Source organism: Terrihalobacillus insolitus, assembly GCF_028416575.1.
GTDB classification, from domain to species: Bacteria; Bacillota; Bacilli; order Bacillales; family Amphibacillaceae; genus Terrihalobacillus; species Terrihalobacillus insolitus.
This window is the reverse complement of sequence record NZ_JAMQKB010000006.1, coordinates 115,343-173,013: the sequence shown is the minus strand read 5'-3', so window position 1 is coordinate 173,013 and position 57,671 is coordinate 115,343. Positions and strand designations below refer to the sequence as shown.

The following is a 57,671-nucleotide window of genomic DNA, read 5'->3' as shown; positions in this document are numbered from 1 at the left end:
TGGAGGTTTAATTGATGGTAATCGTGACCTGGTCCCCGCCGTACAGAAAAGAGTAAGCAAACTGGGGATGGCATCATTGGTACAACCAGTTACAATTAGATCTTCATCTTTAGGCGAGGATACTGGATTAATTGGCGCTGCCTTGCAAGTATGGATGTAATACAAACAAATGGAAGGGGAGAACAGGAAATGATCGTACCCGAAAATACGAATATACTATGGGTAGATTTTCTTGCGAATGGAGAAAGACTCGCAGATGAACAAGAACAAGAAAAATTGATACAGAATGCCTTGGATTCAGGGGTCACCCATCTCATTGTTGATGCCAAGGTGCCATATGGACAGACGACGTATCCAAGTAAATATGCTTACCACATTAGCAGTTGGTCGGATGGAATGTATGATGCCTGGAAGAACCGAGACTTCTTAGCTGAGTTCTTGGCAAAAACAAAAGGCACCACTTTAAAGGTTTTAGCAAACATGGATGTATTCTCCGAAGGGATCACCTCATCTAGGGATGGCATGGCTTATGACAAGAACGAATGGCAGGTAACCTTCTATAATGATGCAGTTTCCTCCGAATCTAATGCTGCAGAATATACAGATAGCGCAACAATTTTTGTAAATCCTATTCATCCAGAAGTACAAGTGTATGAACAAGCGATTGTAAAGGAAATTATTTCTTCCTATGAATTGGATGGGCTGATCATTGACCGATGCAGATATCCGAATATATACGGGGATTTTAGTGATTTAAGTAGAGAAAAGTTTGAATCGTTTATTGGGGAAAAAGTAGAGAAGTGGCCAGAGGATATTTATAGGATTGCATCAGAAACGAAAGCGATTCAATATGGAAAACACTTTGGCAAGTGGACCGAGTGGAGAGCGGTTAATATAAAGACATTTGTTCATGACGTTCGAAACATTGTCAAGGGGTATAACTCAGATTTATTATTCGCTGATTATGTTGGTTCCTGGTATCCACTCTATTATAGCGAAGGGGTGAACTGGGCAAGTGAAACGTATAAGCCTAACCTGGATTGGACTTCCGACACCTATCATGTATCAGGCTTAGCAGAGGAATTAGATTTTCTTATGACGGGCTGTTATTACCCAGAGGTTTATGTGGAAGAGGCGGTGACCAATGGAAGACCGGCGGATTGGTATAGTGTTGAAGGAGCAGCAAACCTAAGTTTACAAGTGGTGAAAGGGAGTACACCTGTGATTGCTAGCTTATTTTTAAAAGATTATCAGGATCATCCGGAACAATTTGTGAAGGCAATCAACATGTGTAAAGAAAAAACAGGTGGTGTTATGCTGTTTGATGCCGTTTATTTGGAGAATTACGAGTGGTGGAGCTACCTTCCAGACGAATTAAAGAAAAAGTAGCAAATCAGGTTTAAGGGGGTTCGTATGGCTAAAAAAGTTGCGCTCATACCAGTAGATGCAAGACCAGTAACGTATGATTTGCCGAAAGACTTGGCAAGCTTAGCTGGTTGGGAATTACTGTTACCAGCAAAAGAAAAAATAGGGTTTTTAAAAACACCGGCAGATTATGACTATTTGTTTCAGTGGGTAGACGAAATAGCGCCACAGGTAGATGGGGTCATTGTTTCAATCGACATGATTCTTTATGGCGGGTTGGTACCTTCTCGGATTAATACAGATGACCAATCGACTATTCAGGATAGGTTAGATAGATTTTTAGACATCAAACGAAAGTATCCACAACTAGACATGATGGCATTTAGTTCGACAATGCGATTATCCAATAGCTACGTCAACCAAGAAGAAAAAGAGTACTGGGATCAATATGGCAAGGAAATTTGGCAATACTCCTATCATTATCATCGTTACCAGCAGCATGGTCTAAAAGAAGATGAAGCCATTGTCGAAAGTATGAAGGAAAAAATACCGCATGCTATTTTAGAAGATTACCTGAAAACAAGAGAACGAAATTTTACCGTTAATATGTCCTTGATTAACTATGTAGCTGATGGGGTGCTGGATCACTTGGTTTTCCCGCAAGATGATACTAGTGAATATGGGTTGAATATTATTGAACAGCAACAATTAAGAGATCGATTATTTGCGAAAAACTTACAAGAAAACATCTTTATCTATCCAGGTGCAGATGAAGTCGCCAGCGTGCTAGTTGCTCATATGATTTATCAGCTCGAAAACGTGACCTATCCCACTTTCTACCCGATTTATAGTGGGCAGCGTGGCGCATTAGCGATCGCCTTGTATGAGGATCGGCCGCTTCAAGAATCCGTCAAGGGGCAGATTGATGCATTTGGTAGTCATACGGTTGAAAGTATCGAGGATGCCGATATTGTATTAGGCATTAATGTTCCAGGAAGAAAGCAAGGAGATGTTTCCTTACGAAAGCAATTATCGGAAATAGACACGAATGACCGAAATATCGGGGAATGGGTTAAAAAGCTCTCCTATTATTATAAGAAGCGAAAGCAAGTAGCCATTGCGGATGTGGCGTATGCCAATGGAGCGGACCCAATGATGATCCCTTACGTCCTGCAACAGTTTTCGTTAACTGAATTAGCCGGATTTGCAGCATGGAACACAGCTGGAAACACAATAGGAACGGTAATTGCGCAGGCAGCTTTGGTACATTTAGCTAATCAACAAGGACATGATTTCTCCAAAGCGAAAAACAAGCAACTTGTTTTACGATTATTAGACGATTATTTATATCAAACAGTAGTTAGGCAAGAAGTCAGAGAAGTGATGGACGAACCAAGTGTTACGGAGGGGGAGCTTTTGCGTAAAGTAGAGGAATTATTTATGACACGAGCAGTTGAAATGGTACGTAAAATAGATTCCAACATTCAACTAGAATCAATCTATCTTCCATGGAACCGTACATTTGAGATAGGGATTACCTTGAAATAAGAAAGGGAGGGAGTATGTGGATGAAAGCGGATATTGCCATTATTGGTGGAGGAATTGGCGGCTGCATGGCAGCGTATACAGCAGCAAAGCTTGGCAATTCTGTCATTCTTACGGAGGAGACAGCATGGTTAGGTGGACAATTAACGAGTCAAGCGGTTCCTCCGGATGAACACCCATGGATTGAGGAGTTTGGTTGCACAGAAACATACCGAACGTTCAGAAACGAGGTAAGGGCCTACTATGAGAAGCATTATCCGTTAATAGACAAACACAAACGCCTAAATCCAGGTAACGCATGGGTGAGTAGAATTGCTCATGAACCGAAAGTCGCGCTAAAGGTGCTGGAGGATTTTCTGCAACCGTTTATATCCAGTGGTCGCCTCAAACTTTTATTAGAGCATAAAGCACGGCGAGCAGTGTGGCAAGCAAATAAAATCACAACAGTGATTGTTTCCAATAAGGATGGAGAAGAAGTGGCTATAGAGGCTGATTATTTTCTCGATGCAACGGAATTAGGGGATCTTTTGCCACTTGCAGATGTGGAATACGCGGTTGGTGCGGAGGCCAAGCAAGACACAGGAGAACCACATGCATTAGATGAAGCATGCGCAGAGGATGTACAGCCTATCACCCACGTGTTTGCGGTGGATTTTGTACCTGGTGAGGACCATACCATTGAGAAACCAGAGCAGTACGATTTTTGGAGACAGTATCGAGCAACTTTTTTGACCCATGATCAACTAAGTGAATGGGTTCCCGATGTGCATACGGGGGAATCTAAATATTTACCTGTATTCGGTAATGAACATCAATTAGGCTTGTGGGACTACCGAAGAATTATCGATAAACATTTATATGAGGAAGATTTTTATAGTGGAGACGTTACCTTAATAAACTGGCCTCAAAATGATTATTGGTTAGGATCTATTATCGATGTCGATGAACAAGACAAAGCAAAGCATTTGCAGGGGGCTAGGCAGTTAAGCTTATCTTTACTATATTGGCTCCAGACAGAAGCACCGCGTGAAGATGGCAAAAAAGGCTATCCGGAAATGAGACTGAGACCTGATATTACAGGAACGGAAGATGGACTTGCGATGCACCCGTATATTCGAGAATCAAGAAGAATTGAAGCATTATACACGGTAGTGGAACAGGACATTAATTCAGCGTATCGTGGGAAAGCTGGTATTAAGAGGCTTGATGATTCCGTTGGCATCGGGTCCTATCGTATTGACTTGCACCCGACAACGGTTTCGAATCGATTGTTTTATGCGAAAAGCTACCCATTTGAAATCCCTTTAGGTAGTTTTATCCCAATTCGTGTCGAAAATGTCATACCAGCCTGTAAGAATATAGGGAGTACCCAGTTGACAAATGGTTGTTTCCGTCTTCATCCGGTAGAATGGAATATTGGTGAAGTTGCAGGCGCACTGGCGTCTTTTGCAATTAATCGGAAAATGTATTTGGTGGATCTCTATGAAGATAACCAACTTGTCAAGGAGTTTCAACAGCTATTGATCCAGTTGGGTGTGTCTCTCCATTGGCCAGAAATGGAAGCTTACTAGAGGGATGTGCTTTGCTGCGATTTATGCAGAATATAATAATTTAAAATATTCTAATAATTAATTGACGCGCAGTTCCGCCTTATATTATAATCATGGAGAAAGTTTCATTCATAATATAAATAAAAGGAGGTTTATTCCGCTAATACGTTGTCGTAGGTTAGTTCAATAACATTTTGAATGGAGGAAAATTAGTGAACAAGATGATGAACGCAAAATTTCTGCTAATGCTAGTTTTGGGAATGATGTTAATTACTTTTACAGCATGTTCAGACGGAGATGAAACCAGCGCGGGAGACACAGAAGATACTACTACTAATGAGGAAAACACAGATAACACAGGGGATAATACAGGTGATACAGCGGATACCAGTGGTTCTTCTGATGAGTTATCTGGCGAAGTAGAATTTATGACGATTTCGTTGCTCCCAGCATTTGAGGACTACCTAAATGGTTTGAAAGAGTCATTTGAAAGTGAACATCCAGGTGTAACGGTGAAGATCAATGATGTTCCTTACGATCAAGTTGAGCAGCTAGTGCTTACCAAAGCAGCAAGTGGAGACCTTCCAGATGTAATGAACCTTAACACAGACTTCGTTAAAAAAGCTGGTGCAAAGGGAGCACTTGTTAACATGGACGAAGCTGCAGCTGATGTAAAAGATACATTTTTTGAAGGTATTTGGGAAGCTGGCTCTGTGAACGGCAGTGTATATGCGCTTCCTTGGTATACAACGACAAGTGGGTTGATTTACAATCCGGAACTTTTAGAAAAAGCAGGATATGATGCACCGCCTGCAACCTTTGAGGAAGCTTGGGAAATGTCCCCAACTATTCTCGAAAAAACAGGTGCATATGGGGAAGTAATCATGCCAGAAATGCACTTCCAATTCCCGAAGAATGGCATCCCATTCCTAAACGAAGATAACACGAAAGCAGCTTTTAATACACCTGAAGCAGTTGAATTATGGACAAAGTACAAAGAGTATTATGATGAAGGATTGTACGACATTGATATCTTACTTAATCAAGTATCTATGGCAGAATTATACGCACAAGAAAAAGTTGCTTGGTGGTATACAGGGCCTCAGTTGTTCCGTCAAGTAAAAGACCTTTCACCAGATGTTTATGAAAAATCTTTAGCTGGCCCACCGTTAGAAGGAACAGCAGGAAAACAGCATGCAAACCCTATGAATATAGCAGTCTCTTCCACTAGTAAATCGAAAGATGCTGCAGTTGCTTTTGCTAAGTTCGTTACTAATGCAGACAATCAGTTAGCTTTTGCAAAAGAAGCAGCAGTACTTCCACCAGTTAAAGAAGCTATTGAGGATCCGTTCTTTGCTGAAGGGGAGGACTCAGAAGATGCTACAGAAAGAGGCAAATTCTATGCTGCACAAGCTTTGGATACTGCTGAGAATATGATTCCTCCTGTAGAAAGTGTATCAGGTATTTATGAAGCGATCCACCAAGCTTTCCAAAGGGTACTTTTACAAGATGTTGATCCGGCAGATGCACTAACACAAGCAGAACAAGAAGTGAATTCTTTACTGGCGGAATAGCCTTGTTAGGGTTATCAAAGGGTCCCCGTTTGAGGGGACCCATCTTCTTATTAGGAGGTTCAAATATGTATAAAGCAAGACATGCTTGGTCATTTTTATCGATTCCCCTATTGCTGTTACTTCTGTTTACATTCATACCGAGCATTGCAGCTTTGGGTTTGAGTTTTACCAATTATAATGTGTTTGATCCGGTTGAATGGGTAGGATTAAATAATTATATTCAAGCATTTCAAGACAGTGAGTTTAGAAAAGCGTTGTTTAATACGGTTTACTACTGGTTACTCGTCACACCTGTATTAGTAGTTTTTCCTATTTTAATAGCTGTACTGGTTAATCAGAAACTAAGAGGGATTAGCATGTTTAGACTGATTTTCTATTTCCCGGTACTTGTTTCGGTAGTCGTTACGGCAATCCTATGGAAATGGATGTTTGCTAAACAGGGAATTATCAATTATTTTTTATCTTTTTTGGGTATAGGTGAAATTGGTTGGTTGATTAATCCATCCACTGTAATGCTTGCTCTGGCATTTGTTACTGTATGGCAGGGGTTTGGTTATTATATGTTATTTTACTTGGCGGCATTACAGGGTGTACCAAAGGAACTATATGAAGCCTGTGAACTAGATGGAGGGAGTTTTTGGCAGAAACACATATACGTTACAGTTCCTTTAATAAAGCCGATGATCTTCTTTGTTACAGTCATATCAACAATGGGGGCATTTAAAGAATTTACGCTTATGCTGACGATGACTTCTGGTGGACCATTACGTGCTTCGACAACAGCCGTACTACTTGTTTTCCAAGAGGCATTTACAGAATTAAATATGGGATATGCTAGTGCTATTTCATTTATTTTATTTATTGTTATATTAATAATTACCTTTATAAACCAAAAATTCCTGGATCAAAACCCTAGATAATGAAAAGGAGGGGAAGAAAAATGGCACAGACTGCTATTGAAAATAACATAAAGATGAGTAATAAAGATGGATATGGTAAAAAGAAACTCTTAAGAGCCGGTGGTACTTACCTCCTTCTTCTTATTGTAACTTGTATTACGATTATTCCCTTCTTGTGGACAATGTCAACTTCCTTAAAAGGAGAGAAAGATACCATTTTTTCGGTTCCACCTCAATTAATTCCTACAGATATTACCTTTAGTAACTTCGTACAGGTTTGGAACTCGTTGCCAATACCAATGTACCTGTTAAATACGTTAATTTTAACGTTCTTTGGTGTCGTACTCCCCTTAATATTTTGTTCTTTAGCAGCATTTCCGTTAGCGAGAATGAATTTTAAGGGAAAAAATTTAATCTTTATGATGATCATAGCTACGATGATGATTCCAAATGAGGTAACCATGATCCCGGTTTATTTAGTTATTGATAAACTTGGATTAATGGGATCATACGCAGGTGTTATAGTACCGGGAGCCATTACTGCATTTGGAATCTTCCTAATGCGTCAGGGATTTATTGAAATTCCGAAAGAAATAGAGGAATCTGCTATTATCGATGGAGCAAATGTATGGCAAATATTCTGGAGGCTGTTATTCCCGATGTTAAGACCGATGCTGGGTGTACTTGCTATCCTTTCCTTCATTGCATCGTGGAATAACTTCTTATGGCCTTTATTAGTGCTTGATGACCCGAATAGTTATCCGATTACACTAGGTCTCTATCAGTTGCAAGGGGCATTTTCTGCAAACACTAGATTAATTGCTGCAGGCGCCATCATTGCATTATTACCGGTAATGATTGTGTTCATTATATTCCAACGGTTCTTTATCGAAGCAGCTTACTCTAGTTCAGTCAAAGGCTAAAACAAGAGGGTGTGATGAGATGGGCTCATTTACAGCAGTAATTTTCATGGTGTTTGAGTGGTTTATGCGTATTGTTAAATTAAATGTATTATGGCTTCTATCGTGTATGGTTGGAGTTCTGCTTTTTAGCTTTTTCCCAGCAACAGTCGCAGCATTCGCTGTTACCGATCAATGGGTTAAAGGGAATGTTCATATTGCGATTGGGAAAACGTTCTGGAAGGCATTTAAGGATTACTATTGGAAATCCCAGCTTATTGGGTTCATTCTTAGTATTTTGTATACGATTATCATGGTGGATTTTAGGTTTTTTGGGCGCATCGAAAATATAACTATTCAGTATGTAACCTTTGGTTTATTAACAATCATACTTGTAGGGTTACTTATTTTATCGGTGAATGTATTTCCGACCCTCGTCCGATCCGATCAAGGAATCAAAGCTACATGTAAACATTCATTTTTTACGGGAGTCTCCTTTCTCCACTTGACTGGGGTAACTATTTTAGGGATTATCGGTATTTTACTAGTTAGTTATCGATTTCCTGCCACGTTTTTCTTTTTAACAGGCGGGGGGATTATGATGTGGGTAACATGCCTGAATCAGATTATTAGACATAAAGTTGAAGTGAGGTATAAGAAGCTGAATCGTGTGATTGATTAGCGTTACCTTAAACAAAGATACTTAAAGAAATAGTGGTGAAGCAGATGGATAATTCAAAAATATTAGGTAAACTTAAAGGAAAGTTGATTGTATCGTGTCAAGCTCTTGAAGGCGAACCCTTTCACGGAGCAGAGATGATGGCTAAAATGGCGTTGGCAGCTGAACAAGGTGGAGCGGAAGGGATTCGCTCAAATGGGTACGAAGATATTGTTGCTATAAGAAAAGTGACAAAGCTGCCGATCATCGGTTTGATCAAGCGAAGGTACGAGAATAGTAGTGTTTACATTACGCCAACGAAGAGGGAAATAGATGCTTTGCTAAAAGCGGGCGTAAACGTGATTGCCTTGGATTGTACAAAAAGAAAGCGACCGAATGGAGAAAAACTTCAAGATTTGATTCCGTATATACAGAACCATAATACCTTAGTGTTAGCTGACATATCAACCATAGATGAAGGGTTAGATGCGCTTGATTTAGGAGTGGATTGTGTGTCTACCACACTTTCTGGATACACGGAGTATACGAATACAGGTCGAACGAAGCCAGATTTTAAACTGGTTGAAGAGTTAACAAAACAGACCCGTTGTCCTGTGTTTGCGGAAGGAAGAATAAATACTCCACAAGAAGCCAAACAAATGCTGGAAAAGGGTGCGCATGCGGTAATTGTTGGTACAGCAATTACAAGGCCACAACTTATTACAAAGGCATTTGTAGAGGGGATCAATGAAAAATCACTTAAAGCATAAGGTGTTTTTTCTGCCATTTATAATGCCTGTGCGGAAGGAGGGGTTGAGTTGAAGGGAGAACAGCCAAGCAAATTAGATGGAAACATGACGATTGATGAAATGAATCAGGAGGAGCAGTATAAATGGTATGATCCGAGGTCGAAACCATTTACGCTAAGTGGGTTTCCATGGATGGAAGAAGACCAGATTTATCGTAGACTAAAGAAAAATCCAGGTATCGAAATCCCGGAAGCAGTGAACCAATTAGCTAATTGTACTGCTGGTGGGCAAATTAGGTTCCAAACAAATTCCACTACACTTTCCATTAAAGTGAAGCTGGCAGATGCAGCTAATATGTATAATATGCCACCTACAGGACAGTGTGGTTTTGATTGTTATATTGGCGATTTCCCTAACCATGAGTTTTATAGAGTAACACAATTTGATCACACAGAAAAAATGTATACTGTCACTTTACTAGAACGGGAAAATACTGACCCTATAACAATCACCTTACATTTTCCGCTTTATCAAGGGGTAGAGGAAGTGTACATCGGGCTCGATGATAACGCACAGATTACATCTGCGGCCCCCTATGAAAGTTCAAAGAAAATTATCTTTTATGGAACATCAATTACACAGGGCGGTTGTGCCTCGAGACCTGGTTTGGCATACACGAATATCTTAAGCCGCCGGTTTAATCAAGAATTTATTAATCTAGGCTTTTCTGGTAACGGTAAAGGGGAAGCAAATATGGCAAAATTAATAAGTGAGATTTTCGATCCGGCTTGTTTAGTGTTAGATTATGAGCCCAATTGTGTGAGTACTGCATTGTATAAAGAGACACTACCACGATTTATCAAGTTGTATCGGCAGGTTCATCCTATAGTACCCATTTTACTCGTATCAAAATTTCCATATGCAGCTGAGCTTATTGATGAACAAGTGTACAACGACAGGATAGATAGGCTAGAATTTCAACGGGAATTGGTCGATAAGAGAAAACGCAAAGGGGATTGGGCTATTTTTTTCCATGAGGGAACAAACCTGCTAGGGGATGTTTCGAATGAAGGTACAGTTGATGGTGTGCATCCGAATGATTTAGGGTTTATGCGGATTGCGGACAGCCTTACCCCAATATTAAAGCAGATTCTGACTAATTGATTATTACGAAAATGAGGTGTGTGAATGGAAATTAGATTGCTAGGAACAGCAGCTGCTGAAGGGATTCCAGCACTTTTTTGCCAGTGTGAGCATTGTGAACGTGCTAGAAAATTAGGAGGTAAAAATATCAGAACGCGCACTTCCGCAATCATAGATCGTGAGCTTAAGATAGACTTTCCTCCGGATACTTTTATGCATATACTAATAGAAGGAATGGAAATTTCTACATTTCAGCACCTAATTATCACGCATACCCATCATGATCATTTTTTTCCTGAAGATATTAAGATGCGAAGTGAGATATACGCCCATGGAATTGAATATCCTTTATCAATTTCTGGCAATGAAAGCGTCGTCAGCACTTGCAAAAAGGTATTAAACCATACATTACAAGCATTTACCATTCAAGAATTCAAGCCGTTTCAGACGTATAAAGTGGGAAAAGCCCAGGTAACGCCGTTAAAAGCAGACCATAAACCAGATGAGAACAGCTACATTTATTTTATAGAAAAGAATGGAAAAAGTTGTCTGTATGGTCATGATACTGGATGGTTTCCGAATGAGACCTTCGACTGGCTGTCCGACAAAACGATGGATGTAATGATCCTAGATTGTACAAATGGTTTAATTGACAGCAGGAAGAATCACATGAATATTGCTGCTGTAAAACAGTTGAAAGAAACCTTTGAAAAAAATAGGAATATCCATCAAGATACGAGAATTATTGCGACACATTTTTCGCATAATATAGGGTTAACACATAAAGATTTAGAAGCGCTTTTACACCCACATGGTATTGATGTTGCTTATGATGGCATGAAAATAGACATCTAGCCTTTCATACTCAGAAGGACGGAGGAAACGAAATGAGAATTATCAATTTTAGAAGGAGATATACTTATGGTAGCGACACAAACAAAAAAACCAATTAAAGGCATTATCAACAGCTACTACCCATCCTTGACGAAATCGGCACAAAAAGTAGCTGATTTTGTGTTAGAAAATCTTGATCAAGTCATGTATTATTCCGTGACAGATTTGGCAGATGAAGTCGGTGTTGGGGAAACAACTGTTCTTCGCTTTTGTAAGAAAATTGGTTTTAAGGGATATCAAGAGTTTAAACTGTCTATCGCGCAGAATGTCCCGAACGAACAGGAGTCAGATGAACCTGAATCACCGAACTTGATTCAGTCCATTTCGACCAATACAATCCAAGCAATAAAGCATACTGCATCAATGATTAGCGAGTCGGATTTAAACAGCGCAGTAAGATTGCTAGAAGATGCCAATTCGATTCACTTTTTTGGCGTTGGAACATCTGGATTAACAGCACTTGATGCTAAAAGTCGATTTTTACGAATAGGCAGAAGAACGGAGTCGATTACGGATTCCCATTTGCAGGCTATGACAGCAGCAACATTGTCCGAGGGCGATGTCGTTGTTGGAATAAGTGTCTCAGGAAGTACAAGGGATACTGTTCGTTCCTTAGAAATTGCCAAAGAGAATGGTGCTAAAATCATCGCAATTACTTACTATTCCCGTTCACCGATTACCCAACTTGCTAATATTGTACTAAACGGGGGAGGGAAAGAATCCCCACTTGAAGGTGGGTCGTTAACTGCAAAAATGTCACAGCTATTTGTGATTGACTTACTTTGCACGGGTATGGCCTTGCTCAACAAAGACAGTTCTATAGATATGAAGAGAAAAACGGCAAGTGCAGTGGTAGACAAAATCTACTAATTCAATTAATGGATGGTATTAGAAATAGAATGAGGAAATAGGAGAGAACCGAATGAAATGTGTTCAAGAAAGAATGAAGGAGTTAGAGAGCTATGACCCACCGTTAACTAAACAAACCGATCACGATGTATTTTGGGCAAAGACTATTCGTCAAACTAGGGAAAAACCACTTTGTGCACAGTTGAAAACAATTGATTATCCAATTAAACAGATTAAGGCATATGAATTAACCTATCATGGATTTGATGACACGCCGATTGAAGCTTTTTACCTTGTCCCCAAAGAAGTCACACATGCTTTGCCTTGCCTTATTTTCTTTCATGGCTATGGAGGGCATAAGCATTCAATTTCAGAATATATGAAGTGGTTGATTCAAGGGTATGCCGTATTGGCGGTCGATTGTAGGGGACAAGGGAGAAGTGGAGATTTTTCTACTTACTCATCTGATGAAATGGGAAGTTGGGTAACAAAAGGGATTCTAGATAAAGCAGAGTACTACTATCGTAAGGTCTATATGGATGGCGTTCGTGCGATTGATTTTGTTTGTACACGCCAGGAAATTGATAAAGAACGGATTGCGATAATGGGAACGAGTATGGGTGGAGGGATTACCTTAGCAGTTGCCGCATTGGATGAACGACCGAAACTTGCAGTCGCGGATATTCCGAACATGTGTGATGTGGAGCTAGCAATCACACTAAAGATGGAAGGATCGCTTACTTATGTAGAAAAATTTTTAGAACGACATCCAGCATATATCAACACCGTTTTTCATACATTGTCGTACTTTGATAACCTTAATCTATCCCCGAGTATTTCTTGTCGTGTTAGGATGTCTGCTGGTTTAAAGGATCCTGTTTGTCCGCCAGAGTCTATTTTTGGTGTATATAATCGGTTAGAAGTAGCAAAGTCAATGGAAGTCTATCCCTTTTCGGGGCACAATGTCTCTACTATCGAACATATTGATAAAACCATCCAGTACGTAAACACGTACCTTTAAGTAGATTGTAAATGGATGAGGAGGGAGGAGCAACAGAATGAAGCTAAAAGTGTACGGTGATATCGCAGAAATCAAAGATGGTTTAGAACTGCTCGCAGATGAGTTACAAATCGTTCTAAGTGATGACGGTTATCCATTAGACATTGTTCAAAAACAGGGGCCAATTGTTGTAGCGAATGAAAACGGGAAAGGTGACATTCATTTTGAAAAGAAGATTCACTTTTTTCGTGCTTTAGGTTTGTGGTTGGAATACTATGATTCTGAAACAAATTTTGAGAAAACGGAATATCCTCAATTTGAAACCTGTGGCGCTATGGTTGATGCTTCACGTAATGCGGTGCCAAATGTGGAGAGCATCCAAGATCTGTTAAGAAAGATGGCGATGATGGGGCTTAACCTTTTTATGATTTATACCGAAGATACATACGAAGTAGAAGAATATCCTTATTTCGGTTATATGCGCGGTCGCTATACAGAACAGGAACTGCGAACCTGTGATCAATATGCTGCAACCTTAGGAATTGAAGTGATTCCATGCATCCAAACGCTCTCCCATCTTACGCAAGCATTAAAGTGGAAGTATGCAGAGGGGCTTAGGGATACCAACGATATTTTACTTGTTGGAAATCCAAAAACGTATGAGTTTATTGGGCATATCATCAAAGCAGCATCCCGCCCTTTCCAATCGAACCGTATTCATATTGGCATGGACGAAGCGCATCAACTTGGTTTAGGTAAATATTTAGAGGAACATGGGTATCAAAAGCGGTTTAAGCTTATGAATGAGCATCTGCAAACAGTAGTGTCAATAACGGAGCGCTTAGGATTAGAGGCGATGATATGGAGCGACATGTACTTTAGGTTGGGCTCTGAGAATGGGGATTATTATGATTCAAAAGCAATAATTCCTAAGGATGTGATTGCTTCCATTCCTGATGTGCAGCTTGTGTACTGGGACTATTATCACACAGATGAGGAGTTCTATGAAGTATTTCTACAAAAGCATCAGGAGTTAAAAGAAAATCCCATTTTTGCTGGTGGGGTTTGGACTTGGAATGGCATATCTCCGAATTATGGAAAAGCAATAGCGACAACTGAAGCAGCACTTTCTGCCTGTAAAAGGAAGGGGATTAAGGAAACATTCGTTACTATGTGGGGCGATGATGGAGCAGAAACTCCTTTCCAAGCTGCTTTACCCATGTTACAGTTTTACGCAGAGCATGCTTATCATGCTTCAGTTGATCAAGAAAGGCTAGAACAGCGTTTCTCCTTTTGCACAGGTGGCAATTATGAAGATTTTTTACTGCTTAATCAACTGGATGAAACCCCGGGAGTATCTGCTCCTAATATAAGTGGTTCTAATCCCTCTAAATTCTTATTGTATCAAGACATTTTACTTGGTTTATATGATGAAAACATTACAGACCTCGGACTTGACAACCATTACAGGGAATTAGCTTTTAAACTCGATAGTGCAAGAGCAAATAATGCAGCCTATCATTTGTTGTTTGATTTTTACATGCAGCTGGCAAGTGTCCTTGAGGTGAAAGCAGAGATAGGACTTCAGTTGAAATCAGCGTATGATGCAAGGGATGAGAAGGAAGTAAGTAAAATCTATGATAAGATTACTGTTCTTCAAAAGAATGTCGATATTTTGCGTGAAAAGCATCGGGAAGTATGGCTCGACCGTAATAAACCATTTGGATGGGAAGTACTGGATATCCGCTATGGGGGTGTCATCACACGAATGGCAACAGCACAGTATCGGACTAAGCAATGGTTGGAGGGACAGATAAAACGTATAGATGAATTAGAGGAAACAAGACAGTATTTTCACCACCCGGATTCGTTTTTTGAAGGAACTGTAGGAAGAAATACGTATAAGCGTATTGCAACCGCCAGTCCATTATAATGTTGAGTGCCTAATGTGAAGTGCCTGTCACCACCCGAAAAATCTTGTTTCACGGGGGGTGGGGTGATTTACTAGATATGTTATGGGTCAGTCGTACACGAATTAACAGGACGCTTTTTTATGAGATCTAAAGGGAATGGAAGGGTATAAGGTTCAGGTTTAGGTGCAGTTGTTTCCCGGTGTAGAGGGTGTTAATATTGTTGGGTTACCGGATACGTCGGTTAAAGAATCCAAGGATCGTGTTATAGCAGCTTTATAAAGCAGTTGATGGCATGCTGCCGGCAATTCTGTCTGCTAGGAAAGTAGGGTTTTCTGTGCTTTATTTGCCATGGATGGGTGATTTTCCACTTGAACAGCTGGAAGGGATTGAACTACGCTTTGTCCGGTCTTTAAGTGAAGTCATTGAATCTTTTTCCGGTCAACTTTCTGCTTTTTCTTCAGAAGCCTTTTCATCACCTACAACCACCAATACATCTACCGTTTCCTACGACAAAGATTTCAAGCATGTTCTTGGGCATGATAAGGCAAAAAGGGCTCTAGAAATTGCAGCAGCTGGTGGTCACAACGTCTTAATGTCCGGCCCGCCAGGTTGTGGGAAGAGCTTACTGGCTGAAACATTTCCTTCAATTTTACCGATGCTCACACAAAATGAGCAGTATGAAGTGATGAGTATCTACCAATTATCAGGCCTGACCAATGCTAATTTTCAGCTTGCCCCTTTTAGAAATCCACATCACTCATCTTCAGCGGTCTCACTAATTGGGGGTGGATCTAATCCTAAGCCTGGGGAGGCGTCCCTTGCTCATTGTGGCGTGCTTTTTCTCGACGAGATGGCAGAGTTTCCAAAGCGGACACTAGACATGTTGCGCCAACCAATTGAAACAGGCAAGGTAACGATTAGTCGTGCTGCGTCAACAGTTACCTATCCGGCTCAATTTCTCCTTTTAGGTGCAATGAATCCATGTCCGTGTGGGTACCTAGGTTCTAGGCATTTCCAGCTCTGAAGAGTAAAAATTTTTCGTGCTAAAATCGGTCTATAATCCCCTAGTCTAGTTGGGAAAAATGGTATAATTAAGATAGAAAAGCACTGTTATATCAACATTTTCAGGGGGATTAATTTTAATATGAATAGAAAAGAAAAAAGGGAACTCGAAAAAGAAGCGAAATATTTTTTCGAGTTAATGAAAAACAATAAGCATTTTTTTAAAGATCTTAATAAAGTACTGCTTCAGGTCAAGGATCCAAGGAATCAAAGTTATATTACCTACGATACGGATGTTCTCTTGTTAGCACCAATTTTAAAAAATCTGTTTAACATGAAGAGTATGCGAGGCATGACAGAGAGTTTTAACCGGGATGAATGCATTGAAAATGTAAAAAAGATTTTGGGCAAAAAAACTCTTGTAGAGCTTCCTCATTATGATACAATCAACGATTTTTTATCGGCCCTAGATTCGAAAGAGCTAGAGAAAATCAGAACATACATGATCAAAGAATTATTAAAGAAAAGATCCCTAGAAAAGTATCGAATAAATGAAAAATATTGGGGTGTCATTATTGATGGCACAGGGCTGTTTAGTTTTGACGAAAAGCATTGTGAACACTGCTTGCGCCGGGAATATAGAGACGAAAATGGTGAAGTGAAGAAAACAGTTTATATGCATCACGTACTAGAAGCAAAATTGGTAGTGGGAGACATGGTTTTAAGCATTGCTTCTGAGTTTATTGAAAACGAATCGGAAGATGTGAAAAAACAGGATTGCAAATTGAAGGCTTTCTACAGGTTGGCAGAGAAACTAAAGAAGATATTCAAGCGATTGCCCATCTGTATACTAGGGGATAGTCTTTACACATGTGAAGGGGTATTCGATATTTGTGAAGAAAACAAATGGAAATACATGCTTCGTTTTAAAGAAGGCCGGATATCTAGCGTTGCGGATGAATTTGCCAAATTAAAATTGTTGGAAAGCGACAATAAACTAGAAGATATTTGCTGGGTAAACGGTATTGCATACAATCAACGAAAGTTGAACTTGATTGAATGTGAACTTGATGAACAGGACGGAAACAAGAAACAATTCCTGTTTATTACCGATATGAACATTACCAAACGCAATGCAAAAGCTCTTTCTCATGCAGGTAAAAGTAGATGGAAAATTGAAAATCAGGGATTCAATAACCAAAAAAACGTGCGATATTACATCGAACACGCCAACAGCCACAATTATACAGCCATGAAAAATCATTATATATTAACGCAAATAGCAGATATAATGATGCAGCTATTTGAAAAAGGCACAAAGCTTTTAAAAACCATTAAAAAAACGGCAATAAAAATATCCTCGGATCTGTTAGAGTCGTTTCGAAGACACATACTAACAGACGAGGATATAACAAACATGGTAAAACCTATACAAATAAGGTGCACCTAACATTTAAATTATAGCAAAGGATGTGGTAATTAGCAAATCCGCTAACTGTTGCGAGAAATCCAGCTTTCCAGCTAGTAAATAAATCATGGCAACAATGTTCTTGTCTGAGCGGTAGCCTCTTGCTTTCCGTTTTGCTGCTTGAAACAGGCTGTTAATCCCTTCTAACAGTCCATTGTTCAATTTTGAGCTGAACCATTGGACGACGCCATCATAATGTTTATTCAGCATTTTTGCCACATCTACCATGGGTTTCAGTTGGCAACGCAGCCCCCATTGGATCCATTCTTTTAACGCAATTGGTCCAATTTCAGGAGGGTAATTATACATTTCCTGAAGACTCATGCGCATACGATAGGCCTTGGCTGTATCTAAATCAGAGTCTTTTAATCGATCTAGCTTTTCCTTTTGCTTTTTGGTTAGGTTTTTTTCGTTTTTCAACCACATGTATCGCGTGTTTTTTAAATCTGCACTACTTTGACGTTCGTATCGTCGCACTAGGTCTACAGCTTGATTTACAGCCTGAATGACGTGGAATTTATCAAAGGTAATGGCTGCATTGGGAAAGTTTTCTGTTGCTCCCTTAATAAAAGCAGGGGACATATCCATCGACACCTCTGATACCTTACCTTTTCAGAGCTCCCGCCATGGGATTCCAAATGTTTTTTACATTCTTCCCACGTGCTGGAGTCCTTACCTTTTGTCACATGTATGACGTTCTTTTTTTTAAGATCCATAAAAATGGTTACGTAATTATGCCCTTTCTTAGCAGAGGTTTCGTCAGTTCCAATCATGGTTACATGCGATAAATCCTGTACTGCAATAGCTTGATCCACGTAATAGTGGAGAATACGCCATAACTGCGTATCATGTTCTTTGACAAGTCGGCTGATTGCACTCATGGGCATATCCTTTGCCATTGCAATAATCCAAGCATCAAACAACAACGTAAAGTTCGAACGCCGCTTAATGGCCCACGGTACATGAACCCGATGAATTTTACCGCAATTTATGCATTCCGTACGTGGTAACTCAGCGTGAATATAGCATGGATATTCAAAAAAATTCAAATGTCTCCAGGTTCGATTATGATCAGCAATATCATATACTTTCTGATGTTCTTGCCCACAATTAGAACAACTAAAAGTAGCTCCTTTGCGAAAAGAAATATAACAATGTAAGCACTCTTTTTCTTCATCAAATACACATCTCTCAATATACCACGGTTCGGAGATATGAAAAACACTATCAATATCTTGGACTTCAATACTCATGAATTATCACCCTTTGATTCTATTAGTTAGAATCTAGTATTGACAGGTGCTGATCATTTTAAACAGCGAAGAAGCAAATAAGAAACCTTAAATATAGGTATATGCCTGACCAAAGTTTATTTCCTATAGAAATTAACCAATATGATTCGTATGTTATAAGAGAAGCACTTCATAATTGCATTGCTCACCAAGATTACGAATTAATGGGTCGAGTAAATGTCGTTGAAAAGCCTGAAGAACTTGTGTTTACAAATGTTGGGAATTTCATCCCTCAGACTATAGAAAATGTTATCAAGCAAGATGCCCCTCAAGAGTTTTATAGAAATCGCTGGCTGGCAGAAGCTATGGTTAATCTGAATATGATAGATACCATAGGCAGTGGTATACGGAAAATGTTTTTATTGCAAAAGAAAAGATTTTTCCCACTTCCTGATTATGATTTAGACAATGATAAAAGGGTAACTGTAAAAATATTTGGTAAAATTATTGATCTAAATTATACAAAGATGCTAATTAATCACGCAGACCTTGATTTAGATACAGTCATTTTATTGGATAAAGTTCAGAAAAGTAAACCAATTAGCAAAGAACAAGCGGGAAAACTTAGAAAAAATAAACTGATTGAAGGCAGATACCCTAATATATACGTTTCTTCAAAAATTGCTGCTCTGACAGGGGATAAATCTTCCTATATTAAAAATAGAGCATTTGATAAAGAACACTATAAAAAAAATGATTATCTCCTTTATTGAAGAATATGATTCAGCTAGTAGATCAGAAATTGATGATCTATTATTGGATAAACTCTCAGATGCTTTAAACATAACTCAAAAAAAGAAAAAAGTTACAAATTTACTTTACGAAATGCATAAAAAAGACCAAACCATAAAAAATATGGGATCAAGTAAAAAACCAAAATGGGTTTTATGTCTTAAAAACCACACTTAAAACATCTTAAGATATAAATTAAGACATAACTAAGATATAAATTTAATTCTTTTTAGCCCTATACCATTAAGGTTTTATCTAAGTTTATTTCAAAAATCCTTATATAGCAGTGTTAAAGAATTAATTTAATGTTTGAAAACGGTAAAAATAGAGGATATATATAGAAATAATTTGTTTCTTCAAAAGGTATTTAAATGAATATTTAAGATATAAATAAGATAAAAACCGCTGTTCCTCTGTACGATGCACATTCTTTAGAAGCATTCCTTTGCTCGCGTATTACCTGCATCCGTTCCACTACTGAGGAGCTCCGCGGCCTTGAACTTCTCAGTCCTATTTGAACTAACACTAATAGGAAATAAAAGCTTTGGTTAAAGCCGTCCCCCTTTAGGTGGTATCCATCCTAAAATTTGTAAGATCGTCAGGAAAATTTCAAGGAGGATTAAAATAACGACAATCCATTCGACGAAGATCCCTTTTATCGAATGACTAATAGTAGAAAAGCCCTCTGTGATATTATATAAAATCTCCGTTTTAATTTTTAAGATCGTATAGCGAAAGCATCTCCAGTCTGTTCCGATTTAATGTTTGGGTACGTAGACAAATAAAAATAGCGTATGTATATATGTAATGGAATGGAGATATAAGGAATTCCAAAAGGAGGTGTCTTATCATCGTAACACTCATCATCCTATTAGTGATCGGATTGTTTAGTGTTGGTTTGATGATTTCTGGGATTAAAAACTTATTTTAATAGAGAAGAATGGCAGCGTAGAAATATAAATAAGCCATATGTATATTGCTGGATGAGGAGGAGAGAAGATTGTTAATTCAAAAAGATGAGTTTTCAGCGTTTAAAGATTTTTGTCGGATATACCTTAAAAAGGAACGTCAAGGAAAAAGTACAGACGTTTTACAAGGACTAAAAGGACATGATCGAAAGCTATACAGGGCAATCGAAAAAACAGTAGGCAAACGAAAAATGAAAGGATATATCGGTCTCTTATTACGAAGTGTTAGCCGTGAGGGGTGGCTTAATTATGAAGAAAAGGTTTGGAATGCAAAACCAAAATGGGGGTATTGCACATACTGTTTTTCGCAAATCGATGACACCTATCTTATTGATATTGACGGTAACCAATATTGTAATAGTGATTGTTTTGATGAGCAGGAAGCAGTTCCACATTACGATGCGTATGCAGACGATTACATGTTTTTATTTTGGGATTTTGAAAAAGTAAGAGATAGATATCAGTATTACCTGAATCGATCTATTAAAAAGGATTTTGAAACGCATTTAGATTTAACCATGATTTTAAGAGATTTATATGATGTGTTGAATGATAGTGACTATTCGACCGTCTTATTTTATGGAGGGGATGATGGGCCACTTGTAAGTGAGATGTATCGCATATTGACGATCTTACAAGAGGAAGCGGAAGCACTTGAAAAATTACTAGAACAATGCAAAAAAGTACTTCCAGACACAAATGAACGTTTTTCAATTGAAATAATTGAAGAAATCATGCGGAAGAGAAAGAGACCAGAAGTACTTAGAGAATTCATTCAAACAAATCGCAAATATCGTAACAAAGAAAACAAAAACAAATGGTCTACTACCGATTCAATGCAACGAATGAATTGGTATGATGTATTAACGGAAGAAGAAGCATTAAAAAATAACGTATCCTGGATGAATGAAGTGGATTGTCCACAATGTAAAGAAGTTATAGATCGTCAGTGGAGTCGTCGTGTACCGGACGGCTATTTTTATTGTGAAAAATGTTATGAAGAATTGGATTTCGAATTTGAATTTGAGGAGGGAATAATGTGAAAGAGAAAGTAGTTTGGTATGAACCTTTAACAGATATTAAGCTTTATGAAGGAGAGGCAGTAGATGGATTAGAGCATGGGTATGGAACCCTTTATTATGCAGATGCGGACATAAACAATCCCGAAAACCCACCTATAAGATATGTAGGAGATTTTCGTAAAGGAAGTTTTCACGGATTTGGGACATCATATAGTAGGGATGGTCAAGAAATTTATAAAGGGGAATGGGATAGTGGTGTGTATGGTGGGTTTGGAAAACTATTTCATGAAGATGAAAATCTCCTATTTGAAGGTGAATTCCATAATGGATTAGAGTTAGAAGTTTATAAAGATAGAAAAGACGGCGTCCATCAGGAATACTATACAAACGGCACATTAAAGTACGATGGTGAATGGAAGGATGGCTATAAAAGTGGTTTTGGTAAAGGTTATTGGCAAGATGGCATGATTTGGTACGAAGGTAAGTTTGAGAGTGGTAAGCCCCATGGCTATGGCAAAATGTATTATCCATCCGGCCGGCTTCGTTATGAAGGAAAATTGAAAGATATGCAATTTGTCGGTTGGGGAAAAGAATATTATGAAAATGGCAATTTGAAATTTGAAGGGATAATGAAAAAAAGTACCTATTTCTTTTATGGTGCGAGGTGCTATGAAGTCGGAAAACTTTACTATGAAGATGGGAAACTGCGGTATGAGGGGACATTTGCAGGTCTAAAATCTTATGAATTTAAGCAAGGTATCGAGTATAAGTCTGATGGGAAATTAGTTAATCATGGATAACGTTTGGATGAATATATAAAATATAGGTTGATGCTAGTATAGTTTCCTTATTTATTCCTTAAATTTCCCTATTCATTCTTTATATATTCCTTATTTATTCTTAAATTGTTCCTTATCAGGTGATTTAGTACTTAAAAAGATGGACATAAGGCTGAAAAGATGACTCTCTGCAATTGCATGAACCTAAGCCTTCAGCTTCAATAAGCCCATTATCTTTGCGTATTAGTGTCATCTTTATTCTAATTAGAAAAATTGCTCACAACCTTGTCATATAAATACTTTCTTAGCTGTCTTTCCAATGATATTTGTACCTATACCATCAACTGTTCCACCTATAAATCCTCCAACAAGAGGTACAGCTTTCCCTAAATTGACTACACCCTTTTCACCGAACTTAGTTACTAATCTAAAACCAACTGCTTTATTTATTGATTTAATAATTTCCCCGGGTATTGTCTTTATTGCTTGTTTTGTAAGTGCTGTTCCTGCTTTAATACCAGCTTGTTTTAATATATCTGAAGCGGACTGACCTGTTAAACACACAAAGACGAATGTTTTTACTTGGTCATCTTTTAAATCAAATCCTCTCATATGTGCAATTGCTGCAATCATCCTAATTTGTACATAAGTAACTGATGCTATATTGGCTGGAATGGCTACTGGTAAGGTAATCAACCCTCCTAAACCCGTTAAAAATCCACTCGTTGCGGATTTAGTATTTTGCCAGCGAACTAAACTATTAATAGCTTTATCTATTGAATCGTGCTTCGCCATAAAATTCTCAGCTAGTTCATATGATGTATCCGAACCTGGTATTCCGTTTATAGACTTTTCATACGCCCAATCCAATAATTTACCCACTTTACTATCTGTCAATTGATTATCTGCCATAATTCCCCTCCTGAGTAGGATAAGTTTACTAATACTATTTTAATACAAAAGTGGTAGAGTTGGGATAAAAACTAACTATTTAAATATTATAAATTTTTTAACCACTAATAATGGCGTAGCAAAGCTGAATATCATCGGGTTCCGTAACATAAATTGCACCTCGACAACTCCCTGTTCGACTCTTACAACTCGTGAATACAATATGAAATCCCTCCTACTCAATTCTGAAATTTTTCAACACTAATCTTTATGAATGGATATATAACTAATGGAGAAAGTAAAGGTAGTTAAATATGTACGGGAGGTTACTAATAATGGAAGAAAAGCAACAACAGATAAGACTGACTTCTGCTGAATTGGGACAACTATGGACTCAATACTTAAATGATAGTGCAAGTGTATGTATGCTAACTTACTTTTTAGAAAAATCTGAAGACTATGAAATTAAACCAATAATAGACCATGCTTTAGAATTATCTAAAGTACACATAAAAAAGTTAACTTCAATATTTAATGAGGAAAAGCATGCCATTCCACACGGGTTCAAGATTGAAGAGGATGTAGATTTAACTGCTCCAAGGTTATATTCAGATGTTTATGTATTAAATTTCATTCATAACATGGCTAAAATTGGGTTAACTGCCTATTCTGGTAGTTTAGCTGTATCTATACGGGAGGATGTTTCTGAATATTATATGGAATGTCTTAAAGAGACAAAGCAACTATATAAATTGTCACTGGATTTATTATTATCAAAAGGTTTATATGTAAGATCTCCATATTTTCCAAATTTAGAGCATGTTGAATATGTTAAAAAACAAGGTTTTCTTTGGGATGTATTTGGGGAGAAAAGACCCCTAGTAGCATTAGAAGTATCCAATCTTTATTCTAATCTACAAAGAAATGCTTTAGGAGCAGCTACCCTAGTTGGATTTAGTCAGGTAGCTCAAGACAAGGATGTTAAGCAATTTTTTTTAAGAGGCATAAAAACTGCAAGGAAACATATTAAATCTTTCGGAGCTAAGCTAGAAGAAAGCTATCTTACTGTACCAATGACATGGGCAACAGAAATAACAAATAGCACCACTCAAACTTTTTCTGGTAAGATTATGATGTTTTATACTTCTGCACTGATTGCTTTAAGTGTTGGGTATTACGGTACTGGTCTTGCTCAAAGTCCTAGAGTAGATTTAGGTATAATGTATAATAAATTTTCTGCAGAAATTCAACTATTTGCTGAAGACGGAGCTAACATCATGATAAAAAATAGATGGTTAGAACAACCTCCAATGGCATCAGATAGGGATGAATTAGCAAGAATGAATAATCAAAATATGTAATATATGATAGTAAAGGGCAGGTCGTAAACGTCTTACTTTTTTTGTTGTTCTAATCTAATAGGTAAAGCCGTTTTTTCTTGCCAGTTAGCTTATGTACATTCTTTTTTAAAGTCATTTAAAAGTGAAGACTCTTGTTACACAGTAACAGTCAAATACGACAAAACGATCACCCTATAGAGTGATTGCCATAATGATTGATTAATGATTAGAATATTTGTACTGTGCAGCACTTATTTACTTTACCTGGTTTTTTTTTAAAGTCCAATCCTACACAAACTTATATGTATATCTAATAAAGGAAAGAACCATTGTAATCCCATTCTTAACAATGCTTTATTTACTTCCATTTGGCAAATACGGTATCCGAAGTAATCCAGCTTTAGTTACTGTGAATTCTTCTTTAATTTAACAATCCCATCTATCATCTCTTGACCTGCTATCAAAGAAGGAGTAAGCTCTGTTTCTCCAATTTCGACCTGTTGCTTGTAAAATTGCGTTCAAAAAGACAACAGTAATATCTTTATTTTTTTATTTCCAAAAAGCTGTTTGACAGCATAATCTGAAGATCTCCTTTTATTGCTTATTGTTCTCGTAACAGGAAAATTGGACTTTCAAAACGAAGCCAATCAAAACAACTTTGTTGGCTTCTTTAAGTATGGCGTTGTATCAACCGTTATTTTTCTCTGTAGTTTTAATAAACAGGGGTGGCTATTGGGAAAGTGGTAGCAATTGGGAGTGCACCTATTTTGTCAGGTTTCATTGAATGTATTTATTTCAAAAAACGTCCGAATATCATTTGTTGACTTTTTATACGAAAACTAGTGACTTTAATCCTGTTTTCATTCATTGGGCGACTGATAAGCCATGGTGGTTTTGAACACGCACTTAAACGGGTTTGATAAAACTTTTAAAATACAGCATTACTTTATGCTTTCAATTTTTGAGTAAATCATCTACAATATAAATAATAAGATAATAATAATTATTATCTGAAAGTAAGTTGAACTGAAGGAGAATTACTAACTATTAATCTATCTAATATATGAAAGGGGAAAAAATATGGACTCTAAAGAAACTGCAAATGTTGGGAAGTGCCCGTTTCACCACGGCAGTGCTACTAGTCACAAGTCTAGTGGTACGACAAATAAGGATTGGTGGCCAAACCAGCTAAATTTAAATATTCTACATCAACATGACAGAAAATCGAACCCTATGGGAGAAGATTTTGATTATGCAGAGGAATTTAAAAAGCTAGACTATGAAGCTCTTAAGAAGGATCTTCACGATTTAATGACAGACAGTCAAGAATGGTGGCCAGCTGACTATGGACATTATGGGCCATTCTTTATCCGTATGGCTTGGCACTCGGCAGGTACATACCGTACAGGTGATGGTCGTGGAGGCGGTGGAACTGGTTCACAGCGTTTTGCTCCTCTTAACAGCTGGGCTGATAATGCGAACCTTGATAAAGCCCGTCGGTTGTTATGGCCGATTAAGCAAAAGTATGGTAACAAAATTTCTTGGGCTGACTTAATCCTTCTAACAGGTAATGTTGCTATCGAATCCATGGGAGGAAAGACATTTGGATTTGGTGCGGGACGCGAAGACATTTGGCATCCAGAAGAAGACATCTACTGGGGTTCTGAAACAGAAATGCTAGGTGACAACCGTTATACTGGCGATCGTGAGCTTGAGAATCCACTTGCTGCTGTTCAGATGGGTCTTATCTATGTTAATCCAGAGGGTCCAAACGGTGAACCAGATCCAGTTGCAAGTGCTCGTGACATTCGCGAAACATTTGCACGTATGGGAATGAACGATGAAGAAACAGTAGCATTAATTGCAGGTGGTCACACCTTTGGTAAAACACACGGAGCAGGAGATGCTTCACATGTTGGGCCTGAACCAGAAGCTGCACCTGTTGAAGCACAAGGGTTAGGTTGGCTAAGCACACACGGTTCTGGTAAAGGAAGTGACACAATCACAAGTGGCATTGAAGGTGCTTGGACGGCGAATCCAACACAGTGGGATAATGGTTACTTTGACTTACTGTTCGGATATCAATGGTCGCTAACGAAGAGTCCTGCAGGTGCATATCAATGGCATGCCGTAAATCCTAATGAAAAGGATCTTGCACCAGATGCAGAAGATGCATCAAAGCGTGTTCCGACTATGATGACTACTGCAGATATGGCACTGCGATTTGATCCAGAATATGAGAAGGTTTCTCATCGTTTCCATGAGAACCCAGAGGAATTTGCGGATGCATTTGCACGTGCATGGTTTAAATTATTACATCGTGACATGGGTCCTAGTACAAGATATTTTGGCCCGGAAGTTCCAGAGGAAGAATTAATTTGGCAAGACCCAGTACCAAAAGTTGATTATGAATTAACAGAAGATGAAGTAGAAAATATAAAAGTATTGATCCTAGATTCAGGGCTTACAATCAGTGAGCTCGTAACAACGGCGTGGGCTTCAGCTAGTACGTTCCGTGGCTCAGATTATCGCGGAGGAGCTAATGGTGCTCGCATTCGTCTTGCTCCACAAAAGGACTGGGAAGTGAATCAACCGGAACAACTAGAAAAGGTACTGAACGTACTAGAAGGCATTCAAAGTCATTTAGATAAAAAAGTTAGCGTTGCCGATTTGATTGTACTTGGTGGTAGTGCTGCGGTGGAAAAAGCTGCACAAGAGGCAGGCTTTGATGTAACTGTGCCATTTGCACCAGGACGAGGCGATGCAACCCAAGAACAAACAGATGCAGAAAGCTTTGACGTGCTCGAGCCTTACGCTGATGGGTTCCGTAACTATCAGAAGAAAGAATATAGCGTTCGTCCAGAAGAACTTCTCGTAGACAAAGCGCAGCTGCTTAACCTTAGTGCCCCTGAAATGACAGCACTTGTTGGCGGTATGCGTGTATTAGGCGCAAACTATGGAGGCGCCAAACACGGTGTATTCACTGACCGTGTGGGCACACTTACGAACGATTTCTTTGTTAACTTACTAGACATGGGGTTAGCATGGAAGTCTGTAGATGGTGATGTTTACGAACTACGTGACCGTAAAACAGGGGAAGCGGTGTATACAGGAACAAGAGTTGACCTAGTCTTCGGTTCCAACTCACAACTTCGCGCCATTTCAGAAGTGTATGCTCAGGAAGATAATAAGGAGAAGTTTGTGCGTGACTTTATCTCTGCCTGGGTTAAGGTAATGAATGCAGACCGATTTGATCTTAAATAAAAATTTGATTCATTAAAAGGCATTGGAGACTATCCAATGTCTTTTTTGTATGCAAGGTTCGTTGTCCCATATTCCTGTTGTTTGTAGTTGCTCTCAAGGGTTGGGAAAGGGGGCAAAAGGGTTGTGTACACACAACAAGAGATTGAAGGTTTTATGGATCTTTTTTGTCTCCTATAAGATTAAACGCATTCATCCAAGTACCTTATTTGAAGATTTACATGATAAATTAAAAGATTATGTGGGAAAAGGTAAGTTAAATAAATGATTGAGAAACCGAAATACGAACACGAGAAACTTGTTTGAGATCTAAAGTATTTCCTTCCATCCTTGTGGAGTAATATGTCATTTTAAGCTTTACTTGTTCTTTTAATCACATTCAATATGGGTAGGAATGACATAACTTCAACGATCACACGGGAGTGTTCAATTGACATCAAATCTCCTACCATCAAATTGGTATAGGAAAACGAAGGATGATACAATAGTATCCCTATTATTTGTAAAATATTTACTAAAATCATTATACCTTATTCATAACGCAAATTCTTTCATTGTTCCTTATCTTAAATGTTCTCTATTCATTCTTTATATATTCCTTATTTATTCTTCAATTGTACTGCTAATATAATCGGACAACAAAAGGGAGCTAAGGGAGACCTAGTCACCAGCGACTGGCAGTATTATAGTGAATTCACTCCCTTTATTCATCTCACTGTTAACTTTAATTGTACCGTTATGCCTTTCTACTACATCTTTTGCAATTGATAACCCTAAACCTGTACCACCTGTTGCACGTGCCCTTGCCTTGTCAACACGGTAAAATCGTTGAAATATCTTCGCCAAGTCTTCTTTTGGAATACCAATTCCTGTATCGGTAACCTTTAACAAAGCTAAATCACCTTGTTTTTGGAGGGAAACATGAATTTTTCCGTCTTTATCCGTATACTTGACCGCATTATCTAATAATATGATAAGCACTTGTTTTATCTGATCTTCATCTCCCAATATGAAGATGTCATTCTCGATTCCCTCCATTAATAATTTCCGGTCAATGGGAAGATAGTAGTTGTCTATTACACTTTTAACTGTTTTCGTTAAATGAAGTTTGGATTTTTGGAATGTAATGGTTGAAGACCTGGACAATGTCAAAAGTTGGTGAATTAATCTTTCCATGCGTTTACTTTCTCCACTCATGGCCTTGAGAGATTGATTTAGTATTTTTTTATCCATTTTCCCCCAACGATTTAATAAACCTAAATGGCCTCTGATTGCTGCTAGGGGTGTTCGTAATTCATGAGACGCATTAGCAGTGAACTCTCTTTCTTTTTCGTATTGTGAATCTAAACGATCAAGTACATTATTAAATGTGCCAGCTAAATCTTCTAATTCCTTTGCACCTTTTGGTATGGGAACACGAAGTTTTAAATCGGAAAACTGTTGAATCTGTTTCATTGAATTAGCAACGAATAATAGGGGTTGGAGGTTTTTCTTGGTTAATCGATATATTAGAAAGGAACCAAATAGAATACCTAACAATGCTGTGACCCCCACTATTTTGGTGAGGAGTAACAGTAGTTCTTGTAAAGATCCAAGTTTCACTAAAATTTTAAAAGTACCCTGCTGTCCATTGTGATTTTCCCAATTAACATAATCAGAAAGAAACATTCCTCTGTTTTGATCCCATATTAGGTTTTCTAACCATTTATTCTGAAATTCCATCTGTTCCTGATTGCCTTCAAAAGTTTCAGCCCATCCTCTCGAGCGAGCTAAGATCTGATCTTCACCACTTTTAATTTCAATTAAATAGTTGGCATGGTCTGGGTATAAAATGTTATCCAGTTCTTCTTGATAGTTATCTTCTTCTTGAGCTAGCGTTGATTTTAGCTTTGCTTCTATAGCTGCCATTTCTTGATTTGTTTTTTCAAATAAAAAATAGGTTACGGTGACCATAACTGATAGGCTGATAATAATAACCACTAATAACAAGCTAAATATATACCATGATATAAAACGGTACATTAAAGTATCAGCGTGAATTTTAAATTTATTTGTGAAATATCGATTAATGAAATTCATTTCGAATATCCTCTCACTCTAGCCTCTGTTCTTGTATTGTTCTTAACACATAACCAACCCCACGAACAGTGTGGATTAGCTTTGGTTCATGATCACGGTCTATCTTGTTTCGTAAGTAACGAATATAAACATCTACAATATTTGTTTCTCCTGTATAATCAAAACCCCAAACGGCAGAAACAAGATAATCTCTACTTAGAACTTCATCCGGGTGATTCATTAAGAAAGATAACAATTCAAATTCCCGTTGTGAGAGCTGGATAGGAATGTTGGCCCTTGAAACGAGTCGTTTAATTGGATTAACCACTAAATCTTCCACTTGTAAAACTTGGGTATCCTGTTTACTAATTTTATGTTGCTTAGTTCGTCTTATATTAACTCTAATTCTTGCTAAAAGCTCCTCAATTTCAAACGGTTTTGTAACATAATCATCTGCTCCTGTATCTAGTCCTGCTATTTTATCCCCAACATAATCACGAGCCGTCAGCAAAATCACTGGGACTTCAGTTATTTTTCGTATTCTTCGGCATATTTCTAAACCATCTAATTTTGGCAGCATCCAATCAAGAAGAATAAGATCCCATCTATCTTCACGGGCAAATTCCCATCCCTGTTCTCCATCGTAAGCAACTTCAACGATATATCCTTCATGCTCAAGTTCAAGTTGAATAAAACTTGCCACATTATGTTCATCTTCTACTAATAAGATAGATTCCTTAGTCATAGGTTCACCTCTATTTGATTTTCCTATTATTAATTACATTGTACTGGTGTATGTAGTTTAACTCCATAAAAATTAAATGAGAAATAGATGAGAAATTTCTCATTTAATTCTTAACAAACTTTCATTATACTTACCTTATTTTCTCATCTTTAATTGATAGGATTAAATTAGTCAGCAGGAGCTGATAATAAAAATTAAGGAGGAAATTTGAATGAAAAAGAAAACATTAATTGCAGGCGGTTTAACTCTTTCTATTTTATCAGGGGGATTTGTGTTTGGTGCAAATATTCCTACGGATAGTGTTTCAGCAGCCAGCAACACTTCTGCTACCGTTGAAAAGTCAGAGACAGAAAAGGAAAAGGAAAACGAAGCGAGTGAACAAGCTGAGTTAAAGAAGGAAGTAAAAGTACCTTCGCAGGATGCAGAGAAAGCGGCTTTAAATGAAGTGGATGGAACAGTTCTTGACACTGAACTTGGAGATGAAAATGGAACAATCGTGTATGAGATTACGATCGAAACAAAAGATGGAAAACAGGAAGTGAAAGTGGATGCGACTTCTGGAGAATTTTTAAAAGTTGAAAATGATGATGATGAAGATGAAGAAAATGGTGACGATGAAAACGTCGAATACGAAGACGGAGACCAGGATGATGAACAGCAGGAAAGTGAAAGTAACGATGAAAATTAATAATATATAGACAACATCATAAAAAAACGAGTACAAGAGTTCAGTAAGCAAACGGTAAGATAAAAAACCAAATGACTTAATAAAGCATTTGGTTTTTTATTTTTGCCTTTAATAAATGCCATTTGTTACACTCTTGGCATCTGAACAGGCAGTTTTTGAAATCACTAGTCATAAAAGAAATGGCATCAGAAGGTGTCAAAATAGTAGGGCACGGACGAGGAGCCAAATATACTATTAAATAAATGTACATTAAAAAAAGGTGGGAGAGGATTATTTCTCTTCTTTATTAGTTAATCCAAGTAACTGGTGTCTGGCACGTTAGAAAGACATTTGTGTTTTTGTAGTGTCTGACACCGATTTCGTAAAAAATCAAGCTATAGTAAACCGTACCACAAATAACGACAACCCAAAGCCTTCAACCCTTACAAGAACCAGTTAAGGTTGTGTCCCTAAACACCTATGGAAGGATTTCTCACTTTTTTCCAAATTTAAACAGTTTATAATTATTCATATAATAGCAGATACATTCTATAGATAATTGTAAATAATTATAAAAGATTATGGTAGACTTATATAGGAATGGAAAAGTTGTGTTACTAGATGGCGCCTTGATTTTATGATACCTATGCAGGAGTGCCTATTCTTTTTGTTAATATTGGGATAAGGAAGGTTATAATGACCAACACACAGAATAAGACAGACGTTATATTAATTGGTGCTGGAATCATGAGTGCAACATTGGGGTCACTGCTAAAAGAATTAGTGCCGGACTGGGACATTACAGTGTTTGAAAGGCTCGATAATGCAGGAGAGGAAAGCTCTAACGAATGGAATAATGCGGGTACGGGTCATGCTGCATTGTGCGAGCTTAACTATACATCTGAAAAGTCTGATGGATCTATAGATATCAGCAAAGCTATAAAAATTAATGAACAGTTTCAGCTTTCAAGACAGTTTTGGTCCTATCTTGTAAACAGCAATCGGATTCGTAATCCGCGGGACTTTATCGTGCCATTACCTCATATGAGTTTTGTACAAGGGGAACAAAACGTCACGTTTTTAAAAAAGCGTTTCGAAGCGCTGTCAAACAATCCCCTGTTTCAAGGGATGGAATATTTCGATGACCATGAAAAAATGAAGGATTTGACTCCACTTATCATGGAAGGTCGCACATCGAATGAACCAGTAGCAGCAACAAAAATTGACTCTGGAACGGATGTCAACTTTGGAGCATTGACACGTAAGTTGTTTGATCACTTGAAAAGTAAAAACGTCGAGATAAACTACAAGCATAGTGTTGAGGATATCAAATGTACTAGCGACGGATCGTGGGAATTGAAAGTAAGGAATGTCGATAGCGGTACTGTCGACCTTCATACGGCTAAATTCGTCTTTATTGGTGGCGGCGGAGGAAGCCTGCATTTGCTACAAAAATCCGGTGTACCTGAAGGAAAAGGTGTTGGAGGATTTCCAGTAAGTGGATTATTTATGGTGTGTAACAATCCAGACGTTGTGGCGCGGCATCATGCAAAAGTATACGGCAAAGCTCCTGTTGGTGCTCCTCCAATGTCTGTACCGCATCTCGATACAAGGTTTATCGACAATAAAGAATCATTGCTCTTTGGGCCGTTTGCTGGCTTCTCACCAAAGTTCTTAAAAACGGGTTCAATGTTTGATTTGCTAAGGTCTGTAAAAATGGACAATTTCGTAACTTTGTTGGCCGCAGGTGTAAAAAATGCTTCATTGACTAAATACCTGATGAAGCAAGTTATGTTAAAGAAAGAACAACGCATGGAAACTTTACGAGAGTTTATCCCAAACGCCAAAAGCGAGGATTGGGATATCGTGGTAGCGGGTCAACGTGTGCAAATTATCAAAGATACTGAGGCTGGCGGTAAAGGAACACTTCAATTTGGTACGGAAGTTGTTAGTGACGATGATGGCTCGATAGCTGCACTGCTCGGCGCTTCTCCGGGCGCTTCTACTGCCGTTCACGTGATGCTCGAGGTATTAGAAAAATGCTTCCCACAGCATATGAAAGAGTGGGAAACGAAGATAAAAGAAATGATTCCTTCTTATGGTGTATCACTAGCGAAAAACCCAGACCTTTTCAAAAAAATTCATACGTCAACAGCTCAGTCGCTTGATCTAAGTGAAAAGGAATCGGTTTATAGCTAATTCTTTGGATTTAGAGTATTTTATCAATGTACAATTGTTTCTGTGGTGAAAAGAGTGAAAAGGCACTGAGTGAAAAAAAGAGATAAAATAGAGAATTGAGTAATCAATATCATTGAATTAAAATGTAGAACCTTTGATCTAAATTTGGATTGAAGGTTCTTTTTTTGCATTTTGAGTAAGTATAAAATTATCGGTAATTCCCTCTGAATAGTTCCGTACGTTTTAGGTGATGATAATAAGGACATATTTGCACGGGGTAAAACGAGCAACTATCCTTAAAAATTTAAAAAAGAGTTTAATTGGAGGGATTTATATGGCTACAGAAGGCCACGATAAAAAAGGGAAAGGTAATGGGAATAATAGAGGCAAAGTACCAGATGAGCAAAGAAGGGGCAAGGGGAAATCTGGTGGGCGAGGAAAAACAAGATAGCAATAAAATAGTGAAAGGTACCCGAATAATAGTCATTATTCGGGTATTTGTCATTGCATTTGAGGGCTATAATAAAACGCAGAAGTTACCGCTATGGAAGTTGCTTCTGTTAGGTGTTATAAATAAATGTAGTTTAATGGACATAATTTATTTTAAGATTAAGGCCAAGCTGTCACACTTAACAGCTTGGCCTTAAAAAATACTAATACGGCATTTCTTCTCATTGACAGTTATTTACCCTACACCGAATGACTAAAACACGCTCCCATTAATGTATATTCATAAGATGCATCACCTTCAAACCGTCTCAAAGAATGCAAAAAAGTGCTTAATCAGATCAAAACAGTAACTGAATAAATGTAATATCATATTCAAAAACACACAAAATTTTAACATTTGTGGGGTATGATAAAAGAATATGGAGAAGAGGCATTAAAAAGGGGAGGTGAATCTCTTTAGATATTTGAGATACATCAATGTTAATCCAAAACAACTCAATCTAGAAACAAGAGAATCACGCTATTAAACTAGTGAGAAGTGCCCCATGAAAAGAGGAATCTGTTTGGTGTGCTGTCTTCACTCCGTTTCTGGTAAAATAATTAGAAAAATATGTGTTACATAAAGTTGAAACGATAGGGTTGGTTCACTGGGTTTTAGCTTATAAAGGAGACGCTTAACATGAAGATAAAGAAATGGAATTGGATATTGCTGCTAGTCTTAGGGCTGTTTATGGTGGTTATCGGTATCCAGCAAATGATTGGTTTATCGGGGTCAGGAAATAATAATAATAATGAAATAAAACCAGCAACTGGACAAAATGAGGATACTAATCGGAGCGGGCCTATTATAGGAGCACAGGCACCTGACTTTACTCTAAACGGATTGGACGGAGAACCGACTTATAAACTTTCTGATTTAAAGGGAGACAAGCCTGTCCTTATTAACTTATGGGCTTCATGGTGTCCACCTTGTAAAGCGGAAGCACCAGATTTAGTTCGATTATATGAAAAATATCGAGATGAAATGGAAATTTATGCAGTCAATCTGACGACTGCTGATTCTGTTGAGGGTGCTCAACAATTTGTAAATGAATACGGTATCGAATTCCCTGTGTTATTAGATGAAGAAGGGGAAGTAGGGAAAATGTATCAGGCCATTTCAATTCCGACCTCTTATTTCATTGACAGAAGTGGAAGGGTAAAAAATAAAATGATCGGCATCACATCCCCTGATAATTTGGAAAAAATGTTTCAGGAGCTCATTGATGTCAAATAACTGTATGATGATGCCGACTTGTCATTTAGATCATCCTTTGGGACTACGGCTTTGTATCGCATCTGTGAAATAATATTTCCAGGCAATGTCTAAGCTCACAGAATCATATCGGCGTTTTTTCCTTCGCTTTATCGATTAAAATTTTCCATTTATGCAATACCCCTCTATATTTCGGGACTTTTTTATAATCACCTGGGGTTTCTATTGGATCGTCAATACCATTTACAAGAAGTGTAATTTTAAAGCTTTGCCCGGGTTCATCGATAAAATAAGAGCCGAGTTTGAACAGGTCTGCTTTTGAAAAAAGATCGTGAAGACGCAAATTGATTTGGCGGAATGCCTCCATATCGACATCTCGAGTATATCCAATGTTAATGATTAATTGTTTTCCGTCTGTGAAGTCTTTAGGTAAATAAGGCGTCGAGATTAGATATTTTAACGGCTCGTCAAACGATTCCTCTTCAACAGTATGTAAAAATAAAGGGCCCCTATTGTTTGCGATGAAACTCTCTATATCTTGAAAATCAATATTCATCTCACCTGTCATTTCAATCATTTCTTTCAACGTGTCAATCGTGTGCTCCTCGATCGCATTAAAAGTAGTGTTGGCATCACGAATCGTAGTGCTAGTATCGATGGTTTCCAACAATCCGTCACTGTTAAAATAAATAATGGAGTCACAGAGCTCTTTCATCCGAAAATATTGGGTGATTGCAGTCCGAAATCTTTTTTTGCCTTCGAACCGAAATGGAAAGCGAAAGACTCCAATTAATAATACCTTTTTCTCTTTTAATGCACATAACTGGTTGGTAAGCGCATCCGTTTCACTTGAGTTGCCTCCGATAAAGCGATAAAAACACAAGTCATTTGGTTCTAGCTTTTCTTCAATGGCTTTTTCTGTTTCAGAACGTTCACTATTCATTTGATAAATACTAACAGATGTCTCCATATTGCCTTCTCCCAACTCACTTTTTCACCATTATATACAAAGAACCACATAAAACTTGTCAGAACGTGTTGAGAAAAATGACTAGTTTTGTTGAATACGCTTTTTGAACAACCTCTAATAATAGTGCGTGTTCAAAAAGTCGCCGAATCAGAAGCAAGCAGGTCGAGGCGGCGTAGTTTTGAGTAACGGAACGTATGCTATTAATACGTGAGTAACGGAAAAACAAGCCATTTAAGGAATACAGGCTAAGACCGCCACGTCCTGTGGCAACGCCTGCATGACCCACATCGTGTGGGCCCGAGATGCGCAGCTTATCATTTGGTGACTTTTTGAACAACCTCTAATAGTGATTTGCTTCCAACATCAGCTCATTTGTGCTTCATCTATAGACGATATTCTCTCCGCATGCGAATATACGTTAAATGACTGTCCACGAATGAAACCGACAGTAGTGATGTTTAAATCTTCTGCAAGTTGGATAGCAAGGTCTGTTGGTGCTGATTTTGAAAGGACAATTCCCACGCCAATTTTTGCTGCTTTTGTGAGTACTTCTGATGAAATTCTACCACTGAAAACAATAATTTTATCTCGTACAGGTATTTTGTTTAAAATACTATGCCCATACAATTTATCAAGTGCGTTATGCCTTCCAATATCTGTTCGGTCGACTATAATGTCAGATGGATTACACAGTGCGGCATTGTGTACGCCCCCTGTATTCTTAAACACGAGACTGTTTTTCTGCATTGTGTTCATGAGGTTAATGCATTCATCGGCTTTAATCACCGTTTTGGTCATGGATGTTTTTGAAGTTCGAACATCATTTTGAAAATAGAACTGTCTACTTTTGCCACAGCAGGAGCCAATAAAACGCTTGGAATATTGTTGTTGGTTCAGTTGGATTTTTGACTTTAATGTGACGTATGCAAATCCTTGGCTTTCATCAATTTTGAGATCTGCAATGTCATCTTTAAAAAGTATGACACCCTCAGAAGCCAAGAAACCAATAACGAGTTCTTCTAGATGAGTTGGGGTGCAAACCATTGTTGCAAACTCCTCCCCATTAATGTGAATGGTAATTGGAAATTCTGTTACGATTTCATCATCCTCTTCCTGTAATTTCCCATTTTGATATTTTACGATAGGTCGTGTTTGGCTTATATTTTGTACCATGTTATCACCCTATTAAAATTGATAGTTATTTTGTAATCATATAAACATAAACTGTTTAATAAGACAAGTGACAGATTCCTCTATTTTATTTCGATAATTTTTAAAAAAACTATTGCTATATAAAGCGCTTTCGTGGTATCTTTTGAAATAGTTCATCAAAATGTAACATTTCTTGACGCGAGATAGCGCTCCTATTGTCGGTTAAATTTGTTACTTGAACTTATAAAATCGATTTACTGTTGGGCCGATAGTAGCGAATCCTGCTGTTTACTAACCGTTAATCTTCCTTGAAAAGAATGCTCGAGCCAAATTCTTTTAGGAGGATCAACGGTTTTTATTATGCAAAAAATAAAAAGGATGTGGCAATGGTGCAAAAAGTAAAAAACAGATGGCTTATTGCGGCTTCTGCTGTAGGGATACATATTTCTATAGGCTCCGTCTATGCTTGGAGTAATTTTACAACCCCTTTAACGGAACAATTTGGTTGGTCAGCAAAACAAGTACAATTAACATTTAGCTTAGCAATTTTATTTCTAGGGTTATCAGCGGCCTTTCTTGGACATTTTGTAGAAAAATATGGTCCGAGAAAATCAGGATTGCTCGCTGCTGCATTTTTTGGTGTAGGGATATTTGGATCCGGGTTTGCGGTAAATATGGGTTCATTACCTCTCCTTTATGTATTCTATGGTGTTTTAGGAGGTATCGGACTCGGACTCGGTTACATTGCCCCAGTTTCTACACTAGTGAAATGGTTTCCTGATCGACGAGGGTTAGCAACTGGATTAGCGATCATGGGATTTGGTTTTGCTGCAGCAATTAGTAGTCCAATTATGGATTCTTTAATTAATTCTGTAGGTACGGCTAGCACGTTTTATATTTTAGGAATTGCCTATTTTGTTGTAATGGTAGCCTCATCATTATATTTAGAAAAACCACCTGTTGACTGGGCTCCAAAAGGATTTAAAGAAAAGGTTGCATCTGGTAAATCTAAATTCAAACAAGATTTATCTCAATTAACAGCAAACGAAGCGATTAAAACACCAAGGTTCTATTATTTATGGTTGATGTTATTTATCAATGTGACATGTGGAATTGCCATTTTGTCTGCAGCAAAACCACTTGCTGTAGAAAGTATCGGACTTACAGTTACTGAAGCTGCAGCATTAGTCGGTGTATTAGGAATCTTTAATGGTCTTGGGAGAATCGGCTGGGCTTCTATTTCTGACTATATTGGCAGAACGAATACGTATACGACATTCTTTGTTCTACAAATTGTGTTATTTGCGGTATTACCAAATACAGAACAGGTATTGTTGTTCCAAGTAATGCTTGCAATTGTTTATACTTGCTATGGAGGCGGATTTTCGTCCATTCCAGCATATATTGGGGATTTGTTTGGTACAAAGCAGCTTGGTGCCATTCACGGTTATATTTTAACAGCATGGGCTGCTGCGGGTTTAGCAGGTCCGATGTTCGCAGCATGGATGAAGGATACAACTGGAAGCTATGCGGCTAGCTTAACATTCTTTGCAGGACTCTTTGTTATTGCTTTGATTATTTCTATGGTTATTCGTAAAGATATAAAAAAATTACAGGATAAAAATGAAGCGAATGCGAAAAACGGTGTTATAGCAAGCAAAAATTTTGCATCCTCCTAATAATAATATGGTAAAATAAAAGCATGTAAACATTGTTTTAGAGGTTGTTCAAAAGTCACCAAATGATAAGCCGCTTTTCCTTCGTGCGATGTATATTCGGGGAAGCAATCCTTGTGCTCATGTAGGTTATGTCTACACTGCGCTCCTCAAAACTACGCCGCCTCGACCTGCTTGCTTCTAATTCGGCGACTTTTTGAACACGCACTTTTAGGTAGGAGGGCACCATGAATAAGTACGAAGCGGAATTTAGTAATCTTGTTCGCTCTTTTAGAAAAAAACATATGGGAAAAGGTCCAAGTAAAATCACCACTACATTTTGCAAAAATTGGGCGATTTGTGAGATGGAAGGTAATCTATCACCAGTTGAAAAATTCATCTCAAATTCAGAGGATGGGAAGCAAGTACTTCGAGCTGCAAGAACAGAAATGGTGAAAGAAATGTATCGAAAAAATCCTCCTATCGAAATGGAAGCATTTTTAGAATGCAAGTATGTGGATCTGTTTGTTGACATTGATATTGATCGAGATTTCGGAATGTCCATCTTTATTTTTGATGAAAACATCGAAGAAAAGTATTGTAAATAAAAGGTTTGGCACTTGGTAGCGATCCTGCTGAAGACTTAACCACCGTAGATATTTTACCTAGTAAAAATATACGGTGGTTTTTTAATTATAAAATGTAAGGAGTGAGTAGAAAATGGGGGGAACAAAACACCAAGGCCCTATAAAAGTTTCTAAAGCGCCCGCACCTGAGCATTGGGTAAGTCCGATTCCGTTTGGTTTAGGTAAAGTAAAGCCTAAGCATATTCGAGATACAATGAAAATCATGTGGGAGAATAAGGACAATTTGAATTACGCCAAAAATATCCTCACAAAAGGTGTCTGTGATGGATGCGCATTAGGAGTTTCAGGTCTTCAAGATCAAACATTGAAGGGACCGCACATCTGCACAACACGTTTAAATGTTTTGCGTTTAAGTACAATGCCTGCGATGAAGGAAGAGATTGCACACGCCGATATTGATGAGCTGAAAAAGTACAGCAGTAAAGAATTACGAGGGCTCGGTCGTATTCCATACCCGTTGATTCGTAGAAAGGGCGAAAGAAAGTTTTCGCATATAGATTGGGACGAAGCAATGGATATGATTGCAGAAAAAATGAAGAAACTTGACCCGAAACAATATGGCTTTTATTTAACCTCCAGAGGAATTACCAATGAATCCTACTATGTAGCAGGAAAGGTATCTCGTTTCCTTGGAACGAACCATGTTGATAATGCATCTCGTATTTGTCATTCCCCATCTAAGACTGCACTAAAACGTTCTGTTGGAATAGGTGCTAGTAGTGCAAACTATCAAGATTGGATTGGAACGGATGTTCTTTTATTCTGGGGTTCTGTAGCTTCGAATAGTTCGCCTGTTTCAACAAAGTATATGCTTGCTGCTAAGAAACAAGGCACAAAGATTATTGTTATTAATCCATATAGGGAGCCAGCGATGGATAAATATTGGGTCCCTTCAAATGCTGAATCTGCATTATTTGGAACTAAAATTGCGGATGATTTTTATCAGGTCAACATTGGCGGAGACATTGCATTAATGCACGGAATCATGAAACATTGGTTTGAAATGGAGGAAAAAGAAGCTGGATCTGCCATTAACCACGAATTTGTGCAGGAACATGTGAATGGTTATGAGGAGCTTAAGGGGAAAGTCCAAGACCAATCCTGGGATGAGATTGAGAAGTCTTCAGGTGTAACAAAAGAAAGAATGATAGAGTTATCCGAACTATTAGCAAATAGCAGAAATGCAGTATATGCGTGGGCGTTAGGCTTAACGATGCATTCTTTTGCAACAGATAATATTTCTCAGGTTGCGAATCTTGCTCTTCTTCGCGGTCACTTAGGCCGGAAACATGCTGGTCTTATGCCATTCCGTGGACACTCTAGTGTTCAAGGTAGTGGTGAAATGGGAGCAGATCCATTTGTTCTTCCTGGCGGTGGCTGGGATGAGGAAAATGTTAAGAGAATTGAAAAGCTATGGGACTTTGAACTTCCAAAGTGGCAAGGAGACATTGTGGGTGTTTCTCTAGAAAATGCTGTTCTTCCAGATGATCATGAAAGAAAATTAAAACTCTACTATATGAGCGGTGGAAATTTCTTAGAAACAATGCCAAATCCTGATTTTATTGAAAAAGCATTATCTGAATTAGACATTCGGGTTCACCAAGATATTATCTTTAATACGTCGACACTGGTCGATGCGAAAGAAGCAGTAATTGTTCTTCCAGCGAAAACTCGTTATGAACAAGAAGGCGGTGGAACTTCTACTTCAACGGAGCGGATGGTTTATTTTTCACCTGAAATCAAAGGAAATAAGCAAACGGTAGATGAAGCCCGTACGGAATGGAAAATTTACGTTGATCTTGCAAAAAGAGTGAAACCAGAAACAGCACATCTAGTTGACTTTAAAAGTGGTCAATCTATTCGTGATGAAATAGCGCATGCAAATCCAAGCTACAATGGTATTCAGCATCTGAAAAAACAAGGTGACGTTTTCCAATGGGGCGGCGCGTGGTTATGTGAAGACGGAATTTGTCCGACGCCAGATGGGAGAGGAAATCTAATTCCAATTGACATTCCAAAACTGGATAAACCAGAAGGCACATTCTATATTACTACACGTCGTGGTAAACAGTTTAACTCTATGGTTTACAAGGAAACAGATCCATTCAACTCTGCAGGTCGTAATGATGTATTAATCAATGAAAAAGATGCAAGAGCACTAAATATAACAGATGGAGAACCAATTGTTATTTACAACCAATTTGGTACCTTTCAAGGGAAAGCTCATTTTGCGGATATAACAAACGGAAATATCGGTCTTCATTTCCCAGAAGGAAATTTCTTGATTCCAAAGGGTATCTATGATGGGCCTTCAGGAATTCCTCAATACAGTGTTGCAGTTAAAGTGGAAAAGGCGGAACGTTTTAATGCGAAAAAAGATGTTGATTATTTTGAAAAGCGAATTGAAGACTTAGAAATGGCGGTAGAGTAGGATTCCACTCTGCATTTTCGAAAACATATCAAATATGCTAAGAAAGAGCTGTCCATTAGTAATACGGGCAGCTCTCTCGTTTATATTTTATATGTCCCCTATACCTATGACTTTCGTTTTTTGATTCGACCAATTCCCAGCTCTTTCGATTCACTGTATAATGATTTGATTAAACTCATTGTCATTAAAGCGATAATTAAAGAAAAGGGAAGTGCTGCAATGATCATGGTGTTTTGTAGTGCTTGGAGTCCTCCAGTGTAAAGAAGTGCTATGGCTATTGCCGAAAGCATAATTCCCCAAGTCAGTTTAATTTTAATGCCTGGTGAGTGAGATCCGTTTGTCGTCATCATACCTAAAACATATGTGCCAGAATCCGCTGAAGTAATAAAGAACGTTCCGATGAGCACAATTGCAATTATGGAAGTGAATAAGCCCAATGGATAATTGGCAAAAACGCCAAACAAGGATTCTTCCGTCGCTAAACCAGATATTTCAGCGACACCGTTATGTTCAAGTAAGATTGCGGAACCACCAAACGTGGTAAACCACAAAAATACAACAATAGTGGGAACTAGTAATACATTAAATACAAACTCTCGGATACTACGCCCTTTCGAAACACGAGCAATAAAGATTCCGACAAATGGTGACCATGCAATCCACCAGGCCCAATAAAAAATAGTCCAACCGTTAATCCAACCACGGATTTCTTCATTTAATGGAGCAATTCTGAAGCTCATTTGTGGTAAAGTTTGTGCATATGCACCGATCGTATCGGTCAGTAAATTTAAAATAAACAACGTCGGTCCTAAGATAAACATTAACAGAAATAACAGAGCAGCAAGCCCCATATTGGCATTACTTAAAATTTTGATCCCTTTACTTAATCCCGACCAAGCAGAAATCATAAATAAAACGGTGACAATAACAATAATTAAAAATTGAATCAGAATATTTGTTGGGATTCCAAAAAGATAGGACAATCCACCATTTATTTGTACAGCACCAAAACCAAGCGATGTAGCAACACCAATGACTGTAGCTAAAACGGCAAAGATATCGATTGCTTTGCCAGTTGCCCCGTTTACCCTTTCACCAAGGATTGGTTTTAATGTTGCACTTATTAATCCTAACTTCCCGTGTCGGAAATGAAAGTAAGCGATAGACAACGCAATAATAGCGTAAATACTCCAAGCGTGGATTCCCCAATGAAAAAAAGTAAACCGGAGGGCATCCTTAATGCCTTGATCTGTGCCAAGTTCCCCTGTTGGAGAGCTAATTGCATAATGACTTATTGGTTCTGAGGTACCATAAAAGACAAGGCCGATCCCCATCCCAGCACTAAATAACATGGAAATCCAGGTGGGTCTTGAAAACTCAGGCTTATCGTCAGGTTTTCCAAGCTTTATTCTTCCAACAGGACTTATTAACAAATACAAACAAATGATGAGGATAATGGTTACAAGAATAAGGTAATACCATCCAAACGCTGTCGAGAAAAAGGATTGGATATTTGCGGTTATTCGTTCCAATGTGTCTGGAATAATTACTCCAGTGATAACAAGTATAGACAGTATTGAAATAGAAACAAAAAATACAGTATAGTTCTGCTTCATAAATGGAGCTCCTTTCTATGTAAAATTTGTGTATTTATCCAACTAAGACAAATATATTCTGTTCCTTTAGTATCTTCCTTTACCAAAAGGATTATGTAAAAGAAAAAAATACCGCTTACATAAATAAACAGGTAGACAAGAAAAAGTATCTCTCGTCTACCTGCTTGCCTTTTTAAATGATTAAATTTTATAAGAGTAAGCAATAAGTGGCAATGCGAAGTGATGAAAGGGTTAAAAGCTAAATCAATTTTGAAATTTGCAACTCATGTAATTTCTCAATGGTTGAGGAATGATTCATTCCCTTTAGCGTGGATAGTAAACTCTGATTGATCCGTTGATTTCGTCTGGCTTCTTAAGATTCCTTTTGATTTTCTTCCTTTTTTTGTTTCATCATATAAAGGTTTAGAGGTTGATCAGAGCTCGTAACCAATTGATACAAAAATGTGGAAGTTATGTTATACCCGTTTTCTATTTCTTCTGCTAAATAGTTAGCCCTCTCGTAAAGAGTGGAGCGAATATGATCGATTTTGATTAAGGCTTTCTCCATTAGTGCTTCTTGGCTTTCAACCCTACTCATCATTTCACTCTGCTTATCATCTTGTTTAGACATGTGTTCCTGAATATGTTGCATTTGTGACAGCAGTTGCTGGTTCGTCGTATCATAACTTCCTAATTGATCCACAATCTCTTTATTGGATTGACTTAAGGCGTTGATCTGATCATACATATCCTTATTTAATACACTTTCATTTTCTACTATATTTCGTAACTTCCTATTGTTTTCATCCAATTTGGTTAACCACTCTGTCGCCTCACTTTCAAATTGATCTTGTTGAATGTTTTTTTCTTTTAATTCGTTTAATTGTTGACCAAGTTTATTCCAATTATTTACTTGATTCGTTTCTTGCTGCTGGTATAAATGCTTTAAATCATGAAAGGAGTCGATTAATGAATCGTTTATTTTTTTCTGTTCTTCAACCATTTCTGAAAAATAGTTCCTTCTAAAACTTTCTTGATTTGGCTCCTTAATAGTTGAGTTGTTCTTAAAAATGTTTGGATGGTTACTCTTGTTAATAAATAAACCCATTTGTACCCAGAACCTCCCTTAGCTTATTTTTGTATTATCCTATGCATGCGAAATAATAAAGGGACATTAGGGATTGAATTATATCCAGATCATGCCTTTGCTACAAGGAAGGACATAGAAGAAAGGGCAATGAGAACCCGTACAGAGGTGACACGCCGATTCGATTTGCTTGCGATGACTGACGTACTTGTATCGACACTGTTACAGGAAGTGGTGTTCTTAGTTGACCTTCTAACTTGTCGACTTTTCACCATGCACTTATAGTGACCATATTTTTTCACTAACAAAAGATCTTCATTGAAATTAACTTCAATCTGGCTCATTATTATATAATAAATACAAGTAAAACTGTATGATATATATATAATATTGAAATTCAGCAGAGGAAGGTAGTTTATGTCAGAAGAAATCGCAAACATAACAAGAATGGATTTGAATGACAAGGAAATTATCCTTGTGGGGACTGCCCACGTATCGAAACAAAGTGCGGAACAGGTAAAACAAGTGATTGAATCGGAAAGCCCAGATTCTGTTTGTGTTGAGTTGGATGAACAAAGATACCAATCAATAATGGATGGAAACAAATGGAAGGATATGGACATATTTAAGGTCATTAAAGAAAAGAAAGCTACTTTGCTTTTAATGAATCTTGCTATATCATCCTTTCAAAAACGGATGGCAAAACAATTCGGAATTAATGCAGGGCAAGAAATGATTCAGGGGATTGAATCCGCAAAGGAAATGAACGCTAACCTAGTGCTTGCTGATCGAAATATACAAGTAACCTTTGCCCGCATTTGGCATGGGGTAGGCTTTTGGGGCAAGGCTAAGCTTCTTTTACAAATTATGTTTAGTATATTCAATAACGAAACCATCACAGAAGAGGAATTGGAAAAGTTAAAGTCCCAAGATATGCTGAATGCGATGCTGAAGGATTTTACAGAGCACTTTCCACGACTAAAAACGCCTTTAATAGATGAGCGGGATCAGTATTTAGCTCAGAAAATCAAGGATGCGCCTGGTAACAAGGTTGTTGCTGTATTGGGAGCTGCTCATGTCCCAGGTATTAAAGAAGAAATTCATAAGGAACATGATTTAGTACGTTTGTCAAAAGTTCCACCTAAATCTAAGGGTCCTAAATTGATTGCATGGTCAATCCCAGTTCTTATTCTTGCAATTATTGCATATACCTTTTTAGCAAATCCTTCTGCTGGATTCCAGCAAACGATAAGCTGGATACTGTGGAATGGCTCCTTTTCCGCAATTGGGGCAGCGGTTGCTCTCGGTCATCCGCTAACCATTATTACCGCTTTTGTAGCGGCGCCAATAACATCCTTGAATCCTTTAATTGCAGCTGGTTGGTTTGCCGGAATTGTACAAGCCTTTTTGCGTCGACCGAGTGTAGCAGACTTTGAAACACTTTCTGAGGATGTTTTTAGTGTAAAAGGTTTTTGGAGGAATAAGGTGTCCCGCATTTTACTGATCGTTGTTTTGGCGAATTTGGGAAGCTCGCTAGGAACATTCATTGGTGGAGCAGATGTAATCCGGTTGTTTCTAGAAAACCTTTAGAGTACATGAAATTGTTTGTTGAACGTTCACCTTGCGAACAAAAAGTTTATGGAATTTAAATGAATGACGATTTTTACAAATATTGCCTGTAAAAAAGAGACTCCACACTGTTTTAAAAGTCAGTATCTGGAGTCTCTTTTTATAGAGATATCTTTATACTTCTTGTTTGGTTTCGGTTTTATCAATGATATTTGTTCCAACCAGATCACCAGTGACATTTAGAGCAGTACAACCCATTCCAACGAGTGCATCAACAGCTGTTAACAGACCTACTGCTTCGATAGGTAAGCCCAACTGTGCGAAAACGGTTGCTATCATAATAATGCCTGCACCTGGAACACCCGCTGTACCAATAGAAGCCAATGTTCCTATCAATACGACTTGCAATATGTCGATAAAACTCAATGGATCCCCAACAATGTTGGCTGCAAATACAGCTGAAACGGCTATGCGGATTGCTGCTCCATCCATGTTAATAGTTGCTCCTAATGGTAGACTAAATCCATATAAGCTCTTTGATAACCCCAAATTTTTGGCTGCATCCAACGTCAAGGGCAATGTACCCGCACTACTCTGTGTAACAAAAGCGGTGATCATCGGCGTTCGCGCTTGGCTGAAAAAATTACTCGGACGGACTTTTGATAATAGCATTAGGATAAGGTAAAAGCCAAGCTGTACGATTAAAGCCACGTATAGAACAGCAACCATGCTTCCCAAAGATAATAAAGTATCTGCCCCTTGGTTACCGACTGTTACTGCAATAATAGCAAAAATTCCGATCGGCACATATTGAAGCACGACCTTCATGATTGATAAAGTTGCTTCGTTTAGAGCATCTATCACTTTATAAACGTGTTCACCTAATTCCGTATGTCCTTTAGATGCCCTTAAAGAAGATATCGCAATACCAAAAGCGAATGCTGTGAAGATGATCCCTAACAGATTCAGTTCACTGAATGCCGTAACAATATTTTCAGGCACGATATTTAATAGAACACTGATGATACCTGGATTTTCAGGAACTTGAAATGCTTCACTAGAATCAAGGTTCATACCACTTCCAGGGTTGAAAATACTTGCAACAGTTACGCCAACGATAATTGCCAAAGCGGAAGTTAGTAGATAATAGACAAATACCTTTCCCCCCATTCGTCCCAAACTTCCAATCTTTGTTTGATTCACACCTACGATTAACGTGAATAAAACGAGTGGGACAATAAGGAACTTAAGCAGACGAATTAAAAGATCGCCAAAAGGTGATAGAACTGCCGCTTGCTGCCCAAAAATCAAACCAATAATAATGCCGAACACTAGCGCAACGGTGATTTTTAAAATAAGCGATGCATGAATGTAGCTTCTCCAAACGGTTTTCATAAACCGACCTCCAAATTAGAAATAGTTTTTTAATATAATAGTATTGTATTCTGATAATTATACTTGGTATTGTCCCTAATAAGTTACAGCACATTGATTTAAGTGTCAAAATCAATGCTTACGTAAATTAGTAAGTAGGTATTGTGAACTGGTTGCATTTTAATTTTTGTTAAATAGTAACATGTAAAATAAGGATTAACCATTGTAACGTATGTTATGTTCTGTTATGTGGATTTCATACTATGTTATACTTTTTAGTAACAATTATTTTTAATGATGATAGGTATTTAATTTGAGGTGAATTCATGGATGCAAAACTTATTTTAAATAAACTAAATAAGCATACTCCATCGATACTTGGCAGTGAACAGTTTTCCAAATTTGCAGTTCTGTTGCCCCTTGTACAGATGAATGAGGAGGTTCATATTCTATTCGAGATTCGTTCCAGTGCAATGAATAGGCAGCCTGGAGAAATTTGTTTCCCAGGAGGCAAAATGGAACCGAAAGATAAGACGGAACAGGATGTGGCCATTAGAGAAACAGTAGAAGAGCTGGGTATTAATAGAAATGCCATATCAGATATTTCTCCTTTAGATTATTTAGTTTCTCCATTTGGCATGATTGTCTACCCATATGTAGGGCAAGTGAACAACTTAGATTGTATTACGCCAAATCAGTCAGAGGTAGAGGAAGTATTTACAGTACCGCTATCCTTTTTTCTAGAAAAAGAACCCAAGGTTTATCATGTAAACTTTGAGGTGCAACCAGAGGAAAATTTCCCATTTGATCTGATTGCAGGCGGCCGAAATTATAATTGGCGGACAAGTAAAATGGATGAATATTTCTATGTGTTTGAGGACAAAGTGATTTGGGGACTAACTGCTAGAATACTAGTCCACTTTATTGAGCTTGTTCGGAAGAGTAGTTAAGACGTGCATTGAAAGGTTAGATGCCCGTGGAAATAAAGAGGGAATTGATGCTCAATTTTCAATTTATGAAGAAAAATTAGCTTAATGCAGGTGCAATAGATTATAAGTAGGTGTTAGTTTCAATGGTAATAAGAAACGAGGAAGATATAATTAAAGCTATAAGAGAAGATGAATGGATGATGAATTTATTAAAAACTGTAAAAGTATTAAATTTGCCTGATTGGTGGATTTGTGCAGGATTTGTTCGTTCAAAAATATGGGATGTGGTACACAATTTTAGTTCAAGGACTCCATTACCAGATATTGATGTAATTTACTTCGATTCGAGAAAAGTAGATGAATTAGAAGAAAAAAAGATTGAAGAAATGTTAAAATCCTTTGTGTCCGATATCCCTTGGTCAGTAAAAAATCAGGCAAGAATGCACATTAAAAGTAACATGCCTCCCTATTCATCATCTATCGACGGTATTTCCAAATTTCCAGAGACAGCTACATCTTTAGGTGTCAAATTAGATGAAAAAAATGATATTAAATTAATAGCCCCTTGGGGAATTAATGATGTTGTGAATTTAGAAGTAAGACCTACACCATTTTACGACAAAAAAGAAAGAATTAAAGTTTACAATAGTCGAGTTACCAAAAAGGGTTGGGATAAAATTTGGAATAGGGTAAAGGTTTACGGTATCAATAATTCTTAGGATGCTATCGGATGCAAGCCTTATTAGAACAATAGTTATCATTTCAGCAGCCTTGTTGTGTTAATGTGGCAGTTTTTGTTGAAGAAGATAAAGGAGAGTGATTTTTTGCTGAAAATTTTACGTTATGTTTTCTCGGTTGTAGGCATTTTATTTGCTGTATATGGACTAATCACGAAAAATTTAGAGTTTCAGCCATACATGATGTTATTCTTAGGTCTAATGATGTTGGTTATGGGGTTAGAAGAATTTCAAAAAGAGCGAAAAGCCTATGGTTGGTTATTTTTTGTTGTCTTTTTACTTTCTTTATTTGTATCAATTAAAGGGTTTTTATTAAAATGAAGATAAATGGAATAGTAGGGTTTTTTAATCTTTAAATGGTTTTAGGGTTTTAGAACCCCACCTCTAAGCGAAGCGTAGGTGGGGCTTTCCAACAGAAGTGCCATGTAATTGACAGTCCTGTTTTGTTCTCTAGTGTCAATATAAACTCTTACAGAGGCTTGATTCATTAAATTTCTAAACCATTTTATACCAATATTTTTTTAAAAGGATACCTTGCATTATGTAGTAATGTAAATACAATGAATAGTATAGGTGGTGAGAATCATTGGAGATAAACAAAGAGGTGTTAAAAGGTCATATTGATACGCTAATCTTGTCTCTTTTACATAGCAGGGATATGTATGGCTATGAATTAGGAAAGTTCGTTCGAAAAAAAAATGACAATCAATTCGAATTAAAAGAAGGAACACTTTACCTATCCTTAAAGCGATTGGAAAAGAATAAATGGATTGAATCGTATTGGGGAGATGAGCAAGGTGCAGGTGGAAGGCGTAAATACTATAAATTAACGTCATTAGGTGAAGAGGGTTTTATACAAAAACGAAAGGAATGGGAATTTGTAAAAAATATCATTGATTCTTTTTTAGAAGGGGGAGGGAAAAATGAAAAAAATTGATAAGTATATTGATTCAGTTTATCAAGACTTTGATGGAACGGAAAAGGAAATCAAAGAATTAAAAGTGGAAATGCGGTCTCATCTATTGGAAATTGTTGAGGAATTAAAAGCAGAAGGTAAATCTGAAAGCAAAGCTGTACAAATAGCGTTAAATCGATTTGGTGATGAAGCACAACTTTCACATGGGTTAATGGAATTTTTTGAAGCGCAAAAGCTTTTTGCCAAGAAATTATTACGGTTTTCCATTGGTGTATGCATAGTTGGAATCATTGGACTTGGTTGGCTAGTAATCTTAAATCAAATGGAACAAAACGAGCGTAAGGACTTGATAAGTAATATTGCAGCACAATTAAACGAGGATACTGAATTTTCCACAGCAGAGGAAGATGAAGTCTTAAAACAAGTCAATTATTTTAGTGATTCTTTGAAAATATTACACCTCTCCATTTACTACTCTGAGGATGGGATGGAAGAAGCTTTTCCAGCAAAAGTTGAGAATGCTGAATATGTTTTTCATAACATATCGCCAGTTAATAATGAGCTTGTTCCTACAAAAGGCTATGCTTTAAATGACAAGTGGTTTATGCAAATTCAATTTGATGACAATCGAAACAATTATATAGCTCTTATTACGTTAGGCATTTTCATTGTATTTGGGGTGCTTATTATCATTTGGTCAATCCTAAATACCTACATCAAGAAATATAAAAGGAGGAAAAATGATGATTAAAAAAGTCATCATTGCATTATTATCAACTGTTATATTTAGCGTTTTATTAGGTGGAATCAATTATATAACGATGTCTGATAAAACAATTGAAGGTTTATGGGGACCAATGTTCTTTTTTGGATTGTACTCTTTACCTGGTTTCTTTTTTCTTGGAATTCCATTATCTGTTTTGATTGAAAAAATCACCTATCAAAAATCCTTTAAATCAAATGTATCGCTTTATTTCACTAAGTTTGTTTTATATTTTGTAACAGGAGCAATTGCAGCATTTGTCTTTATGATGATTTTAGCGATAGCCGAAAGTGAAATTTACTTGATTGGACAAGAATTAGTATCGTATATGATGTATGGAGTTATCGCTTCACTGATTTACTATCATATATCACTAATTATTGGTGGGAACAAAAAATGATCAAAACAAATGTAGCTTATTCTGAATGAGAAAGTTCACCCTTATTCTACTAAGGGCCAGATTTTTGAACCAGATTGTCAATATCTATGTCGTGTTAATAACTTTAGAATAATAAAGGGGTTTGATTTAATGAACTTAGAACGAGGTGATTATGATTTTAATTTTATTTGGTTTTTTAATATCTTTCATTACCGTCATATTATTTTTAATTTTATGTGCAAAGATAATAATTTTTTTCATTAAAAAGAAGCCTTTTCCTAAAAAATTACTGATTGCAACGTTGTCTGGGGTTGTACTGATTTCTTCAATCTATATATATGAAACGTACTTTTTTACATTTAGTGAAATTGATAGAGAATTCATCCAACAGGGACCTGGACCTGTTACATCACCCATAGAAGAATATACAGCTAATGCTTATTATGAACCATATGGTGGTGCAGCAGGCGGTGTTAACGTATGGGTTGAAATCACAAACAATAATGAGAAAAATAAAGTTCAAACTGTTTATTATAGTGATGCAAAAAGTAATTTTTCTATGGAATGGATGGATGAAGATACGCTGTACATTCAAAATGACGAACCTGATTATCCAAATTCAAATAGAAGTATCGAATTAGAAATCGGTAAAGAAATTTACCACGAAAATGGTTTGGCTTGTAAAAGTTTGTTAATGAAAGACGAATATGAGACTTGCTACCAAAACTAATAATATTTAATGCACTATCGGGTGGCAATTGTAAAACAATTTTAAATTTTACTGAAGCCAAAGTATGCATTATTTTATTCACTCATATGCATTTTGGCTTCTTATTATCCTGTTAAGCTAGTATTCATTGGTAAATATATTGGTGATGTATGGTAAACCTCTTGACATTGGTGAAAAAGATGGCAAGGGTGGTGAAATTTTGTTGCGGTAATCAATAAGAGAGGTGGATTTTCATTTCTTATATAAATCTTTATACGCAACTAATTCAAGGTGCTTGCAACTAGAGTTGCTGTTAGGATATAACGTTTTGGCGCATTTCCGACATATCGGAAGGGATAGCAGGTCACAACGGTAAGAATGGGTTTTTTGGAAGGGACAATTATTGTTCTATCATCCTTATCAACGATTTGTTGCTTTGTTATTTTATAAGTGAAAGCACCTTTGTTTGTTTCAGTAATGATAACATCTCCCATTTCAAGTTCTCCTAGTCTACGAAAAACGGAGTCTCGATGACCTGCAAGTACGGAGTTGTCTGCTACCCCAGGGAGTACGCTTTGGCGAAAGTGTCCAACTCCTTTTTGAGTTGATCTGCTTCTGATCCCTCTATTAATGGAAATTCTTTATCCAATCTTGGAATCGTTAATTTGCCAAAAACTGCACCTATCTTTGGGCGTTTTTTATGCTCGTAAGCTATGCTTTCTTATACTTTGTACTATTTAGTGCACTTTTTTTATGCTTATTTTATGAGCTTGTTTAAGTCATATGTACAAAAAGGATATTGTCATAACAGTATTCATCAAGTCAACACGGTGTTATAGAAGGAACAATATCGAACCACTGTATTATAAATAGAAACACAATCTCTTCAAACCTAATAGGATAGTGTTGATCACTATGGTTAAAATAGTGGCAGTAGTATTCATTTGGAGGTTTGTCGATGAAACAGGAAAAAGTAAAAGGCAAAGTAGTGAATGCGAAGGCGAAAAGGGCTAAGGTGAAGATCATTTTGGTGCTTGCTATGCCAGCGGTAATCGAGAATTTTTTCCAAACTATTTTAGGGTTTGTTGATACTTATTTCGTGTCTAAAATAGGCTTGGCTGAGGTTTCTGCTGTTGGCGTGACAAATGCAGTGTTGGCAATTTATTTTGCGCTTTTTATGGCGATTGGAGTAGCATCCAATGTTCGTGTTGCGAATGCATTAGGAGCTGAAAAACCAGAAAGAGCGAGGCATATTGCTCAGCAGTCGATTTTGCTCTCTGTTATATTTGGGATACTAACTGGCATTATTACACTGTTTTTTGCGGCTCCACTTTTAAAACTGATGGGAATTGAAGCAAACGTACTGTCGGCTGGAGAGACGTATTTGAAGATTGTTGCAATTCCTTCCATATTTATGTCCCTAATGTTTGTAATGAGTGCTAACTTGAGGGGCGCGGGTGACACAAGATCGCCAATGAAAGTAAGTATTGTTATTAACATTGTTAATGGATTGCTTGATTATGTTCTTATATTTGGAATATGGTTTTTTCCTGAACTGGGCATTGTCGGAGCAGCTCTAGCAACTGTTTTTTCAAGATTGGTTGGAACAATGGTGTTACTCTATTATAATCAACGGTCACCAGTACTCTCGTTTAAAAAACAATTCTGGCAACCAGATAAACAACATTTGTGGGAATTAACTACATTAGGGAGCCCTGCGGCAGGCGAGCGGCTTGTAATGCGCGTTGGTCAAATTGTTTATTTTGGATTTGTAGTTGCTCTTGGAACGAATGTGTTTGCGGCACATCAAATTGCAGGGAATGTTGAAGTTTTCTCCTATATGATTGGATATGGTTTTGCGACTGCTGCTACGATACTGGTTGGACAGCAGATTGGTGCTGGAAAAAAGGGTGAGGCTGTTTTATTTGCCAAGCTTTGTACTTGGCTGGCTGTCGGGTTTATGTCCATTCTTGGTGCGGTGTTATTTTTTCTCGGAAATTGGGCTGGTGGTTTTTTTACTGATGACCCTAAAGTTATACAAAACATCGGAACGGCGCTTAAGATATCGGGTGTTTTTCAACCGTTTCTTGCTGTATTGTTAATTTTAACCGGTGCATTTCAAGGTGCTAACAATACAAAGTTTCCGATGTATCTTACAGCTGTAGGGATGTGGGCTATCCGAACGGTGCTTGTCTATCTATTAGGAATTAGGTTAGGATGGGGACTTGCGGGTGTTTGGGTTGCCATCGGACTTGATATTGCAGCAAGAGCGATTGTATTGACTGTGAAATTTAAAAAAGGGAATTGGATGAAACTTGAGAAAATAAGAGAAGTGGAATCAGAGTGCCATCCACAAACAACGAAAGAAACAATGTCTGGTACAGCAAATAACTATTAAAGTGCGAACAACCTATTAAAGTGTGAACATCCTATAGAGTCGCTCTCTATTGGATGTTTTTTTTAGATCAGAAAGTAAAATGTGCCTTTAGGTCACCTCAGTGGGACCATGGCTCGTTAATCATCGAGTTTTCTGTACAATGAAACGTGATGTTCGTCTATACCTAAATAAAGAAAGGTACATAACATACCAGTAATGGATTGATTTTATCAGGGGTTAAGGAGGAAGGGTATTGGAAGTTAACTACACATATACGGATGTTTTGGCTGCTTTTGGTGTTGGGGGAGCCCACCCAGGTAGTCTATCCCTAACGAAAAAAACAGTGAAGAATTTGGGTATAAACGAGCAAAAGCGAATACTTGACGTCGGTTGTGGTACTGGTCAAACAGCTGCCTATATCGCAGAAACATATGATTGTCATGTGACTGGGCTTGATCCCCATCAAGGAATGTTAGACAAAATGGAGCAACGATTAAACGATGCAACGCTGAAGGTTAATATGGTACAAGGTGAAGCGGAGGCACTACCATTTGATAACCAATCCTTTGATATTATTTTATCAGAGTCCGTAACATCTTTTACAGATGCGCCGCAATCATTGAAAGAATATGCAAGAGTTTTAAAGCGAGATGGGATGTTGGTTATGCTTGAAATGACAAAAAAACAGGATGCAACTATCGAGGACATCGATGCGTTGAAAGAATTTTATGGCATCAAGTATATTTTAGAAGAAAGGGAATGGATGACCTATTTGAAAGAAGCAGGGTTTCATGAGGTGAAGGTGAATCGAGTTGCCCCACTAGAGATGCGTGCAGATACAGAGTTTGACCTTTTAGACGATATTGATGATGGGTTATTTGACATTATGGCGAGGCACCAAGAACTGATCGAAACATATGAAGCAACATTGGGTGCCAATATGTATTTTTGTAAAAAAGCAATAAAGTAAACGAATAGTGTATCAAAAGATAGAAGTTCGTACTCTTGCCTCCATAATGAAAAATGTGTGAATGACGTCAACGATTGTCCTGTCCATAACTTTAAACTATGCATATATTATTAGGGAAAACTGGATGAAAGGAGATCGTTTATGTCACAAAATTATTATCATACTTGCTGTAAAAGTGTGGGTAGACCAGTTGCTATACGAACACATGATGGAATCATTCATCGCGGAATTGTGCATCATGTTTCCAGATCACATGTAATTTTGAGACCATTACCTGCTCGTGGTCTAGGAGGATATGGTTTCGGATATAGACGTGGCTACGGCCGTGGCGGATATGGCGGATATGGACATCACTGGGGAATTTCATTTGCGGCAATCGCTGCACTTGCCTTATTACCTTTTTTCTTCTGGTAATAAGAATAAACTAGAGTATTTTTAAGAGCGTGTTAAAAAAGTGCCAAACGATAAGCTGCGCATCCGTGCGATGAAGACGCATTCGGAGCCGAAAACCAGCCGAACGCGCTCTCATCCGTGCGATGAAGACGCATTCGGAGCGAAAAACCAGCCAAACGCGCTCTCATCCGTGCGATGAAGACGCATTCGGAGCGAAAAACCGGCCGAACGCGCTCTCATCCATGCGATGAAGACGCATTCGGGACCAAAAACCAGCCAAACGCGCTCTCATCCGTGCGATGAAGACGCATTCGGAGCGAAAAACCAGCCAAACGCGCTCTCATCCGTGCGATGAAGACGCATTCGGGGCCAAAAACCGGCCGAACGCGCGTCCTGCTCCATCTGCTCGCTTTTAATTATCTGGCTTTTTATACGAAACCTAATGACTTTAATCCTGTTTTCACTCATTATGGTGGCCGATAAGCCATGGAGGTTTTGAACACGCACTTTATAGGAAGTAGATTTATAGTTTGTTGAAATAGTAGCAAACTGGTACAAATAACTCGACAATCGCTAATGAAGATATGCGGATGTCGAGTTATTAATGCATTTTTTTAGAAAAAACGGCTGGACACCCTCTGGAATGGGCTAATCCATTAGCTCTGAAATGATTTCATAGGAACGTAATCGATCCTTTTGATAGTAAATTTGAGAGTTAATGATGACCTCGTCTGCTTTTGTTTCATTTAGGAAATTTTCAAGACTTTGTTTTACTTTGTCTGGATCGCCGACGATGGTTGAACGGGGATCCAACGTTTTCCCTATTGCTGCCCGCTCATGGCTAGTCCATATGTCATCTATATTATCTACTGGCGGTTTCAGTGGTGTTGGATTGCCTCTCGTTAGACTTAAGAATTGCTGCTGTTGAGAGGTTGCTAACCACTTGGCCCTTTCGTCTGAATCTGCTGCAATTATATTTATGCCAACCATTGAATGTGGTTTTTTCAACACTTCAGATGGTTTAAAGTTATCGCGATAGAGTTCAAGTGCTTGTAACGTATAATCTGGTGAAAAATGACTGGCGAAAGAAAATGGCAATCCTTTTTGTGCCGCCAGCTGGGCGCTAAATCCACTTGAGCCTAAGAGCCAGATTGGAATGTCTTGTCCTTCTCCAGGGAAAGCCCGAACCCGAGCAGTTGGATCATGTTGGAAGAAACTTTGTAATTCTTCTAATTGTGCTGGAAAATCTTCAGCACGACTGCTAAGTGTACGACGCAGCGCATACGCTGTTGCTTGATCACTTCCAGGCGCACGGCCAAGCCCAAGGTCGATCCGTCCTGGAAACATTGATTCGAGTGTACCAAATTGTTCAGCAATCACAAGGGGGGCATGATTCGGCAGCATTATACCACCTGAGCCAACGCGAATTTGCTTAGTTGCGCCAGCAATATGACCAATGACAACAGATGTTGCTGAGCTTGCGATACCAGGCATGTTATGGTGCTCTGCAAACCAATAACGGTGAAACCCCCACTTTTCAGCATACTGGGCTAATTCTACGCTATTTGCAAAAGATTGGCTTGCATCGCCATCCTCTGTTATGGGAGCAAGATCTAAAATGGATAAGGGTATGTTATGGAAATGCTTTATTTTAATATTTGTCAACATTGCACACTCCTTCTAGTTCCTTCTTTGTTAAGAAATGATACGGTTTTTAAAAGTAGTCGTCTACTAATTCGACTTCTAATCGTTATGTAAGGTAATGGGTGGTGATTTTAATCAGTTTTTTTCTAAAAAGAGTGGAACAGATGTCCGTTTACATACCAAAAACACTTCCATTGACGAATAGCGAAAAAAATGTCCTCTTTTAAA

The 57,671-nt window shown here is 37.8% G+C and carries 48 protein-coding genes and 2 pseudogenes (1 of these 50 cut by a window edge); 39 read left to right on the top strand and 11 right to left on the bottom strand.

Annotated features, from left to right (window positions below):
- The 16 genes and pseudogenes from NC797_RS08485 to NC797_RS08410 all read left to right on the top strand — a co-directional run.
- A protein-coding gene (locus tag NC797_RS08485) for an ROK family protein (RefSeq protein WP_272436347.1) crosses the window boundary here: on the top strand, positions 1-160 show its 3' end. Its footprint begins 803 nt before the window's first position; only the last 160 of its 963 coding nucleotides appear in the window; its start codon lies off the left edge, out of view; its stop codon occupies positions 158-160.
- A 29-nt stretch (positions 161-189) separates the two neighbouring features.
- Positions 190-1,389 (top strand): alpha amylase family protein, encoded by a 1,200-nt coding sequence (locus NC797_RS08480; RefSeq protein ID WP_272436346.1) that lies wholly within the window; start codon positions 190-192, stop codon positions 1,387-1,389.
- 24 nt (positions 1,390-1,413) lie between these two features.
- Positions 1,414-2,913 carry a DUF4127 family protein gene (locus tag NC797_RS08475; RefSeq protein ID WP_272436345.1) on the top strand — a complete coding sequence of 500 codons (1,500 nt, stop codon included), beginning with the start codon at positions 1,414-1,416 and terminating at the stop codon, positions 2,911-2,913.
- 20 nt (positions 2,914-2,933) lie between these two features.
- A complete protein-coding gene (locus NC797_RS08470) occupies positions 2,934-4,481 on the top strand; it encodes an FAD-dependent oxidoreductase (RefSeq protein WP_272436344.1) in 1,548 nt (515 codons plus the stop codon).
- Between the two features lie 200 nt (positions 4,482-4,681).
- Positions 4,682-6,034, top strand: coding sequence for an ABC transporter substrate-binding protein (locus tag NC797_RS08465; protein ID WP_272436357.1), 1,353 nt, complete (start codon positions 4,682-4,684; stop codon positions 6,032-6,034).
- Positions 6,035-6,099: 65 nt separating this feature from the next.
- Positions 6,100-6,954 carry a carbohydrate ABC transporter permease gene (locus NC797_RS08460; protein ID WP_272436343.1) on the top strand — a complete coding sequence of 285 codons (855 nt, stop codon included), beginning with the start codon at positions 6,100-6,102 and terminating at the stop codon, positions 6,952-6,954.
- A 20-nt stretch (positions 6,955-6,974) separates the two neighbouring features.
- Positions 6,975-7,856, top strand: a complete 882-nt coding sequence (locus NC797_RS08455; RefSeq protein ID WP_272436342.1) for a carbohydrate ABC transporter permease — start codon at positions 6,975-6,977, stop codon at positions 7,854-7,856.
- A 19-nt stretch (positions 7,857-7,875) separates the two neighbouring features.
- The gene (locus tag NC797_RS08450) at positions 7,876-8,514 is read left to right on the top strand and encodes a YesL family protein (protein ID WP_272436341.1); all 639 of its coding nucleotides are present in this window, start codon (positions 7,876-7,878) and stop codon (positions 8,512-8,514) included.
- A 44-nt stretch (positions 8,515-8,558) separates the two neighbouring features.
- Positions 8,559-9,260 (top strand): N-acetylmannosamine-6-phosphate 2-epimerase, encoded by a 702-nt coding sequence (locus tag NC797_RS08445; RefSeq protein ID WP_272436340.1) that lies wholly within the window; start codon positions 8,559-8,561, stop codon positions 9,258-9,260.
- Between the two features lie 48 nt (positions 9,261-9,308).
- Positions 9,309-10,403, top strand: coding sequence for an SGNH/GDSL hydrolase family protein (locus NC797_RS08440; protein WP_272436339.1), 1,095 nt, complete (start codon positions 9,309-9,311; stop codon positions 10,401-10,403).
- 24 nt (positions 10,404-10,427) lie between these two features.
- Positions 10,428-11,237, top strand: a complete 810-nt coding sequence (locus NC797_RS08435) for an MBL fold metallo-hydrolase (protein WP_272436338.1) — start codon at positions 10,428-10,430, stop codon at positions 11,235-11,237.
- A gap of 66 nt (positions 11,238-11,303) precedes the next feature.
- On the top strand, positions 11,304-12,146 hold the full coding sequence (locus NC797_RS08430; protein WP_272436337.1) for a MurR/RpiR family transcriptional regulator: 843 nt from the start codon (positions 11,304-11,306) through the stop codon (positions 12,144-12,146).
- 52 nt (positions 12,147-12,198) lie between these two features.
- Positions 12,199-13,146 carry an acetylxylan esterase gene (locus NC797_RS08425; RefSeq protein ID WP_272436336.1) on the top strand — a complete coding sequence of 316 codons (948 nt, stop codon included), beginning with the start codon at positions 12,199-12,201 and terminating at the stop codon, positions 13,144-13,146.
- Between the two features lie 37 nt (positions 13,147-13,183).
- On the top strand, positions 13,184-15,058 hold the full coding sequence (locus NC797_RS08420) for a beta-N-acetylhexosaminidase (RefSeq protein ID WP_272436334.1): 1,875 nt from the start codon (positions 13,184-13,186) through the stop codon (positions 15,056-15,058).
- A gap of 163 nt (positions 15,059-15,221) precedes the next feature.
- Positions 15,222-16,047, top strand: a pseudogene (locus NC797_RS08415) (ATP-binding protein); the annotation flags it as partial.
- Positions 16,048-16,182: 135 nt separating this feature from the next.
- Positions 16,183-17,490 (top strand): transposase family protein, encoded by a 1,308-nt coding sequence (locus tag NC797_RS08410; protein ID WP_272436333.1) that lies wholly within the window; start codon positions 16,183-16,185, stop codon positions 17,488-17,490.
- 3 nt (positions 17,491-17,493) lie between these two features.
- Here the strand turns inward: NC797_RS08410 and NC797_RS18520 are convergent.
- Positions 17,494-18,761: pseudogene (locus tag NC797_RS18520) on the bottom strand (ISL3 family transposase).
- Between the two features lie 203 nt (positions 18,762-18,964).
- On the opposite strand from NC797_RS18520, the gene NC797_RS08395 reads away from it, so the two are divergent.
- The 3 genes from NC797_RS08395 (at position 18,965) to NC797_RS08385 (ending at position 22,322) form a co-directional block, all read left to right on the top strand.
- The gene (locus NC797_RS08395; protein ID WP_272436330.1) at positions 18,965-19,513 is read left to right on the top strand and encodes an ATP-binding protein; all 549 of its coding nucleotides are present in this window, start codon (positions 18,965-18,967) and stop codon (positions 19,511-19,513) included.
- Positions 19,514-20,532: 1,019 nt separating this feature from the next.
- Entirely contained in the window at positions 20,533-21,543 is a 1,011-nt protein-coding gene (locus tag NC797_RS08390; protein WP_272436329.1) for a hypothetical protein, read from the top strand.
- The gene (locus NC797_RS08385; protein ID WP_272436328.1) at positions 21,540-22,322 is read left to right on the top strand and encodes an MORN repeat-containing protein; all 783 of its coding nucleotides are present in this window, start codon (positions 21,540-21,542) and stop codon (positions 22,320-22,322) included. Before NC797_RS08390 ends, NC797_RS08385 begins: the two co-directional genes overlap by 4 nt.
- A gap of 267 nt (positions 22,323-22,589) precedes the next feature.
- Here NC797_RS08385 and NC797_RS08380 read toward each other — a convergent pair whose 3' ends face one another.
- Complete coding sequence (locus tag NC797_RS08380) at positions 22,590-23,213, bottom strand: EcsC family protein (RefSeq protein WP_272436327.1); 624 nt, start codon at positions 23,211-23,213, stop codon at positions 22,590-22,592.
- A 314-nt stretch (positions 23,214-23,527) separates the two neighbouring features.
- Here NC797_RS08380 and NC797_RS08375 point away from each other — a divergent pair, with 314 nt between their 5' ends.
- Together NC797_RS08375 and katG are read left to right on the top strand one after the other, a co-directional pair.
- Positions 23,528-24,553, top strand: coding sequence for a DUF3231 family protein (locus NC797_RS08375; protein WP_272436326.1), 1,026 nt, complete (start codon positions 23,528-23,530; stop codon positions 24,551-24,553).
- A 1,059-nt stretch (positions 24,554-25,612) separates the two neighbouring features.
- Positions 25,613-27,796 (top strand): catalase/peroxidase HPI, encoded by a 2,184-nt coding sequence (katG, locus tag NC797_RS08370; RefSeq protein WP_272436325.1) that lies wholly within the window; start codon positions 25,613-25,615, stop codon positions 27,794-27,796.
- A 657-nt stretch (positions 27,797-28,453) separates the two neighbouring features.
- On the opposite strand, the gene NC797_RS08365 is transcribed toward katG, so the two are convergent.
- The gene (locus NC797_RS08365; protein WP_272436324.1) at positions 28,454-29,872 is read right to left on the bottom strand and encodes a sensor histidine kinase; all 1,419 of its coding nucleotides are present in this window, start codon (positions 29,870-29,872) and stop codon (positions 28,454-28,456) included.
- Between the two features lie 13 nt (positions 29,873-29,885).
- A complete protein-coding gene (locus tag NC797_RS08360; RefSeq protein ID WP_272436323.1) occupies positions 29,886-30,596 on the bottom strand; it encodes a response regulator transcription factor in 711 nt (236 codons plus the stop codon).
- 211 nt (positions 30,597-30,807) lie between these two features.
- Between NC797_RS08360 and NC797_RS08355 the strand changes: the two genes are divergently transcribed.
- From NC797_RS08355 to NC797_RS08345, 3 genes are all read left to right on the top strand, one after another.
- The gene (locus tag NC797_RS08355) at positions 30,808-31,284 is read left to right on the top strand and encodes a PepSY domain-containing protein (RefSeq protein WP_272436322.1); all 477 of its coding nucleotides are present in this window, start codon (positions 30,808-30,810) and stop codon (positions 31,282-31,284) included.
- A 654-nt stretch (positions 31,285-31,938) separates the two neighbouring features.
- Positions 31,939-33,462: a malate:quinone oxidoreductase gene (locus NC797_RS08350; RefSeq protein ID WP_272436356.1), complete on the top strand. Its 1,524-nt coding sequence runs from the start codon at positions 31,939-31,941 to the stop codon at positions 33,460-33,462.
- 1,108 nt (positions 33,463-34,570) lie between these two features.
- Positions 34,571-35,167: a TlpA family protein disulfide reductase gene (locus NC797_RS08345; protein ID WP_272436321.1), complete on the top strand. Its 597-nt coding sequence runs from the start codon at positions 34,571-34,573 to the stop codon at positions 35,165-35,167.
- A 103-nt stretch (positions 35,168-35,270) separates the two neighbouring features.
- On the opposite strand, the gene NC797_RS08340 is transcribed toward NC797_RS08345, so the two are convergent.
- Together NC797_RS08340 and fdhD are read right to left on the bottom strand one after the other, a co-directional pair.
- Positions 35,271-36,116: an FtsZ/tubulin family protein gene (locus NC797_RS08340; protein ID WP_272436320.1), complete on the bottom strand. Its 846-nt coding sequence runs from the start codon at positions 36,114-36,116 to the stop codon at positions 35,271-35,273.
- A gap of 363 nt (positions 36,117-36,479) precedes the next feature.
- Positions 36,480-37,289: a formate dehydrogenase accessory sulfurtransferase FdhD gene (gene fdhD / locus NC797_RS08335; RefSeq protein WP_272436319.1), complete on the bottom strand. Its 810-nt coding sequence runs from the start codon at positions 37,287-37,289 to the stop codon at positions 36,480-36,482.
- 365 nt (positions 37,290-37,654) lie between these two features.
- Here fdhD and NC797_RS08330 point away from each other — a divergent pair, with 365 nt between their 5' ends.
- From NC797_RS08330 to NC797_RS08320, 3 genes are all read left to right on the top strand, one after another.
- Positions 37,655-38,947: an L-lactate MFS transporter gene (locus tag NC797_RS08330; protein WP_272436318.1), complete on the top strand. Its 1,293-nt coding sequence runs from the start codon at positions 37,655-37,657 to the stop codon at positions 38,945-38,947.
- 224 nt (positions 38,948-39,171) lie between these two features.
- Positions 39,172-39,531, top strand: a complete 360-nt coding sequence (locus NC797_RS08325) for a Na-translocating system protein MpsC family protein (protein WP_272436317.1) — start codon at positions 39,172-39,174, stop codon at positions 39,529-39,531.
- A gap of 112 nt (positions 39,532-39,643) precedes the next feature.
- Positions 39,644-42,001, top strand: coding sequence for an FdhF/YdeP family oxidoreductase (locus tag NC797_RS08320; RefSeq protein WP_272436316.1), 2,358 nt, complete (start codon positions 39,644-39,646; stop codon positions 41,999-42,001).
- Between the two features lie 104 nt (positions 42,002-42,105).
- Here NC797_RS08320 and NC797_RS08315 read toward each other — a convergent pair whose 3' ends face one another.
- Positions 42,106-43,617: a glycine betaine uptake BCCT transporter gene (locus tag NC797_RS08315; protein ID WP_272436315.1), complete on the bottom strand. Its 1,512-nt coding sequence runs from the start codon at positions 43,615-43,617 to the stop codon at positions 42,106-42,108.
- Positions 43,618-43,969: 352 nt separating this feature from the next.
- The gene (locus NC797_RS08310; protein ID WP_272436314.1) at positions 43,970-44,704 is read right to left on the bottom strand and encodes a hypothetical protein; all 735 of its coding nucleotides are present in this window, start codon (positions 44,702-44,704) and stop codon (positions 43,970-43,972) included.
- Positions 44,705-44,749: 45 nt separating this feature from the next.
- Between NC797_RS08310 and NC797_RS08305 the strand changes: the two genes are divergently transcribed.
- On the top strand, positions 44,750-44,968 hold the full coding sequence (locus tag NC797_RS08305) for a hypothetical protein (RefSeq protein WP_272436313.1): 219 nt from the start codon (positions 44,750-44,752) through the stop codon (positions 44,966-44,968).
- A gap of 132 nt (positions 44,969-45,100) precedes the next feature.
- Positions 45,101-46,273, top strand: coding sequence for a TraB/GumN family protein (locus NC797_RS08300; protein ID WP_272436312.1), 1,173 nt, complete (start codon positions 45,101-45,103; stop codon positions 46,271-46,273).
- Between the two features lie 153 nt (positions 46,274-46,426).
- On the opposite strand, the gene NC797_RS08295 is transcribed toward NC797_RS08300, so the two are convergent.
- Complete coding sequence (locus tag NC797_RS08295; protein WP_272436311.1) at positions 46,427-47,647, bottom strand: dicarboxylate/amino acid:cation symporter; 1,221 nt, start codon at positions 47,645-47,647, stop codon at positions 46,427-46,429.
- A gap of 305 nt (positions 47,648-47,952) precedes the next feature.
- Here NC797_RS08295 and NC797_RS08290 point away from each other — a divergent pair, with 305 nt between their 5' ends.
- From NC797_RS08290 to NC797_RS08260, 7 genes are all read left to right on the top strand, one after another.
- Positions 47,953-48,576 carry an NUDIX hydrolase gene (locus NC797_RS08290; protein ID WP_272436310.1) on the top strand — a complete coding sequence of 208 codons (624 nt, stop codon included), beginning with the start codon at positions 47,953-47,955 and terminating at the stop codon, positions 48,574-48,576.
- Positions 48,577-48,698: 122 nt separating this feature from the next.
- On the top strand, positions 48,699-49,274 hold the full coding sequence (locus NC797_RS08285) for a nucleotidyltransferase family protein (protein WP_272436309.1): 576 nt from the start codon (positions 48,699-48,701) through the stop codon (positions 49,272-49,274).
- A gap of 105 nt (positions 49,275-49,379) precedes the next feature.
- A complete protein-coding gene (locus NC797_RS08280) occupies positions 49,380-49,613 on the top strand; it encodes a DUF3953 domain-containing protein (RefSeq protein WP_272436308.1) in 234 nt (77 codons plus the stop codon).
- Positions 49,614-49,878: 265 nt separating this feature from the next.
- Positions 49,879-50,229 carry a PadR family transcriptional regulator gene (locus tag NC797_RS08275; RefSeq protein ID WP_272436307.1) on the top strand — a complete coding sequence of 117 codons (351 nt, stop codon included), beginning with the start codon at positions 49,879-49,881 and terminating at the stop codon, positions 50,227-50,229.
- Positions 50,216-50,959 (top strand): permease prefix domain 1-containing protein, encoded by a 744-nt coding sequence (locus tag NC797_RS08270; RefSeq protein WP_272436306.1) that lies wholly within the window; start codon positions 50,216-50,218, stop codon positions 50,957-50,959. Before NC797_RS08275 ends, NC797_RS08270 begins: the two co-directional genes overlap by 14 nt.
- Entirely contained in the window at positions 50,952-51,371 is a 420-nt protein-coding gene (locus tag NC797_RS08265) for a hypothetical protein (RefSeq protein ID WP_272436305.1), read from the top strand. Before NC797_RS08270 ends, NC797_RS08265 begins: the two co-directional genes overlap by 8 nt.
- Positions 51,372-51,522: 151 nt before the next feature.
- Entirely contained in the window at positions 51,523-52,080 is a 558-nt protein-coding gene (locus NC797_RS08260; protein ID WP_272436304.1) for a DUF5412 family protein, read from the top strand.
- A 260-nt stretch (positions 52,081-52,340) separates the two neighbouring features.
- Here NC797_RS08260 and NC797_RS08255 read toward each other — a convergent pair whose 3' ends face one another.
- On the bottom strand, positions 52,341-52,679 hold the full coding sequence (locus NC797_RS08255) for a sortase (protein ID WP_272436355.1): 339 nt from the start codon (positions 52,677-52,679) through the stop codon (positions 52,341-52,343).
- A 338-nt stretch (positions 52,680-53,017) separates the two neighbouring features.
- On the opposite strand from NC797_RS08255, the gene NC797_RS08250 reads away from it, so the two are divergent.
- The 3 genes from NC797_RS08250 to NC797_RS08240 all read left to right on the top strand — a co-directional run bounded on the left by NC797_RS08250 (position 53,018) and on the right by NC797_RS08240 (position 55,820).
- Positions 53,018-54,457, top strand: coding sequence for an MATE family efflux transporter (locus NC797_RS08250; protein WP_272436303.1), 1,440 nt, complete (start codon positions 53,018-53,020; stop codon positions 54,455-54,457).
- A 232-nt stretch (positions 54,458-54,689) separates the two neighbouring features.
- Positions 54,690-55,406, top strand: a complete 717-nt coding sequence (locus NC797_RS08245; protein WP_272436302.1) for a class I SAM-dependent methyltransferase — start codon at positions 54,690-54,692, stop codon at positions 55,404-55,406.
- Between the two features lie 141 nt (positions 55,407-55,547).
- Positions 55,548-55,820, top strand: coding sequence for a hypothetical protein (locus tag NC797_RS08240; RefSeq protein ID WP_272436301.1), 273 nt, complete (start codon positions 55,548-55,550; stop codon positions 55,818-55,820).
- Between the two features lie 627 nt (positions 55,821-56,447).
- Here NC797_RS08240 and NC797_RS08235 read toward each other — a convergent pair.
- Positions 56,448-57,467: an LLM class flavin-dependent oxidoreductase gene (locus tag NC797_RS08235; RefSeq protein ID WP_272436300.1), complete on the bottom strand. Its 1,020-nt coding sequence runs from the start codon at positions 57,465-57,467 to the stop codon at positions 56,448-56,450.
- Positions 57,468-57,671 lie beyond the last annotated feature (204 nt).

What these genes read in the sequence shown, in the direction of transcription:
- NC797_RS08480 (WP_272436346.1), top strand. Translation starts at nt 190, where the DNA reads ATGATCGTACCCGAAAATACGAATATACTATGGGTAGATTTTCTTGCG.
- NC797_RS08475 (WP_272436345.1), top strand. Translation starts at nt 1,414, where the DNA reads ATGGCTAAAAAAGTTGCGCTCATACCAGTAGATGCAAGACCAGTAACG.
- NC797_RS08470 (WP_272436344.1), top strand. Translation starts at nt 2,934, where the DNA reads ATGAAAGCGGATATTGCCATTATTGGTGGAGGAATTGGCGGCTGCATG.
- NC797_RS08465 (WP_272436357.1), top strand. Translation starts at nt 4,682, where the DNA reads ATGATGAACGCAAAATTTCTGCTAATGCTAGTTTTGGGAATGATGTTA.
- NC797_RS08460 (WP_272436343.1), top strand. Translation starts at nt 6,100, where the DNA reads ATGTATAAAGCAAGACATGCTTGGTCATTTTTATCGATTCCCCTATTG.
- NC797_RS08455 (WP_272436342.1), top strand. Translation starts at nt 6,975, where the DNA reads ATGGCACAGACTGCTATTGAAAATAACATAAAGATGAGTAATAAAGAT.
- NC797_RS08450 (WP_272436341.1), top strand. Translation starts at nt 7,876, where the DNA reads ATGGGCTCATTTACAGCAGTAATTTTCATGGTGTTTGAGTGGTTTATG.
- NC797_RS08445 (WP_272436340.1), top strand. Translation starts at nt 8,559, where the DNA reads ATGGATAATTCAAAAATATTAGGTAAACTTAAAGGAAAGTTGATTGTA.
- NC797_RS08435 (WP_272436338.1), top strand. Translation starts at nt 10,428, where the DNA reads ATGGAAATTAGATTGCTAGGAACAGCAGCTGCTGAAGGGATTCCAGCA.
- NC797_RS08430 (WP_272436337.1), top strand. Translation starts at nt 11,304, where the DNA reads ATGGTAGCGACACAAACAAAAAAACCAATTAAAGGCATTATCAACAGC.
- NC797_RS08425 (WP_272436336.1), top strand. Translation starts at nt 12,199, where the DNA reads ATGAAATGTGTTCAAGAAAGAATGAAGGAGTTAGAGAGCTATGACCCA.
- NC797_RS08420 (WP_272436334.1), top strand. Translation starts at nt 13,184, where the DNA reads ATGAAGCTAAAAGTGTACGGTGATATCGCAGAAATCAAAGATGGTTTA.
- NC797_RS08410 (WP_272436333.1), top strand. Translation starts at nt 16,183, where the DNA reads ATGAATAGAAAAGAAAAAAGGGAACTCGAAAAAGAAGCGAAATATTTT.
- NC797_RS08395 (WP_272436330.1), top strand. Translation starts at nt 18,965, where the DNA reads ATGGGTCGAGTAAATGTCGTTGAAAAGCCTGAAGAACTTGTGTTTACA.
- NC797_RS08380 (WP_272436327.1), bottom strand. Translation starts at nt 23,213, where the DNA reads ATGGCAGATAATCAATTGACAGATAGTAAAGTGGGTAAATTATTGGAT.
- NC797_RS08375 (WP_272436326.1), top strand. Translation starts at nt 23,528, where the DNA reads ATGGAAGAAAAGCAACAACAGATAAGACTGACTTCTGCTGAATTGGGA.
- katG (WP_272436325.1), top strand. Translation starts at nt 25,613, where the DNA reads ATGGACTCTAAAGAAACTGCAAATGTTGGGAAGTGCCCGTTTCACCAC.
- NC797_RS08365 (WP_272436324.1), bottom strand. Translation starts at nt 29,872, where the DNA reads ATGAATTTCATTAATCGATATTTCACAAATAAATTTAAAATTCACGCT.
- NC797_RS08360 (WP_272436323.1), bottom strand. Translation starts at nt 30,596, where the DNA reads ATGACTAAGGAATCTATCTTATTAGTAGAAGATGAACATAATGTGGCA.
- NC797_RS08355 (WP_272436322.1), top strand. Translation starts at nt 30,808, where the DNA reads ATGAAAAAGAAAACATTAATTGCAGGCGGTTTAACTCTTTCTATTTTA.
- NC797_RS08345 (WP_272436321.1), top strand. Translation starts at nt 34,571, where the DNA reads ATGAAGATAAAGAAATGGAATTGGATATTGCTGCTAGTCTTAGGGCTG.
- NC797_RS08340 (WP_272436320.1), bottom strand. Translation starts at nt 36,116, where the DNA reads ATGGAGACATCTGTTAGTATTTATCAAATGAATAGTGAACGTTCTGAA.
- fdhD (WP_272436319.1), bottom strand. Translation starts at nt 37,289, where the DNA reads ATGGTACAAAATATAAGCCAAACACGACCTATCGTAAAATATCAAAAT.
- NC797_RS08330 (WP_272436318.1), top strand. Translation starts at nt 37,655, where the DNA reads ATGGTGCAAAAAGTAAAAAACAGATGGCTTATTGCGGCTTCTGCTGTA.
- NC797_RS08325 (WP_272436317.1), top strand. Translation starts at nt 39,172, where the DNA reads ATGAATAAGTACGAAGCGGAATTTAGTAATCTTGTTCGCTCTTTTAGA.
- NC797_RS08320 (WP_272436316.1), top strand. Translation starts at nt 39,644, where the DNA reads ATGGGGGGAACAAAACACCAAGGCCCTATAAAAGTTTCTAAAGCGCCC.
- NC797_RS08315 (WP_272436315.1), bottom strand. Translation starts at nt 43,617, where the DNA reads ATGAAGCAGAACTATACTGTATTTTTTGTTTCTATTTCAATACTGTCT.
- NC797_RS08310 (WP_272436314.1), bottom strand. Translation starts at nt 44,704, where the DNA reads ATGGGTTTATTTATTAACAAGAGTAACCATCCAAACATTTTTAAGAAC.
- NC797_RS08305 (WP_272436313.1), top strand. Translation starts at nt 44,750, where the DNA reads ATGCGAAATAATAAAGGGACATTAGGGATTGAATTATATCCAGATCAT.
- NC797_RS08300 (WP_272436312.1), top strand. Translation starts at nt 45,101, where the DNA reads ATGTCAGAAGAAATCGCAAACATAACAAGAATGGATTTGAATGACAAG.
- NC797_RS08295 (WP_272436311.1), bottom strand. Translation starts at nt 47,647, where the DNA reads ATGAAAACCGTTTGGAGAAGCTACATTCATGCATCGCTTATTTTAAAA.
- NC797_RS08290 (WP_272436310.1), top strand. Translation starts at nt 47,953, where the DNA reads ATGGATGCAAAACTTATTTTAAATAAACTAAATAAGCATACTCCATCG.
- NC797_RS08285 (WP_272436309.1), top strand. Translation starts at nt 48,699, where the DNA reads ATGGTAATAAGAAACGAGGAAGATATAATTAAAGCTATAAGAGAAGAT.
- NC797_RS08270 (WP_272436306.1), top strand. Translation starts at nt 50,216, where the DNA reads ATGAAAAAAATTGATAAGTATATTGATTCAGTTTATCAAGACTTTGAT.
- NC797_RS08265 (WP_272436305.1), top strand. Translation starts at nt 50,952, where the DNA reads ATGATTAAAAAAGTCATCATTGCATTATTATCAACTGTTATATTTAGC.
- NC797_RS08260 (WP_272436304.1), top strand. Translation starts at nt 51,523, where the DNA reads ATGATTTTAATTTTATTTGGTTTTTTAATATCTTTCATTACCGTCATA.
- NC797_RS08250 (WP_272436303.1), top strand. Translation starts at nt 53,018, where the DNA reads ATGAAACAGGAAAAAGTAAAAGGCAAAGTAGTGAATGCGAAGGCGAAA.
- NC797_RS08240 (WP_272436301.1), top strand. Translation starts at nt 55,548, where the DNA reads ATGTCACAAAATTATTATCATACTTGCTGTAAAAGTGTGGGTAGACCA.
- NC797_RS08235 (WP_272436300.1), bottom strand. Translation starts at nt 57,467, where the DNA reads ATGTTGACAAATATTAAAATAAAGCATTTCCATAACATACCCTTATCC.